General features: G+C 66.2%; 52 protein-coding genes and 1 pseudogene (2 of these 53 only partly in view). 31 read left to right on the top strand and 22 right to left on the bottom strand.

The window, feature by feature from the left end; all coding sequences use genetic code 11:
• From addB to ACT2BZ_RS07290, 4 genes are all read left to right on the top strand, one after another.
• Nucleotides 1-1,636, top strand: partial view of a double-strand break repair protein AddB gene (gene addB, locus ACT2BZ_RS07275; protein ID WP_457940187.1) — the 3' portion only. Its footprint begins 1,484 nt before the window's first position; only the last 1,636 of its 3,120 coding nucleotides appear in the window; the start codon falls outside the window, past its left edge; its stop codon occupies nt 1,634-1,636.
• The gene (addA, locus tag ACT2BZ_RS07280) at nt 1,633-5,151 is read left to right on the top strand and encodes a double-strand break repair helicase AddA (RefSeq protein ID WP_457940188.1); all 3,519 of its coding nucleotides are present in this window, start codon (nt 1,633-1,635) and stop codon (nt 5,149-5,151) included. Before addB ends, addA begins: the two co-directional genes overlap by 4 nt.
• A 71-nt stretch (nt 5,152-5,222) precedes the next feature.
• Nucleotides 5,223-5,546 (top strand): thioredoxin, encoded by a 324-nt coding sequence (gene trxA, locus ACT2BZ_RS07285; RefSeq protein ID WP_457940190.1) that lies wholly within the window; start codon nt 5,223-5,225, stop codon nt 5,544-5,546.
• Between the two features lie 141 nt (nt 5,547-5,687).
• Nucleotides 5,688-5,969 carry a cupin domain-containing protein gene (locus ACT2BZ_RS07290; RefSeq protein ID WP_457940191.1) on the top strand — a complete coding sequence of 94 codons (282 nt, stop codon included), beginning with the start codon at nt 5,688-5,690 and terminating at the stop codon, nt 5,967-5,969.
• A 6-nt stretch (nt 5,970-5,975) separates the two neighbouring features.
• Here ACT2BZ_RS07290 and ACT2BZ_RS07295 read toward each other — a convergent pair whose 3' ends face one another.
• The 5 genes from ACT2BZ_RS07295 to ACT2BZ_RS07315 all read right to left on the bottom strand — a co-directional run bounded on the left by ACT2BZ_RS07295 (nt 5,976) and on the right by ACT2BZ_RS07315 (nt 11,148).
• Entirely contained in the window at nt 5,976-7,307 is a 1,332-nt protein-coding gene (locus tag ACT2BZ_RS07295; RefSeq protein WP_457940193.1) for a bifunctional folylpolyglutamate synthase/dihydrofolate synthase, read from the bottom strand.
• Nucleotides 7,308-7,368: 61 nt separating this feature from the next.
• Nucleotides 7,369-8,292, bottom strand: a complete 924-nt coding sequence (gene accD / locus ACT2BZ_RS07300; RefSeq protein ID WP_457940194.1) for an acetyl-CoA carboxylase, carboxyltransferase subunit beta — start codon at nt 8,290-8,292, stop codon at nt 7,369-7,371.
• A 36-nt stretch (nt 8,293-8,328) separates the two neighbouring features.
• The gene (gene trpA, locus ACT2BZ_RS07305) at nt 8,329-9,168 is read right to left on the bottom strand and encodes a tryptophan synthase subunit alpha (protein ID WP_457940196.1); all 840 of its coding nucleotides are present in this window, start codon (nt 9,166-9,168) and stop codon (nt 8,329-8,331) included.
• 1 nt (nt 9,169) lies between these two features.
• Complete coding sequence (gene trpB, locus ACT2BZ_RS07310) at nt 9,170-10,390, bottom strand: tryptophan synthase subunit beta (RefSeq protein WP_457940198.1); 1,221 nt, start codon at nt 10,388-10,390, stop codon at nt 9,170-9,172.
• A 104-nt stretch (nt 10,391-10,494) separates the two neighbouring features.
• The gene (locus ACT2BZ_RS07315; protein ID WP_457940199.1) at nt 10,495-11,148 is read right to left on the bottom strand and encodes a phosphoribosylanthranilate isomerase; all 654 of its coding nucleotides are present in this window, start codon (nt 11,146-11,148) and stop codon (nt 10,495-10,497) included.
• A gap of 105 nt (nt 11,149-11,253) precedes the next feature.
• Here ACT2BZ_RS07315 and ACT2BZ_RS07320 point away from each other — a divergent pair, with 105 nt between their 5' ends.
• Entirely contained in the window at nt 11,254-11,637 is a 384-nt protein-coding gene (locus ACT2BZ_RS07320; RefSeq protein ID WP_457940200.1) for a rhodanese-like domain-containing protein, read from the top strand.
• Between the two features lie 6 nt (nt 11,638-11,643).
• Here ACT2BZ_RS07320 and ACT2BZ_RS07325 read toward each other — a convergent pair whose 3' ends face one another.
• The 4 genes from ACT2BZ_RS07325 to ACT2BZ_RS07340 form a co-directional block, all read right to left on the bottom strand.
• The gene (locus ACT2BZ_RS07325; RefSeq protein ID WP_457940201.1) at nt 11,644-12,402 is read right to left on the bottom strand and encodes a M48 family metallopeptidase; all 759 of its coding nucleotides are present in this window, start codon (nt 12,400-12,402) and stop codon (nt 11,644-11,646) included.
• A gap of 117 nt (nt 12,403-12,519) precedes the next feature.
• Nucleotides 12,520-12,975 carry a DUF2852 domain-containing protein gene (locus ACT2BZ_RS07330; RefSeq protein WP_457940202.1) on the bottom strand — a complete coding sequence of 152 codons (456 nt, stop codon included), beginning with the start codon at nt 12,973-12,975 and terminating at the stop codon, nt 12,520-12,522.
• Between the two features lie 116 nt (nt 12,976-13,091).
• Entirely contained in the window at nt 13,092-14,234 is a 1,143-nt protein-coding gene (locus ACT2BZ_RS07335) for a benzoate/H(+) symporter BenE family transporter (RefSeq protein WP_457940203.1), read from the bottom strand.
• Between the two features lie 2 nt (nt 14,235-14,236).
• Nucleotides 14,237-15,004, bottom strand: coding sequence for an alpha/beta hydrolase (locus tag ACT2BZ_RS07340; protein WP_457940204.1), 768 nt, complete (start codon nt 15,002-15,004; stop codon nt 14,237-14,239).
• A gap of 208 nt (nt 15,005-15,212) precedes the next feature.
• Here ACT2BZ_RS07340 and infC point away from each other — a divergent pair, with 208 nt between their 5' ends.
• From infC to pheT, 6 genes are all read left to right on the top strand, one after another.
• The gene (infC, locus tag ACT2BZ_RS07345; protein ID WP_457941245.1) at nt 15,213-15,749 is read left to right on the top strand and encodes a translation initiation factor IF-3; all 537 of its coding nucleotides are present in this window, start codon (nt 15,213-15,215) and stop codon (nt 15,747-15,749) included.
• Nucleotides 15,750-15,986: 237 nt separating this feature from the next.
• A complete protein-coding gene (rpmI, locus tag ACT2BZ_RS07350; RefSeq protein ID WP_457940205.1) occupies nt 15,987-16,190 on the top strand; it encodes a 50S ribosomal protein L35 in 204 nt (67 codons plus the stop codon).
• A 34-nt stretch (nt 16,191-16,224) separates the two neighbouring features.
• Nucleotides 16,225-16,626: a 50S ribosomal protein L20 gene (gene rplT, locus ACT2BZ_RS07355; RefSeq protein ID WP_457940206.1), complete on the top strand. Its 402-nt coding sequence runs from the start codon at nt 16,225-16,227 to the stop codon at nt 16,624-16,626.
• Nucleotides 16,627-16,727: 101 nt separating this feature from the next.
• Nucleotides 16,728-17,813 (top strand): phenylalanine--tRNA ligase subunit alpha, encoded by a 1,086-nt coding sequence (pheS, locus tag ACT2BZ_RS07360; protein ID WP_457940207.1) that lies wholly within the window; start codon nt 16,728-16,730, stop codon nt 17,811-17,813.
• The gene (locus tag ACT2BZ_RS07365) at nt 17,810-18,247 is read left to right on the top strand and encodes a GFA family protein (protein ID WP_457940208.1); all 438 of its coding nucleotides are present in this window, start codon (nt 17,810-17,812) and stop codon (nt 18,245-18,247) included. The genes pheS and ACT2BZ_RS07365 overlap by 4 nt, the downstream gene beginning before the upstream one ends.
• Complete coding sequence (gene pheT / locus ACT2BZ_RS07370; protein ID WP_457940209.1) at nt 18,244-20,661, top strand: phenylalanine--tRNA ligase subunit beta; 2,418 nt, start codon at nt 18,244-18,246, stop codon at nt 20,659-20,661. Before ACT2BZ_RS07365 ends, pheT begins: the two co-directional genes overlap by 4 nt.
• A gap of 18 nt (nt 20,662-20,679) precedes the next feature.
• Here pheT and ACT2BZ_RS07375 read toward each other — a convergent pair whose 3' ends face one another.
• A complete protein-coding gene (locus tag ACT2BZ_RS07375; RefSeq protein WP_457940210.1) occupies nt 20,680-21,675 on the bottom strand; it encodes an aldo/keto reductase in 996 nt (331 codons plus the stop codon).
• A gap of 134 nt (nt 21,676-21,809) precedes the next feature.
• Here ACT2BZ_RS07375 and ACT2BZ_RS07380 point away from each other — a divergent pair, with 134 nt between their 5' ends.
• From ACT2BZ_RS07380 to ACT2BZ_RS07390, 3 genes are all read left to right on the top strand, one after another.
• Nucleotides 21,810-22,796 carry a Gfo/Idh/MocA family protein gene (locus tag ACT2BZ_RS07380; protein ID WP_457940211.1) on the top strand — a complete coding sequence of 329 codons (987 nt, stop codon included), beginning with the start codon at nt 21,810-21,812 and terminating at the stop codon, nt 22,794-22,796.
• A gap of 178 nt (nt 22,797-22,974) precedes the next feature.
• A complete protein-coding gene (locus tag ACT2BZ_RS07385; RefSeq protein ID WP_457940212.1) occupies nt 22,975-23,466 on the top strand; it encodes a MarR family winged helix-turn-helix transcriptional regulator in 492 nt (163 codons plus the stop codon).
• The gene (locus ACT2BZ_RS07390; RefSeq protein WP_457940213.1) at nt 23,463-24,146 is read left to right on the top strand and encodes a GNAT family N-acetyltransferase; all 684 of its coding nucleotides are present in this window, start codon (nt 23,463-23,465) and stop codon (nt 24,144-24,146) included. Before ACT2BZ_RS07385 ends, ACT2BZ_RS07390 begins: the two co-directional genes overlap by 4 nt.
• Nucleotides 24,147-24,171: 25 nt before the next feature.
• Here ACT2BZ_RS07390 and ACT2BZ_RS07395 read toward each other — a convergent pair whose 3' ends face one another.
• From ACT2BZ_RS07395 to ACT2BZ_RS07405, 3 genes are all read right to left on the bottom strand, one after another.
• On the bottom strand, nt 24,172-24,540 hold the full coding sequence (locus tag ACT2BZ_RS07395) for a response regulator (protein WP_457940214.1): 369 nt from the start codon (nt 24,538-24,540) through the stop codon (nt 24,172-24,174).
• The gene (locus ACT2BZ_RS07400; protein ID WP_457940215.1) at nt 24,537-26,816 is read right to left on the bottom strand and encodes a PAS domain S-box protein; all 2,280 of its coding nucleotides are present in this window, start codon (nt 26,814-26,816) and stop codon (nt 24,537-24,539) included. The genes ACT2BZ_RS07395 and ACT2BZ_RS07400 overlap by 4 nt, the downstream gene beginning before the upstream one ends.
• A gap of 149 nt (nt 26,817-26,965) precedes the next feature.
• The gene (locus ACT2BZ_RS07405) at nt 26,966-28,096 is read right to left on the bottom strand and encodes a zinc metalloprotease HtpX (RefSeq protein ID WP_457940216.1); all 1,131 of its coding nucleotides are present in this window, start codon (nt 28,094-28,096) and stop codon (nt 26,966-26,968) included.
• Nucleotides 28,097-28,233: 137 nt separating this feature from the next.
• Here ACT2BZ_RS07405 and ACT2BZ_RS07410 point away from each other — a divergent pair, with 137 nt between their 5' ends.
• From ACT2BZ_RS07410 to ACT2BZ_RS07450, 9 genes are all read left to right on the top strand, one after another.
• A complete protein-coding gene (locus ACT2BZ_RS07410; protein WP_457940217.1) occupies nt 28,234-28,545 on the top strand; it encodes a hypothetical protein in 312 nt (103 codons plus the stop codon).
• A gap of 235 nt (nt 28,546-28,780) precedes the next feature.
• Complete coding sequence (gene dnaK / locus ACT2BZ_RS07415) at nt 28,781-30,694, top strand: molecular chaperone DnaK (protein WP_457940218.1); 1,914 nt, start codon at nt 28,781-28,783, stop codon at nt 30,692-30,694.
• 261 nt (nt 30,695-30,955) lie between these two features.
• The gene (dnaJ, locus tag ACT2BZ_RS07420; protein ID WP_457940219.1) at nt 30,956-32,089 is read left to right on the top strand and encodes a molecular chaperone DnaJ; all 1,134 of its coding nucleotides are present in this window, start codon (nt 30,956-30,958) and stop codon (nt 32,087-32,089) included.
• An 88-nt stretch (nt 32,090-32,177) separates the two neighbouring features.
• A complete protein-coding gene (gene pmtA, locus ACT2BZ_RS07425) occupies nt 32,178-32,786 on the top strand; it encodes a phospholipid N-methyltransferase PmtA (protein ID WP_457940220.1) in 609 nt (202 codons plus the stop codon).
• Between the two features lie 65 nt (nt 32,787-32,851).
• On the top strand, nt 32,852-33,448 hold the full coding sequence (locus ACT2BZ_RS07430) for an NADPH-dependent FMN reductase (protein WP_457941246.1): 597 nt from the start codon (nt 32,852-32,854) through the stop codon (nt 33,446-33,448).
• A gap of 11 nt (nt 33,449-33,459) precedes the next feature.
• The gene (pyrF, locus tag ACT2BZ_RS07435) at nt 33,460-34,143 is read left to right on the top strand and encodes an orotidine-5'-phosphate decarboxylase (protein WP_457940221.1); all 684 of its coding nucleotides are present in this window, start codon (nt 33,460-33,462) and stop codon (nt 34,141-34,143) included.
• Nucleotides 34,144-34,164: 21 nt separating this feature from the next.
• The gene (locus ACT2BZ_RS07440) at nt 34,165-34,458 is read left to right on the top strand and encodes a DUF1330 domain-containing protein (RefSeq protein ID WP_457940222.1); all 294 of its coding nucleotides are present in this window, start codon (nt 34,165-34,167) and stop codon (nt 34,456-34,458) included.
• 138 nt (nt 34,459-34,596) lie between these two features.
• Nucleotides 34,597-35,874 carry a polyhydroxyalkanoate depolymerase gene (locus tag ACT2BZ_RS07445; RefSeq protein ID WP_457940223.1) on the top strand — a complete coding sequence of 426 codons (1,278 nt, stop codon included), beginning with the start codon at nt 34,597-34,599 and terminating at the stop codon, nt 35,872-35,874.
• A gap of 162 nt (nt 35,875-36,036) precedes the next feature.
• The gene (locus ACT2BZ_RS07450) at nt 36,037-36,663 is read left to right on the top strand and encodes a transglutaminase-like cysteine peptidase (RefSeq protein WP_457940225.1); all 627 of its coding nucleotides are present in this window, start codon (nt 36,037-36,039) and stop codon (nt 36,661-36,663) included.
• A 244-nt stretch (nt 36,664-36,907) separates the two neighbouring features.
• On the opposite strand, the pseudogene ACT2BZ_RS07455 reads toward ACT2BZ_RS07450, so the two are convergent.
• The 4 genes and pseudogenes from ACT2BZ_RS07455 to ACT2BZ_RS07470 form a co-directional block, all read right to left on the bottom strand.
• Nucleotides 36,908-38,442: pseudogene (locus ACT2BZ_RS07455) on the bottom strand (YifB family Mg chelatase-like AAA ATPase).
• A 152-nt stretch (nt 38,443-38,594) separates the two neighbouring features.
• On the bottom strand, nt 38,595-39,536 hold the full coding sequence (gshB, locus tag ACT2BZ_RS07460) for a glutathione synthase (protein ID WP_457940226.1): 942 nt from the start codon (nt 39,534-39,536) through the stop codon (nt 38,595-38,597).
• Nucleotides 39,537-39,621: 85 nt separating this feature from the next.
• Nucleotides 39,622-39,996 (bottom strand): GtrA family protein, encoded by a 375-nt coding sequence (locus ACT2BZ_RS07465; protein WP_457940227.1) that lies wholly within the window; start codon nt 39,994-39,996, stop codon nt 39,622-39,624.
• On the bottom strand, nt 39,993-40,994 hold the full coding sequence (locus tag ACT2BZ_RS07470; protein WP_457940228.1) for a glycosyltransferase: 1,002 nt from the start codon (nt 40,992-40,994) through the stop codon (nt 39,993-39,995). Before ACT2BZ_RS07470 ends, ACT2BZ_RS07465 begins: the two co-directional genes overlap by 4 nt.
• Before the next feature lie 116 nt (nt 40,995-41,110).
• Here ACT2BZ_RS07470 and ACT2BZ_RS07475 point away from each other — a divergent pair, with 116 nt between their 5' ends.
• Complete coding sequence (locus ACT2BZ_RS07475) at nt 41,111-42,928, top strand: GtrA family protein (protein ID WP_457940229.1); 1,818 nt, start codon at nt 41,111-41,113, stop codon at nt 42,926-42,928.
• Between the two features lie 149 nt (nt 42,929-43,077).
• On the top strand, nt 43,078-44,505 hold the full coding sequence (locus ACT2BZ_RS07480) for a putative bifunctional diguanylate cyclase/phosphodiesterase (protein ID WP_457940230.1): 1,428 nt from the start codon (nt 43,078-43,080) through the stop codon (nt 44,503-44,505).
• Here the strand turns inward: ACT2BZ_RS07480 and ACT2BZ_RS07485 are convergent.
• A complete protein-coding gene (locus tag ACT2BZ_RS07485; RefSeq protein WP_457940231.1) occupies nt 44,427-45,074 on the bottom strand; it encodes a TetR/AcrR family transcriptional regulator in 648 nt (215 codons plus the stop codon). The two genes, ACT2BZ_RS07480 and ACT2BZ_RS07485, sit on opposite strands and share 79 nt — an antisense overlap.
• Before the next feature lie 238 nt (nt 45,075-45,312).
• Here ACT2BZ_RS07485 and ACT2BZ_RS07490 point away from each other — a divergent pair, with 238 nt between their 5' ends.
• Nucleotides 45,313-46,269, top strand: coding sequence for a homocysteine S-methyltransferase family protein (locus tag ACT2BZ_RS07490; RefSeq protein WP_457940232.1), 957 nt, complete (start codon nt 45,313-45,315; stop codon nt 46,267-46,269).
• Between the two features lie 57 nt (nt 46,270-46,326).
• Entirely contained in the window at nt 46,327-46,530 is a 204-nt protein-coding gene (locus ACT2BZ_RS07495) for a hypothetical protein (RefSeq protein ID WP_457940233.1), read from the top strand.
• A gap of 21 nt (nt 46,531-46,551) precedes the next feature.
• Here ACT2BZ_RS07495 and ACT2BZ_RS07500 read toward each other — a convergent pair whose 3' ends face one another.
• From ACT2BZ_RS07500 to ACT2BZ_RS07515, 4 genes are all read right to left on the bottom strand, one after another.
• Nucleotides 46,552-47,553, bottom strand: a complete 1,002-nt coding sequence (locus tag ACT2BZ_RS07500) for a cytochrome d ubiquinol oxidase subunit II (protein ID WP_457940234.1) — start codon at nt 47,551-47,553, stop codon at nt 46,552-46,554.
• Between the two features lie 4 nt (nt 47,554-47,557).
• Entirely contained in the window at nt 47,558-48,925 is a 1,368-nt protein-coding gene (locus tag ACT2BZ_RS07505) for a cytochrome ubiquinol oxidase subunit I (protein ID WP_457940235.1), read from the bottom strand.
• Between the two features lie 108 nt (nt 48,926-49,033).
• Nucleotides 49,034-49,255, bottom strand: coding sequence for a hypothetical protein (locus tag ACT2BZ_RS07510; RefSeq protein ID WP_457940236.1), 222 nt, complete (start codon nt 49,253-49,255; stop codon nt 49,034-49,036).
• Between the two features lie 105 nt (nt 49,256-49,360).
• On the bottom strand, nt 49,361-51,352 hold the full coding sequence (locus ACT2BZ_RS07515; RefSeq protein WP_457940237.1) for a PhoX family protein: 1,992 nt from the start codon (nt 51,350-51,352) through the stop codon (nt 49,361-49,363).
• Nucleotides 51,353-51,499: 147 nt separating this feature from the next.
• On the opposite strand from ACT2BZ_RS07515, the gene ACT2BZ_RS07520 reads away from it, so the two are divergent.
• The 4 genes from ACT2BZ_RS07520 to ACT2BZ_RS07535 all read left to right on the top strand — a co-directional run.
• Complete coding sequence (locus ACT2BZ_RS07520) at nt 51,500-52,204, top strand: phosphatase PAP2 family protein (RefSeq protein ID WP_457940238.1); 705 nt, start codon at nt 51,500-51,502, stop codon at nt 52,202-52,204.
• A 64-nt stretch (nt 52,205-52,268) separates the two neighbouring features.
• Nucleotides 52,269-52,535, top strand: a complete 267-nt coding sequence (locus ACT2BZ_RS07525; RefSeq protein WP_457940240.1) for a helix-turn-helix domain-containing protein — start codon at nt 52,269-52,271, stop codon at nt 52,533-52,535.
• A 74-nt stretch (nt 52,536-52,609) separates the two neighbouring features.
• Nucleotides 52,610-54,352 carry a SulP family inorganic anion transporter gene (locus ACT2BZ_RS07530; protein WP_457940241.1) on the top strand — a complete coding sequence of 581 codons (1,743 nt, stop codon included), beginning with the start codon at nt 52,610-52,612 and terminating at the stop codon, nt 54,350-54,352.
• Between the two features lie 49 nt (nt 54,353-54,401).
• Nucleotides 54,402-55,191, top strand: partial view of a DUF6625 family protein gene (locus ACT2BZ_RS07535; protein ID WP_457940242.1) — the 5' portion only. It continues 77 nt past the right edge of the window; 790 of the gene's 867 nt are visible here — the first part of the coding sequence; the start codon lies at nt 54,402-54,404; its stop codon lies beyond the right edge, outside the window.

The raw sequence follows: 55,191 nt of genomic DNA on the forward strand, positions 1-55,191 counted from the left end.
CGACGGGCGCCCGCCCTTCTGGCTGCCCCGCATCACCGAGGCGCGCATCGCCTCGGCGCGGGACGTCCTTGCCAGGCTGGTAGCGACCGTGGAGCCGCTGACTGCCTGCCGCGGTCAGGCATCGCTCGACCTGGTTGCCATGGTGCGCCTCACCGTCCAGGCGCTCGAGGCGCTGGCACGCGGCGAGGATGGCGGGCTTTTCGACCTCTACGCCGACGATGCCGGCGACAAGCTGGCCGAGTTCCTGCGCAGCCTCGTCGCTTCCACCGCGCCCTTCGCCCTCGAGCCCGACGAATGGCCGGCTATCCTCGCCGCCCTGATCGGCCCGGAAGCCGTCAAGCCGGCGCCCGGTGCCGAGCGCCGCATCGCCATCTGGGGCGCGCTCGAGGCGCGCCTGCAGAGCGTCGACACGCTGGTCATTGGCGGCCTCAACGAGGGCAGCTGGCCGCGCCGCGCCGAGGCCGACCGCTTCATGTCGCGCAGCATGAAATCGGGCCTGTCGCTGGAGCCGCCGGAGCGCCGCATCGGCCAGGCCGCGCATGACTTGGTGATGGCGATGGGCACGCCCGACGTGATCCTGACCCGCTCGGCGCGCGCCGGCGAGGCGCCGGCCGTCGCCTCGCGCTGGCTGCAGCGACTGCTGACCTTCGCCGGCAAGGACGCCACCGAAGCCATGCGCGCGCGGGGCGGCAAGTATCTCGCCTGGGGCCGCACGCTCGACGAAGCGCCCGATGTCGGCTTCGCAAAGCGCCCCAACCCGAAGCCGCCGGTCGGCAAGCGGCCGACGCATTTTTCGGTCACCCAGATCGAGACGCTGCGCCGCGACCCCTACGCCATCTATGCCCGCCTGGTGCTGAGGTTGTCGGCGCTCGACCCTCTGCTGCGCGACCCCGGCGCGGCCGAGCGCGGCACGCTGTTCCACGAGATCCTGAACCGCTTTTCAGCGAGCGGCGTGGATCCGCGGGATGCGACGGCTCTCGATGTTTTGCTGGCTAAGGGACGCGAATGCTTCGACGAAATCGCGTTGCCCGAGGATGTCGAGGCGGTCTGGTGGCCACGCTTCCACCGGCTCGCCGATGCCATCATCGCCTGGGAGAGGGAGCGCGCCGACGGCGTGCTCCGCCGCGCGCCCGAGGCACGCGCCGGCAAGCTTGTCGTCGGCGCATCCGGCGTCACCCTGTCCGGCTATGCCGACCGCATCGACCTCAGGCCCTCCGGCCTCGCCGATATTCTCGACTACAAGACCGGCTCCTCGCCCTCCAAGGGACAGGCGCATACGCTGCTGGCGCCCCAGCTGGCGCTCGAAGGCGCGCTGCTGAGGCGCGGCGCCTTCGAAGACATCGGCAGCCTGGAGCCGGCCGACCTGCTCTATGTCAGGCTGAAGCCCGACGGCGAAGTGGATCCCGAGTCGATCCTGAAGCACGGCAAGAACCTGCGCAGCGCGCAGGAGCTGTCCGAGGACGCCTGGGAGCGGCTGGAAAAGCTGCTGCTGCACTACCAGAACCCCGAGGCCGGCTATCTATCGCGGGCCCTGCCGTTCCGCGCCGGCGAGGTCGATGGCGAATACGATCATCTGGCGCGTGTGCTCGAATGGTCGGCCGGCGGCGATGGCGACGCGGAGGGCGGCGACGAATGAGCGGCCCGAGGCGCCAGGTGCCAGGCGAGACGGCGCGGCTGCAGGCGAGTGCCGCCGACCCGACGAACTCGGTCTGGGTGTCGGCCAATGCCGGCGCCGGCAAGACGCATGTGCTGGCGCAGCGCGTCATCCGGCTGCTGCTGTCGGGCACCGACCCGTCGCGCATTCTCTGCCTCACCTATACGCGCGCCGCCGCTGCCAACATGTCGAACCGCGTCTTCTCGAGTCTGTCCGAATGGACCATGCTCGACGACGCCAAGCTGGCCGAGAAGATCCTGGAGCTCGAGGGCATTGCACCCGATGCGGCGAGGCTGCGCACCGCGCGCCGGCTCTTCGCCGAGGCCCTGGAGACGCCGGGCGGGCTGAAGATCCAGACCATCCACGCCTTCTGCGAGGCGGTGCTGCACCAGTTCCCGCTCGAGGCCAACATCGCCGCGCAGTTCGAGATGCTCGACCAGCGCATGGAGCAGATGCTGTTCTCCATGGCGCGGCGCGAGATGCTGACGGGCGCCGTCGCCGGCAATGCCGGTCTGGCCGAGGCCTTCGCGACGGTGCTGGAACGCGGCGGCGAGTTCGGGCTCGACCTGCTGCTGCAGGAAATCGTGCGGCGAAGGGACGGCCTGCGCGCCTTCATCGACGAGGGCCTGTCGGGCGACACCGGTCCGCAGTCGCCGCTCTTCGACGAGTTCGGTTTTCGGCCCGGCGAGACGGCCGGGCAGATCGCCGGCGCCGTCTGGCCCTTGCCCGGCTTCGCGCCGTCGGAATTCGAGCGCTTTGTCGCCGAGGCGGAAGCCCGCGATGCGCGCAGCGTTCTCAACAACATCCTGCCGCACGCCACACTCGGCTTTGCCGAGCCGGATCCGGAACGGCGTTTGAAGCACTTCGCCAAGGGGTTCCTGAAGGCTGACGGCGACCCCTACGACCCCACCAAGGCGTTCAAGAAGGCGCTGCTTGCCGCCATGCCGGACCTGCCGGAGCGCTACGCCGCAGCTGCCGCCGCGATCATCGAGGCGATGGACAGGCTGACGCTCTTCCGCATGCTGGAGGGCACGCGCGCCGCGCTCGTCGTCGCCGACTGGATGATCGGCCGCTACGAGCAGCTGAAGTCGGCGCGCGGCCTGCTCGATTTCAACGACCTGATCACCCGCACCGTCCGGCTGCTCGCCCGCCAGGACGCCGGCGCCTGGGTACAGTACAAGCTCGACCAGGGCATCGACCACATCCTGCTCGACGAGGCACAGGATACCAGCCCCGATCAGTGGGAAGTCGTGCGGCGCCTCGCCGGAGAATTCTTTGCCGGCGAAGGAGCGCGCGACGACGTGCTGCGCACTGTCTTTGCCGTCGGCGACGAGAAGCAGTCGATCTACTCCTTCCAGGGCGCCTCGCCGGAATCCTTTGCCGAGACGGGCATCGAATTCCAGCGCCGCATCCGCGACGTCGAGGCAGGCTTCGAACGCGTGCGGCTGACGCTTTCCTTCCGCTCGACCAGCGACGTGCTCGACGCCGTCGACCGGGTCTTCGCCAGCGAGGAGGCGAGGCGCGGCATCTCGCACGACCCGGATCCCGTCAAGCACGGCGCCATCCGCGACCAGGAGCCCGGCTATGTCGAGCTGTGGCCCTCGCTCGGAGCCGAAGCCGTGCCGGAGGAGGACGACTGGACGCAGTCGGTCGATCACGCGCGCGCGCCCGCGGTGCGTGTCGCCGAAACCGTCGCGCTGACCATCAAGCACTGGCTCGATTCAGGCGACATCATCGAGGGCAAGGGCCGCAGGCTGCGTCCCGGCGATGTCATGGTGCTGGTGCGCAAGCGCGACAGCTTCGTCCACGCGCTGGCCAAGAGCCTGAAGGACAAGCACGTGCCGGTCGCCGGCGCCGACCGGCTGAGCCTGCCCGGCCACATCGCGGTCAAGGACCTCGCCGCGCTCGGCCGCTTCCTGATCCAGCCGGAGGACGACCTGTCGCTCGCCGCGGTGCTGCGCAGCCCGATCTTCGGCGTCAGCGAGGAGACGTTGTTCGATCTCGCGGCCGACCGCCCGAGGAGCCAGTCGCTCGATGCTGCGCTGCGCGAGCGTGCGGCTGCGGACCCGGGCCTGCAGGACATTGCCACGCAGATCGAGGCATGGGCCGGCGAGGCCGCCTTCAAGCCGGTCTTCGAGTTCTATTCCGGCGCGCTCGGCCGCGACGGCGTGCGGCGCAAGATGATTGCGAGGCTCGGCCTCGAGGCCGGCGACATTCTGGACGAATTCCAGAGCTTCTGCCTCGCCGAGGAGCGCACCGGCCTGCCCGGGATCGAGGCCTTCCTCGTCACGCTCGAAAGCGCCGGTCCGGAGATCAAGCGAGAGATGGACCAGGGCCGCGACGAGGTGCGCATCATGACCGTCCATGCCGCCAAGGGCCTTGAGGCGCCGGTGGTGTTCCTGGTCGATGGCGGCGCGGCGCCCTTCAGCGATTCGCACCTGCCGCGGATGATGCCTTTCGAGACGAAGCATCTCGGCTGGCAGGGCACCGGCTATCTCTGGCGCTCGGGCACCGACGTCGCGAACGGCTTCTCGCGCGAGGCGGCCGGCCGCGCCAGAGAGCGCGCCGACGACGAATACCGCCGCCTGCTCTATGTCGGCATGACGCGCGCCGAGGACCGCCTAGTCGTCTGCGGCTACCACGGCAAGCGCGCGCAGAACCCGGCCACCTGGCACCAGATCGTTTCCCGCGCCCTGCTCGGCGCGCCCGAGACCGTGGAACTTGCGCAACCGGTGACCGGCGAAGCCGTTCACCGGTTCCGCACCACGCAGGCACCGGCCGTCGTCCCCGACGAGCGTCAGGCGTCGGCGCCCGCCGCCTCTTTCCCGCCGCTGCCGGCTTTCGGCCCTCTGCCGCCCGACGACGACCTGCCGCGCCCGCTGTCCCCTTCCGGCGCCTCGATCCTGATCGAGGATGCCCGCGAGCCCGTCGTCTCGGACCGCTCGCCGGTGCTCGACGGCGACGACGAGCCGGGCTTCGCCATCCAGCGCGGCCTGGTCATGCACAAGCTGCTGCAGATGCTGCCAGGGCTGGCGCCGGAAAAGCGCGCCGGCGCAGCCGAGCGCTATCTGGAACGCGCGGCCGGCGACTGGCCGCCGGCGGAGCGCGCCGAGGCGCTCGGCGCCGTCGCGAAAATCCTCGAGCATGCCGGGTTCGGGCCGATCTTCGCACCGGGTTCGCGCGCCGAGGTGGCGGTCATGGGCGAACTGACGGTCAGGGGCAGGAAGCGCCAGGTCAGCGGCAAGATCGACCGCCTTGCGGTGACGGATAGCGAGGTGCTGATCGTCGACTACAAGACCAACCGGCCGGCACCCGCTTCGCTCGACGCAGTACCGCTTTCCTATGTCGTGCAGCTTGCGCTCTACCGCGCCCTGCTGCAGCCGCTCTATCCCGGCAGGCAGGTGTCGGCGGCACTCCTCTTCACCGAAGCGCCGCGCCTGCTGGCGGTGCCCGCCGCCGCGATGGATGCCGCGCTTGCCCGACTCACGCAGGCGTGAAACAAAGGCGCTTGAACGCAGCCCCGCACACCCCACATATCAGCCAACTGAATTTCTGAAAGGTGCACTCAATGGCAACCGTCAAGGTGGACAACAACAACTTCCAGGCCGACGTACTCGACGCCGAAGGGCCCGTGGTCGTGGATTTCTGGGCCGAGTGGTGCGGTCCCTGCAAGATGATTGGACCCTCGCTCGAGGAGATCGCGACCGAGATGGCCGGTAAGGTGAAGATCACCAAGCTCAACATCGACGAGAATCCCGAGCTTGCGGCCAAGTTCGGCGTGCGCTCGATTCCGACGCTGATGATCTTCAAGGACGGCGAAGTGGCCGACATCAAGGTTGGCGCGCTGCCCAAGACGGCGCTGTCGCACTGGATCGGCGGCAACGTCGCCTGATCCAAGTCACCACTTTTGAAGCTTCTGAAAGCCCGGCCCCCGTGCCGGGCTTTTTGCTGGCAGGCAGCATCCGGCCGGGCTGGCTCTCGCCATGCGTGCCGATCTCGGCCTTGATGTCCGGGACCAAACCGGGAGCCCGCCATGACAGGATCAGCCAAACCCACCGTCTTCATCGACAATGAGCGCGTCATTGTCACCGAATATCGCTTCCAGCCCGGCGACAACACCGGCTGGCACCGCCACGGCCACGACTATGTCGTCGTGCCGATGATGGACGGCAAGGTGAAGCTGGTCACCGGCGAGGGTGAGAGCTTCGCCGAGATGAAGAAGGGCCAGCCCTATTTTCGCAAGGAAGGCGTCGAGCACGATGTGATCAGCGCCAACGAAGGCGAGTTCGCTTTCGTCGAGATCGAGCTGAAGTAGCCTCGGCTATTCCGGCGGCGTGCCGTTTTCGGCGAGCACGGCGCCGGCGAGATAGAGCGAGCCGCCGATCAGGATGCGCGGCGGCGGTTCGTCGACCTCCCACGTGTCGCGCAGCAGCATCAGCGCATTGGCAACCGAATCGACCGGCTCGGCCGACAGGCCGGCCTCTATGGCGCGGATGGCGAGTTCCGCGTTGGGCACGCCGGCGTCGCTGCCGCTCACCGGAACGGCATAGACATGGCGCGCCATGCCGACAAAGGCGTGGAAATAGCCGGTCTGGTCCTTGGTGTTGATCATGCCGCAGATCAGGAACAGCGGACGCGGGTCCTTCTCCTCCTGCTCGACCAGCGCTTCCGCGACCACCAGCCCGGCGCCGGGATTGTGCCCGCCGTCGAGCCAGATCTCGGCGCCGACCGGTCCCTTTTCCGTCAGCAGGCCCTGCGGCAGGCGCTGCATGCGCCCGGGCCAGTAGACTTTCGTCATGGCGCGCTCGGCGTCGGCCTGGCTGATCGGGAACCCCGCCGCCTTGACCGCCGAGATCGCCGCCGCGGCGTTGGAATATTGGTGCCGGCCCGGCAGGCGGGGCGACGGCAGGTCCATCAGGCCGTCCTGGTCCTGGTAGACCATGCGGCCGTTCTCCTCATAGGCGAGGAAATCCTGGCCATAGACGGTGAGGTCGCAACCCAGCCGGTCGGCCGCCTCGATGATGACGTCCTGCGCCGTCTCGCTTTCCTGTGCGCCGATGACCACCGGGCAGCCCGGCTTGATGATGCCGGCCTTTTCAGAGGCGATGAGTTCGACGCGGTCGCCGAGATAGGCCTCGTGGTCGAGCGACACCGGCATGATCAGCGTCGAAGCCGGGTTGGGGATCACGTTGGTGGCGTCGAAACGCCCACCCAGTCCCACTTCCATGATGACGACGTCGGCCGGATGCTCCGAGAACAGCAGGAAGGCCACCGCCGTCAGGATCTCGAAGACGGTGATCTGCTGTCCCTCATTTGCGTCGGCGACGCGCGCGATGGTGCGCGCCAGCAGCGCGTCGTCGACGAAGCGGCCGCCGCCCGGCGCTCCCATGCGGTAGCGCTCGTGCCAGTTGACGAGATGCGGCGAGGTATGGACGTGGACGCTGTAGCCGGCGGCCTCCAGCAGCGCGCGCGCAAAGGCGGCGGCCGAGCCCTTTCCGTTGGTACCGGCGATGTGGATCACCGGCGGCAGCTTCAGGTGCGGATTGCCGAGCTTCTCGAGCAGGCGCGAGATTCGGCCGAGCGAAAGGTCGTAGCCTTTCGGGTGCAGCGCCATCAGGCGCTCGATTTCGAGGTCGGCAAGAAGCGTCGTCATGAAGGAATCCTATGCGCAGCCGGGCCGGCGCACAATCGCGAAGGCGGCGTGACGTGTCGCGTCAGGCCTGCGGGCTGGCCTGCTGATCGACGACGGCCGGTGGCAGGATTTCGGGTTCGGCGGCAGCCTGCGGCGCCGGCGCCTTCATCAGGATCTTCAGCAGCCGGGCGATTGTTGCCTTCAACTCGAGGCGAGAAACGACCATGTCGACCATGCCGTGTTCCATCAGGTACTCGGCCCTCTGGAATCCTTCCGGCAGCTTCTCGCGGATCGTCTGCTCGATGACGCGCGGCCCGGCGAAGCCGATCAGCGCGCCGGGTTCGGCGATGTGCACGTCGCCGAGCATGGCGTAGGAGGCGGTGACGCCGCCGGTCGTCGGATTGGTCAGCACGACGATGTAGGGCAGGCCGGCCTCCTTCAGCCGGTCGACCGCCACCGTGGTGCGCGGCAGCTGCATCAGCGACAGGATGCCCTCCTGCATGCGGGCGCCCCCCGAGGCCGCAAACAGGATCATCGGCCGCTTGCTGGCGACCGCCGTCTCGAACGCCTTGATGATGGCGTCGCCGGCGGCCATGCCGAGCGAGCCGCCCATGAAGGCGAAATCCTGCACGGTGGCGACCACGGGCAGGCCCTCGATGGTACCGAGGCCGGAGAGGATCGCGTCCTCCATGCCGGTCTTGGTCCTGGCGTCCTTCAGCCGGTCGAGATAGCGCTTCTCGTCGCGGAATTTCAGCGGATCGACGAAGACCTTCGGGTTCTCCAGCGCCTCGTATTTGCCGTCGTCGAAGAAGTACTTCAGCCGCTCCCTGGCCGAGATCTTCATGTGGTGGCCAGACGACGGGATGACGTACTGGTTGCTCTCCAGATCCTTGTGGAACACCATCTCGCCGCTCTCGGGATCCTTGATCCAGAGGTTCTCGGGTATGTCGCGGCGGCCGAGCATCGAGTTGATCTTCGGGCGGACGAAATTTGTGATCCAGTTCATGGCAGAAAATCCCGGTTCGGGAAGAGGATGAAGAAACTATTCGGCAGGAGCAAGGCGCGCCGAACGTACGCCCTGGGCGAGCCCGCTCACCAGGGTCGCCACCGCTTCCGCCGGGTCGGCGGTCATGCCGCCCTTCGGGTCGAGCACGTTGGCAACGGCGTTGACGATCGCCGTGCCGACCACGACGCCGTCGGCCGAAGCGCCGATGGCGCGCGCCTGCTCGGCAGTCTTGACGCCGAAGCCGACGCAGACCGGCAGGTCGGTATGGCCCTTGATGCGCCGCACGGCCGCGCCGACCTTGTCGGTGTCGGCGAGCGCCGAACCGGTAATGCCGGTCATCGAGACGTAGTAGACGAAGCCCGACGTGTTCTGCAGCACCTTCGGCAGGCGCTGGTCGTCGGTGGTCGGCGTCGCCAGCCGGATGAAGTTGATGCCGGCCTTCAGCGCCGGGATGCAGAGCTCCTCGTCCATCTCGGGCGGCAGGTCGACGACGATCAGCCCGTCGATGCCGGACGCGATGGCATCAGTGAGGAAGCGGTCGACGCCATAGACGTAGATCGGGTTGTAGTAGCCCATCAGGACGATCGGCGTCTCGTTGTCTTCCTTGCGGAAGTCGGCAGCCATCTTCAGCGTCTTGACCAGCGTCTGCCCCGCCTTCAACGCGCGCAGGCCGGCGGCCTGGATTGCCGGGCCGTCGGCCATCGGGTCGGAGAACGGCATGCCGAGCTCGATGATGTCGCTGCCGGCTTTCGGCAGCGCCTTCATGATCTTCAGCGAGGTGTCGTAGTCCGGGTCGCCGCCCATGAAATAGGTGACCAGCGCCGGCCGGCCTTCGGATTTCAGTTTCGCCATGCGGCTGTCGATGCGGGTGGTCATTCTAGAGCTCCATCCCGAGAATCTTGCCGACGGTGAAGATGTCCTTGTCGCCGCGGCCGCAGAGGTTCATGACGATGATCTGGTCCTTGCCCATCTTGGGCGCGCGCTTGATGACCTCGGCCAGCGCATGGGCGGGTTCCAGCGCCGGGATGATGCCCTCGAGGCGGGTCAGCAGCTGGAAGGCTTCAAGCGCCTCCGTATCCATGATCGGCACATATTCGATGCGGCCGGATTCCTTCAGCCATGAATGCTCCGGTCCGATGCCCGGATAGTCGAGACCGGCCGATATCGAATGGCCTTCCATGATCTGGCCGTCGCCGTTCTGCAGCAAATAGGTGCGGTTGCCGTGCAGCACGCCGGGCGAGCCGGCGGTCAGCGAGGCGCAATGCTCTTCGCCCTGGAGTCCCTTGCCGCCGGCTTCGACGCCGACAATCTTGACCGAGCGGTCGTCGAGGAAGGGGTGGAACAGGCCGATGGCGTTGGAGCCGCCGCCCACGGCTGCGACCAGCAGGTCGGGCAGGCGGCCCTCGGCCTCCTGCATCTGTTCCTTTGCTTCGCGGCCAATGACCGACTGCAGGTCGCGCACGATCTCCGGATAGGGGTGCGGGCCGGCGGCCGTCCCGATCATGTAATAGGTGTCGTCGACATTGGTCACCCAGTCGCGCAGCGCCTCGTTCATGGCGTCCTTAAGCGTGCCATGGCCGGAGGTCACGGGAATGACCTCTGCGCCGAGCAGCTTCATGCGGAACACGTTGGGCGCCTGGCGCTCGACGTCGGTGGCGCCCATGTAGACGACGCAAGGCAGGCCGAAACGCGCTGCAACGGTGGCCGAGGCGACGCCGTGCTGGCCGGCCCCGGTTTCCGCGATGATGCGGGTCTTGCCCATGCGCTTGGCGAGCAGGATCTGGCCGAGGCAATTGTTGATCTTGTGCGAGCCGGTGTGGTTCAGCTCGTCGCGCTTGAAGTAGATCTTCGCGCCGCCGAGGTGCTCGGTCAGCCGCTCGGCGAAATAGAGCGGGCTCGGCCGGCCGGTATAGTGCTTGTTGAGGTGCTCGACCTCGGCCTTGAAAGCCGGATCCGACTTGGCGAAGGTCCAGTGCTTCTCCAGGTCGAGGATCAGCGGCATCAGCGTTTCGGCGACGAAGCGGCCGCCAAAAATGCCGAACATGCCCTGTTCGTCGGGACCCGTGCGGAAGGAATTTGGTTCGGCCGGCTTGTTCATCGAGAATCCTGAGCGAACTGAAAGGGGTTGCTTGCGCTGGCCTTGCGGCCCTGCCGAGGCTTAATCCCATCCGGGACAAAAAGTAAACCGTGCGACAGGCTGCCTCAGGCCGCGTTTCCGGCACTTGCGGCGCGCACCGCGCGGAAAAACGCCTCGATCAGCGCGGGGTCCTTGATGCCGGGCGCCGTCTCGACTCCCGACGAGATGTCGAGGCCCGGCGGGTCGGCGCGCCGGATCGCCTCGCCGGCATTGCCGGCATTGAGGCCGCCCGACAGCAGGTAGTCGCCGCCATAGCCGTCGAGCAGGGTCCAGTCGAAGGTAACCCCGTTGCCGCCCGGAAGCTCGGCCCCCTTGGGTGGCTTGGCATCGAACAGGAAGCGGTCCGCGATGCCGACATAGGCTTCGGTTGCCCGAAGATCGGCGGCGTTGCTGATCGAGAACGCCTTGATGACCGGCAGGCCGTAACGCGCCTTGACCTCGGCGACGCGCGCCGGACTTTCGTGGCCGTGCAGCTGCAGCATGTCGGGCGCCATCGCCGCCACGATCCGGTCGAGCAACGCGTCGTCGGCATCGACGGTCACGGCGACGGCCAGCGCCTTGCCGCGCACCGCCTGCCGCAGCCGGCCTGCTTCTTCCGGCTCGATGTTGCGCGGGCTCTTCGGGAAGAAGATGAAGCCGACATGGCTGGCGCCGCCGGCCAGTGCCGCCGCCAGCGCTTCTTCGGTCTTCAGGCCGCAAATCTTGATGTCCATCGGCATGGCGCGGCAATTGCCACGAAACGGCTGCCGAGTCGAGAAAAACAGCCCCTTGCCGAGTGCCTTGCGAAGAGTATCTTCCCGTCAAATCAATGCTGGAGGAAACCCATGCCGACCAACGTCAAGGAAATGATGGCCGCTGCGAACGCCGCCGTGCCGAAGGTCACGCCTGCCGAGGCCAAACGCATGATCGCCGAACAGAACGCGCTCGTCGTCGATGTCCGCGACGGGCTGGAGGTTCAGGCGAGCGGCAAGGTCAAGGGTGCTCTCCACGTGTCGCGCGGCATGCTGGAGTTCAAGGCCGACGCTGACACGCCCTATCACGACAAGGCCTTCTCCAAGGACCGGCCGATCATTCTCTACTGCGCTTCCGGAGGCCGATCGGCGCTGAGCGGCAAGGTACTGAAGGACATGGGCTACGAGAATGTGCACAATCTCGGCGCCTTCAAGGACTGGGCGGAAGCCGGCGGCGAGGTCGAGAAGGCGGGCTAAGATCGCCTACTCGAACTGGATCGCCTGCAGCGCGCCGCCATTGCGCTTCAGCCAGTCCTTGCAGCGCTTGGTGTCGGGGCAGAGTTCCTCGCACAGCCGCCAGAACTTCGGGCCGTGGTTCATCTCCTTGAGATGCGCCACCTCGTGCGCGACGAGGTAGTTTATCACCGGCGCCGGCGCCATCATGATGCGCCAGGAGAAGGAAAGTGTCCCGTCCGAGGTGCATGAGCCCCAGCGGCTCGACGTGTCGCGGAATTTTATGGCCTTGGCCTTGCGGCCCACAGCCTGCGTGTGTTTGGCCACCGCCATGTCGATGTCGCGCTTGGCCTCGCGCTTCAGGAAATCGGCGAGGCGGCGCGGCAGGTGCCGCCGCTCGCCATGCACGATCAGCGCAGGCTGGCCACCTTCATGACCCACCGTAACGGTGCCGCGCCGGCCCGGCTCGTGCACGATGAGGTGCGGCACGCCGCGCAGCGGGATCTTGATGCCCGGCCTCACCTGAGGCCGTTCGGGTACCTTGGCCAGCCTTTGCTCCAGCCAGCCCTGCTGGCGGTGCAGGAAGCGGTCGACCTCGCCGCGCGGCAGGCCGGGCGGCACGGTGATGCGCAGGCCCTTGCCGCCGGTGTCGATCCTGAGCGTCAGGCGTCGCGCGCGGTCGTTCTCGACGATCCTCAGCGGAAAGGCACGGCCCGCCACGACATGCTCGCGCTCCTGCACGGCGGCAGAAGACGGCGAATTCAGGCGCTGGAGAAATCCGAAGGGCATTTTGGGGAAGATACGTGATTCGCTGGTTGCAGGGATGGGGGAAGTCGCGGTCCGGACGCAAAAGCGGCGCCGCCCTTTCGGGCGACGCCGTTTTTTGTCGGCCGAGGCTGCCGGGTCTCAGGCGTCGTCGAGAAGTCCCGACTCGCCGTCGCGCTTTGCCGGCGCGGTCGACTTGTTGCGGTTGGCCATGAAGCGGTCGAACTCTTCCTGGTCCTTGGCGCGGCGCAGTTCGCGGGCATAGTCGTCGAACTCCGTCAGCATGTCGTCGAGGCGCTTGCGCTCCTCGGCCAGGCGCTCGAGTTCCTTCTCGCGCCAGTCGTCGAAGGCGACGTTGCCGGTGCGGGCGGAACCGCCATGGCCCCAGCGGGCCGCCTTGTCGGAGGTGCGGCGGCAACCGGCGAAGATGCCGTCGGTTGCGCGGTTCACGTCGCGCTTGAAGCCGTCAAGCCGGTCGCCCCAGATGATGTAGGCAAGCATGGCGAGGCCAAGCGGCCAGAACACCATGAAGCCGATCACCATCAACGCGATGGTTGCCGGCGTCCAGGCCGGGCGGATCAGTGCAGTCGTGTTCATGTCTCTCCCGTTCCTTTGTTGGAGGCAGCCAAATTCGACTGCTGGATTCGAAATGGGATGCAAAAAACGGCGATTCAAGTGAGTCAGGGCCGAAACCGGACAATTCATTGAAAAGATTAACGTTTTTTGGCGATTTCCAGACCGAGTACCGTCAGGCCGGCGACCAGACCCCAGAAGGCAGAGCCGATTCCGAACAGTGTCAGCCCCGACGCCGTGACGGCAAAGGCGGTGGTCGCGGCCATCCGCTCCGCCTCCTCCTTGAGCGCGATGGCGAGCGCATTGGCGAGCGGTGCCATCAGCGCCAGGCCGGCCACCAGCACGATCAGGCTCTGCGGCAGGACGGCGAAGATCGCCACCAGCGAGGCGCCGAAGATCGCGAAGACGAGATAGGCGAGGGCGTAGAACGGCCCGGTCTTCCAGCGCTCCGCCGGATCGGGATCGACGTCCGGCCCGGTGCAGATCGCCGCCGAGATCGCAGCCAGGTTGGTGGTCAGCGCGCCGAACGGCGCCGAGACAAGCGAGAACAGCCCGGTCACCGAGATCAGCGGGCCGGGTTCCGGGTGATAGCCGGCGGCGCGCAGCACGGCGAGGCCGGACAGGTTCTGCGAGGCCATGGTGACGAGGTAGAGGGGCAGGGCGAGACCGACCGCCGCCGACAGCGAGAAGTCGGGGGCGATCAGCGTCAGGGTGGACAGTTCCGGCGTCGGCAGCCCGCCGACGCGCCCGGTGAGGAAGGCCGCGAGCCCGCCGCCCACCAGCACCGCCAGCACCGACAGCGCAGGGTTGAACAAGCGGATGACGAAGAAGGCGGCGATCAGCGGCAGGATCAGCCACGGGTCGGCGGGGATGGTCTTCACCGCGCCGGTGGCGAAGGTGACGACGATGCCGCCCAGCATGCCGGAAGCCACCGAGGCCGGGATCTTCGCGATCAGCCGGGTCAGCGGGCCGAACAGGCCGGTCGCGATCAGCATCAGCGCGGTCAGGATGAAGGCGCCGACGGCATCGGCCATGGTAAAGCCGCTGCTTGCCGCGACCAGCGCGGCGCCCGGCGTCGACCAGGCGGTGATCACCGGCATTTTCGTGCGCCAGGACAGCCACAGGCTTTCGGCCGCCATGGCCAGGCAGATTGCCGTCACCCAGCTTGCCGTCTCGAGCCGCGTTGCGCCGACCGCGTCGGCCGCCGCGATGATCAGCGCCAGTGTGCCGCCAAAGCCGACGATGGCCGCCACGAAGGCGGAGACCGGGATCGACAGGCGCATCGTCAGGCGGCCTGACCGATCACGGCTTCGACCGCCCGCACCATCAGGTCGAGGTCCTGCGGCCGCGACAGACGGTGGTCGCCGTCCGGCACCAGCGAAAGCGTCACGTCGTCGGCCGGCAGCAGGCTGACCAGCTTCAAGGCGTGTTCATGCGGCACGTCGGGGTCGGCCATTCCCTGGATGACGTGCACCGGGCAATGGGTGTCGATCGGCCCGGTCATGACGCGGTTCTGCCGCCCGTCCTCGATCAGCGCGCGCGTATAGACATTGGGTTCGGGCGCGTATTCGGACGGCTCCTCGAAATAGCCCTGCCGTTCCAGGTCGCGCCGGTGTCCCTCGCTGAGCGACGGCTCGATCAGCTCGGCGGTGAAGTCGGGCGCCGGCGCCAGCAGCACCATGCCGGCGAGGCGCTCGTCTTCGCCAGCCCGGCGCAGTTCCTGCGCCATGCGCAGCGCGATCCAGGCACCCATCGAGGAGCCGACCAGGATCTGCGGCCCCTGGGTGAAGGCCCGAAGCACGGCGAGGCTCTCGGCCAGCCATGTCGAGATCGTGCCGTCGCGGAATTCGCCGCCGGATTCGCCGTGGCCGGAATAGTCGTGGCGCAGGAAGGCGCGGCCATTCGCCGACGCCCATTCCGAGAGCGTTTCGGCCTTCGTGCCCAGCATGTCCGAGCGGTAGCCGCCGAGCCAGACGACGCCCGGTTCGCTGCCCGTCACCCGCCTGACCGCGATGGCGTTTCCGCCGACGTCGAGAAATTCAGCTTTGCTCATGTCCTGTCCCATCCTGCGGCAAGGCTTTTGCCACATCGTCAATTGCCCGGAAAGGTCCGCGAGCACCCGGCTGGCCCGGAACTGGCTCTGCGCCTGTCGATTCAGGTGATTTATTCTCCAGCCTGTGCTATTGACTTGGCCCGCCTCGCCACGACATAGGCGCAGGCTTAAAAATCCCGAACGTAAACGGCATGAGGAGACGACGACCATTCGCAGACCATTCAAGGCAACCGCACCCGTCAAGGGCGGACCGCGCGCAAACACCGACATTCGTGTTCCCCGGGTTCAGCTCATTGGCGTCGATGGCGAAAACCGCGGCGAAGTAAGCATCAATGATGCACTGTTGCTCGCCGAAGAGGCCGGACTGGACCTCGTTGAGATTTCCCCGAACGCAAATCCGCCCGTCGCCAAGATCCTCGATCTGGGTAAGCTGAAATATGCCAACCAGAAGAAGGCAGCCGAGGCGCGCCGGCACCAGAAGGTCATCGAGATCAAAGAGATCAAGATGCGCCCCAACATCGACATTCACGACTACGAGACCAAGATGAAGGCGGTCCGCCGCTTCTTCGAGGAAGGCGACAAGGTCAAACTGACGCTTCGCTTCCGCGGTCGCGAGATGGCGCATATGGAACTCGGCATGCAGCTCCTTAACAAGGTGCGCGAAGAGACCGCGACCATCGCCAAGGTCGAGGCCGAGCCGAAGCTCGAAGGCCGCCAGATGATGATGGTGCTCGCGCCGCGCTGAGCGCCGGCGCCGAGCCGCCTCGCGCCCCATCGAATCCCGGCCCCGGGGTGTTGCGCTTTAGGCGCCGCATCGCTATAAGCCGCCTCCAGAACCGTCCGGCAGGGCATGCCGTGGCGGTTCTTCATGCTTTCCAGGCTTTGGTCGGCCCGGAAACACCATCAGGGACGCGACGTGCCGAGGGCACGACGGTGATCCCGCAAGAAAAGAGGCGCCTTAAGCCTCCAAGGAGTAAGCAAAATGCCCAAGATGAAGACCAAGTCTGCCGCCAAGAAGCGGTTCAAGATCACTGCGACCGGCAAGGTCCTGTCGGCTGCCGCCGGCAAGCGCCACGGCATGATCAAGCGTTCCAACAAGTTCATTCGCGATGCTCGCGGCACCATGGTTCTCGCCGAACCCGATGCCAAGAAGATCATCAAGAATTTTCTGCCGAACGGTCTCTGAGACCCGGCCCGGAACGAATTAAGGAGATCATGACATGGCACGCGTAAAGAGAGGCGTCACTTCCCACGCCAAGCACAAGAAGGTCCTGAAAGCCGCCAAGGGTTTCTACGGCCGTCGCAAGAACACCATCCGTATCGCCAAGCAGGCGGTCGAGAAGTCGCTGCAGTACGCCTACCGCGACCGCAAGAATCGCAAGCGCAACTTCCGCGCCCTGTGGGTGCAGCGCATCAATGCCGCCGTCCGCGAGCACGGCCTGACCTATGGCCGTTTCATCGACGGTCTCAACAAGGCCGGCATCGAGATCGACCGCAAGGTTCTGTCCGACATGGCGATCCACGAGCCGCAGGCATTTGCCGCGCTTGTCGCCAAGGCCAAGACCGGGCTGGAGTATCTCAAGGACACGACGCCGAACGCTTTTGAAAGCGCTGTAGCCTAACCAGCGCCTTCCCAAGCACGACGAGTTCTGATTTGGGAAACCCGCGCTGGCACGGCTGGCGCGGGTTTTTCTTTGCCGCAAACTGCTGATTGGTCATGACGATGAGTGACATGGAAACCCTTGAATCCAATCTGATGGACGAGATCGCCGCGGCGTCGGACGAGCCGGCGATCGAGAGCGTCCGCATCGCTGCCCTCGGCAAGAAGGGCTCGGTCTCCGAGCTCCTGAAGACGCTGGGCTCGATGTCGCCGGAGGACCGCCAGGTCAAGGGCCCGGCGATCAACGGCCTTAAGAACCGCATCGCCGACGCGCTTGCTGCCCGCAAGGCAGAGCTGAAGGACGCCGCGACGACCGCCCGTCTTGCCGCCGAAAAGCTCGACGTCACGCTGCCGGTGCGCCAGTCGCCGGCCGAGCGCGGCCGCATCCACCCGATCAGCCAGGTCATCGACGAGATCGCCGCGATCTTCGGCGACATGGGCTTCTCCATCGCCGAGGGCCCGGACGTCGAGACCGACCACTACAACTTCACGGCGCTGAACTTCCCCGAGGGACATCCGGCGCGCGAGATGCACGACACCTTCTTCTTCCCGCCGGGCGAGGACGGCACGCGCAAGCTCCTGCGCACGCACACCTCGCCGGTGCAGATACGCACCATGGAGACGCAGCAGCCGCCGATCCGCATCGTCATCCCGGGCAAGACCTACCGTCAGGATTCCGACGCCACCCACTCGCCGATGTTCCACCAGGTCGAGGGCCTGGTCATCGACAGAAGCGCCAATGTCGCCAACATGCGCTGGGTGCTGGAAGAATTCTGCAAGGCCTTCTTCGAGGTCCCGCAGCTCAACATGCGTTTCCGCCCGAGCTTCTTCCCCTTCACCGAGCCGAGCCTCGAGGTCGACATCCAGTGCGACCGCTCGCGGCCGGGCGAAGTGCGCTTCGGCGAGGGCAGCGACTGGATGGAAATTCTCGGCTGCGGCATGGTGCACCCGAACGTGCTGCGCTTCGCCGGCCTCGATCCGGACGAGTACCAGGGCTTTGCCTGGGGCATGGGCATCGACCGCATCGCCATGCTGAAATACGGCATGCCCGACCTGCGCGCCTTCTTCGACGCCGACGTGCGCTGGCTCAGCCACTACGGGTTCAGGCCGCTGGACATGCCGACGCTGTTCGGGGGCCTTAGCCAGTGACTGCCCTGCACGCCGGCGGCTGCCGCTGCGGCGCGGTCCGGTTCGAGGCTGCGGCCGAGCCGGTGCATGTCAGCTATTGCCATTGCGCCGACTGCCGCCACGCCAGCGGCGCGCCTGTCTCGGCCTTCGTCGGCTTTCCTGCCGATGCCGTGTTGTTCGGCGGCGAGGCACCGCGGACCTACATCAACGGGCCGGTGACGCGCAGCTTCTGCGCCAGCTGCGGTTCGCCGATCGCCTATGCCGACAGCCGTATCGGCGAGACGATCTACTTCATGCTCGGCGCCATGGACGCGCCGCAGGACTACCGGCCGACGCTGCATGCCTATGTGCGCGAGCAACTGCCCTTCCTGCACATGCCCGACGGCTTGCCGCGCCATGTGAAATCGAGCGTCACCAGAGACGAAGACCCGACAGCTGACGGAACGCCATCATGAAATTCACCCTCTCCTGGCTCAAGGATCATCTCGACACCGACGCCTCGCTCGACGAGATCGTCGAGCGCCTCACCTCGATCGGTCTCGAGGTGGAATCGGTCGACGACAAGGCAGGCCTGAAGCCCTTCGTCATCGCCAAAGTGCTGACCGCCGCACAGCATCCCGACGCCGACCGCCTGCGCGTGCTGACCGTCGATACCGGCGGTGGCCGCCGGCCGGTACAGGTCGTCTGCGGCGCGCCCAATGCGCGCGCCGGCCTGATCGGCGCCTTCGCAGCACCCGGCGCCTATGTGCCCGGCATCGACGTGACGCTGACGGTCGGCAAGATCCGCGGCGTCGAGAGCCACGGGATGATGTGCTCGGAGCGCGAGCTCGAACTGTCCGACGAGCATGACGGCATCATCGACCTGCCTGAGGATGCGCCGGTCGGCACCAGCTTCGCCGCCTATGCCAAGATCGACGACCCGGTCATCGACATCAACCTGACGCCGAACCGCCCCGACGCCACCGGCGTGCACGGCATCGCGCGCGATCTCGCAGCCTCCGGCATGGGCACGCTGAAGACGCCGGCCATCGAGCCCGTCGCCGGCAAGGGCGCGACACCGGTCAAGGTCCGGCTCGATTTCGGCGCCACCGACCCGCTCTGCCACGGCTTTGCGCTGCGCCTGGTCAAGGAAGTCAAGAACGCGGCCTCGCCGAAATGGCTGCAGCAGCGCCTCATCGCCATCGGCCTGCGCCCCATCAACGCGCTGGTCGACATCACCAACTACGTCACCTTCGACCGCGGCCGCCCGCTGCACGTGTTCGACGCCGCCAAGGTGAAGGGCGATCTCGTCGTGCGCAGGGCGCGCGACGGCGAGAAGATCCTGGCGCTCGATGGCCGCGAATATGCGCTGACATCGGAAATGTGCGTCATCGCCGACGACAACGGCCTCGAATCCATCGCCGGCGTGATGGGCGGCGAGCACTCCGGCTGCGACGAATCGACCACCGACGTGCTGATCGAGTCGGCGCTGTGGGAGCCGCTCAACATCGCCCGCACCGGCCGCACGCTCGGCATAATCACCGACGCGCGCTACCGTTTCGAGCGCGGCGTCGATCCGGAATTCATGGTGCCGGGCCTCGAACTCGCGACGCAGATGGTACTCGATTTCTGCGGCGGTGAGCCGGCCGCAACCGACGTCGTCGGCTATGCCGCCCACGCGCCGAAGACGGTCTCCTTCCCGGTTTCGGAAGTGAAGCGCCTGACCGGCCTCGACGTGCCGAAGGCCGAAAGCCTCGACATCCTGACCCGGCTCGGCTTCGGCCCGCAGGGTTCGGGCGACGTGGTCGATGTCACCGTGCCGTCCTGGCGCCCCGACGTGGACGGCAAGGCCGACCTCGTCGAGGAGGTGATGCGCATCCACGGCGTCGACAAGATCGCCCCGGCGCCGCTCACCAGCCACGACGCCGTCAACGGAAAAATCCTGACCACGCTGCAGATCCGCACCCGCGCGGCCAAGCGGGCGCTCGCCGTGCGCGGCATGATGGAGGCCGTCACCTGGTCGTTCATCCCGGCCGCCCACGCCGAGCTTTTCGGCGGCGGCAAGCCGGAACTCCGTCTCGACAACCCGATCGCCGCCGAAATGTCCGACATGCGGCCGTCGCTGCTGCCGGGCCTCGTCGCGGCCGCGCAGCGTAATGCCGACAAGGGCATCGGCGATGTCGCGCTGTTCGAGGTGTCCGGCACCTATGAGGGCGACAAGCCGGAACAGCAGCGCCGCGTCGCCTCAGGCGTCCGTCGCGGTACGGCGGGGCTCGAAGGCTCGGGCCGCCATTGGGCCGGCAATGCCAGGAATGTCGGCGTCTTCGACGCCAAGGCCGACGCCTTCGCCGCGCTCGAGGCCTGCGGCGCCCCGGTCGCCAATCTGCAGGTCGAGGCGAGCGGCCCGTCCTGGTATCACCCCGGCCGCTGCGGCACGATCAAGCTCGGGCCGAAGGTCGTGCTCGGCCATTTCGGCGAGTTTCACCCGAAGGCGCTCGAAGTGCTCGACGCGTCCGGCCCGCTCTGCGGCTTCGAGGTTTTCATCGACGCGGTGCCGGAGCCCAAGGCCAAGGCGACGCGCACCAAGCCGAGGCTCGACCTGTCGGCCTTCCAGATGGTGCGCCGCGACTTCGCCTTCGTCGTCGACAAGGAGGTCGAGGCCGGCAGCCTGAGCAAGGCAGCTCTTGCCGCCGACCGCAAGCTGATCGCGGGCGTCAACGTCTTCGACGTCTTCGAGGGTGCGTCGATCGGCGAGGGCAAGAAGTCGATCGCCATCGAGGTGTCGATCCAGCCGATGGAAAAGACGCTGACCGACGAAGACTTCGAAGCGCTCGCCGGCAAGATCGTCGACAACGTCAAGAAGCAAACGGGCGGCGTGCTCCGGGGCTGATCGCCGGTCGGCGGTCGCCTAGCGGTTGGTCTGCGCCATTGCGGCGTCGCCGTAGCGCTGCCCGACAATCTGGTCGGGCGTCACCAGCGCGCCGATCTCGGCGACTTCCGCCGGACTAAGCGCAATGCTTGCCGCCGCGACGTTCGATTCCAGATTGGCGATCTTGCGCGAGCCGGGGATCGGAACGATGAAGTCGCCCTGGTGCAGCACCCAGGCAAGCGCCAGATTGGCCGCGCTCACCCCTTTCGCCGCCGCAAGCTGCTTCAGCTTCTCCACTGCCGCGAGGTTCTTGTCGATATTCTCCTGCTCGAAGCGCGGCAGGCCGCGCCGAAAATCCTTCTCGCCGAGCTGGTCGGCCGAGGTGATGGCGCCGGCCAGGAAGCCGCGCCCGAGCGGGCTGAACGGCACGAAGCCGATGCCGAGCTCGCGGCAGGTGTCGAGTACGCCGTTCTCCGGATCGCGAGTCCACAGCGAGTACTCGCTCTGCACGGCGGCGATCGGATGCACCGCATGTGCCCGGCGGATGGTGGCCACGCCGGCCTCGGAGAGGCCGAGATTGCGCACCTTGCCCTCCGCCACCAGCTCGGCCATCGCGCCGACCGTCTCCTCGATCGGCACGTCCGGATCGACGCGGTGCTGGTAGTAGAGGTCAATCGTCTCGATGCCCATGCGCCGCAGCGAGGCTTCCGCCACGGCGCGCACATGCCTGGGCTGGCTGTTCAGCCCCTGCACCTGCTTCGGCCCGTCCGGCGTCTCCTCGATCCGGAAGCCGAATTTCGTCGCGATCTTCACCTTGCCGCGAAAAGGCGCCAGCCCCTTGCCGACCAGCACCTCGTTGGCGAAGGGCCCGTAGACCTCTGCCGTGTCGAACAGCGTCACGCCGAGTTCGACGGCGCGGTGCAGCGTGCGGATGGCGTCGCCTTCTTCCTGGCCGCCATAGCCGTGGCTCATGCCCATGCAGCCGAGGCCGACGGGAGACACGCTGAGGTCCGTGCCGAGGTTGCGGTTCTTCATGGCTGGTCTCCTTCGCCTGCAATCTAGGGCGCAATTCGCGCCCTGCACAGTGGCCGGCGAACTTGGCACCGGAGGGATTTTAGGGCAAAGCTGCGCGCCTGCACGAAACAGTTTGCATGAAAAGGGAGAAGACCATGTTCCGTTGGGGCGTTCTGTCGACGGCCAAGATCGGCCGCGAGCATCTGCTGCCGGCCATCGCCGATGCCGATAATGGCGTGCTGACGGCGGTCGCCAGCCGCGACCAGTCGAGGGCGAGGGCGCTCGCAGACCGGTTCGGCGCCCAGCATGCCTTCGGCTCCTATGAGGAACTGCTGGCTTCAGACACGGTCGACGGCGTCTACATTCCGCTGCCCACCTCGCAGCATGTCGAATGGGCGGCCAAGGCCGCCGAGGCCGGCAAGCATGTGCTGGTCGAAAAGCCGCTGGCGCTCGACGCCAAGGACATCCTGCCGCTTATCGAGTTGCGCGACCGCAAGAAGGTGTTGATCTGCGAGGCCTTCATGGTGGTCTACCACCCGCAGTGGATCAAGGTGCGCGAGCTGATCGCGTCAGGCGCCATCGGCACGCTGAAGCACGTGCAGGGCGCCTTCACCTACCACAATGTCGATCCCGCCAACATGCGCAACGTGCTGGAGCTCGGCGGTGGCGCGCTGCCCGACATCGGCGTCTACCCGACGGTCTCGACCCGCTTTGCCACCGGCAAGGAACCGGTCCGCATCCAGGCGACCGTCGAGCGCGACCCCAAGTTCAAGACCGATACCTATTCGTCGATCCGCGCCGATTTCGGCAGCTTCGAACTGTCCTTCTACCTGTCGACCCAGATGGCCGCGCGCCAGATGATGGTGTTCCACGGCGACAAGGGTTTCATCGAGGTCTTTTCGCCCTTCAATGCCGGCCTTTACGACCACCACCGCGTCGAGTTGCACAACCAGGGCCACACCGAGGCGACCGTTTTCCGCTTTCCGGGAACCCAGCAGTACCGTCTCGAGGTCGAGGCCTTCGCCCGCGCCGCCCAGGGCGGCAAGGACGCCGTCTTCACGCTGGAGGACTCGGTGAAGAATCAGAAGGTCATCGACGCGATCTTCCGCGCCGGCGAAGGCGAGGGCTGGGAGAGGGTCTGACCTCCAGCCAGACAGTCCGTCCTCTCGGACCGACAGACTCCTGAAAGACTGATCATTCCGATCCCGCCGGGCCACACGCCTGGCGGGCAACGCGGCATTCGCCCCTGTTTCATCGGTCGCTGGACAGAGTGCATGCGATGTTATATAACCGTGCATATAAAACCTTGAGGTCTTTGACATGGTCGAGGATGTCGTCAGGTCGCTGGGGCATCTCTGCCTCGGCACCCGGATGAAGCGCATCGGCGAGCGACTGCAGGCCGAGACCCAGCGCATCATGGATACACTCGATGTGCCGGTTCAGGCCGGCCAGTACCCACTGCTCGGCGCGGTCGACCGGCTCGGGCCCCTCACCGTCGGCGAGCTTGCCGAGGCAATTGGGGTCACACAGCCGGGCGCGACACGAGCGGCGGGACAGCTCGTAAAGGCTGGCTTGCTCGACATGCGGTCGGGTCGCGACGACCAGCGCGTGCGGATACTGTCCCTGACGGCAAGCGGTCAAAAGCTGGTAGATGATGCAAAGCGCGATGTCTGGCCGCATATCGAGGCAGCCGTCGCAGACCTCTGCGGGGAGTTGTCAGGCCCGCTGCTCGATCAGCTCGCGGGCCTTGAAGACAGTCTGGCAGAAACGCCGCTGGTCGCGCGCTCAGGCGCGAAGGCGAGGCGGCCATGAGCCATGTCCTCGACCGGCCGATCTGGAACGCCCTGAACAGCCGGCACGCCGCGCTGTCGGAAGGCAACAGCCTGGCACGGCGCTACGCGCCCTCCATCCATCCCTTTGCCAGCCCACGCGATGCAAGTGCCGAAAGCTTCTCCGCGCTGGCCGCGATTGTCAGGCCCGGCGAAACCATACTCAATCTGCAGCGGGACGAGATGCCCCTGCCCCCCGGCTTCGCTTTGGTCGACGAGGCCGCCGGCGTGCAGATGGTGGCCGATCAAGCATTGGAAGAGGTCCACGACGACCGCATCGAACGGCTGGGTGAGGCTGACGCGGTGGAGATGCTGGATCTTGCGACGCTGACAAGGCCCGGCCCCTTCACCCTGCGCGCACAGGCGCTCGGCGACTTCTGGGGTGTCAGGGAAAATGGCCGGCTGATCGCCATGGCAGGCGAGCGGCTGAAGCAGGAGGGGTGGGCCGAAGTCAGCGGCGTCTGCACCCATCCTGACGCCCGCGGCCGCGGCCTGGGCAAATTGCTGACGCTGTTCGTCGCGGGAAAGATCGAGGCCAGGGGCGAAAAGCCCTTCCTCCACACCTACGCGGGCAACGCGACCGCGATCGCCCTTTACGAGAGGATCGGCTTCCGCCTGCGCAGCAAGATGCACGTGATGATGCTGAAGCGCAGCGAGGACTGAGGTTCGGCTGAGGCTGCGCCTGGGCCTATCCCAGCATGTCGTTGATGGTCGCCGTCAGCCGTTCGGGCACGTAGGGTTTCGGCATGAACACGCCGCCATCGGGCAACGCCTCGGGGCCCGGATTGCGCTTGCCGGAGGTGACGATTATCTTGACCGGAGGCCAGCGGTCGCGCACCGCCGCCGACAGTCTCAGCCCGTCCATGGAGCCCGGCATGTCGATATCGGTGAACATGATGTCGATGCGCTTGCGCGTCTCCAGCTGTTGGATCGCCTCGTCGGCATTGCTCGCCTCGTAGACGGTGAAGCCGGCGTCCCGCAGCTCGTCCGCGATGGTGAAGAGCAGCAGGGCCTCGTCCTCTACGACCAGGACGTGTGGGTGGGGTCGCTCGGTCACGCGTGCTGCCTTCGGCTTTCTGCACCGCCCGGGAGCGCCGTCTCGGGACATGGGGCGGTCAACACGCATTCAACGCCGTCAGGATGATATTCGATCCGCACCGATCCGTTGAAATCGGCGCCGAACACACGCTCGATCAGGAAACTGCCGAAGCCGCGCCGGCTCGGCGGCGAAACCGCCGGCCCGTTCCTTTCCAGCCAGCGCCAGGTTATCGGCGCCGTCGCGTCGTCGCGGTCTATGATCCATTCGATCGTCACGCCGCCCTCGGGGACCGACAGCGCCCCGTATTTCAGCGCGTTGGTGCCCAGTTCGTTGACGGCGAGCGCCAGCGACAGTGCCATCTTCGGGTTGATCGGCAGCGCCGGTCCGGAAATCGAGATCTGCTCGGTCGGGAAGGGCGAGATCGAGTTCTCGATCACCTCCTCGATCGAGGCCCGGGTCCAGCGCGTGCTGTTCAGGATGTCGTGAGCATTGGCCAGTGCCCGCAGCCGCTCGTTGAAGGTGGCGCGTGCCGTGTCGATATCGGTGTTGCGCAGAGTCTGCGAGGCGATCGCCGAGACCATCGCCAGGATGTTCTTGATGCGGTGCTCCAGTTCGTGCGTCAGCATCTTCTGGCGCGCCTGGGCTTCCTTGCGTTCGGTAATGTCCTGCATCACGCCGAACATCTTGATCGGCTTGCCGGTCTCGTCATGCACGAAGTCGATGTTGCGCGACAGCCAGCGGATCTCGCCCGTGTCGGGCCGCCGGACCCGGTACTCTACATTGGGGACTGCCGTCCCCTTGAGTCGCGTCTCGGGTGTCGAGCGGACGTCCTTGTCTTCCGGCAGGACGATGTTCTCCAGCACGCTGATATGCACGCTCTCCCGCGGCGAGAGACCCCACAGGTCCCAGAAGCCCTCCGAACCGATCACCGTCCCGGTGGCGATGTCGAGTTCGAGCGCCGCGATGCCGGCGGCATTCTGCGACAGCTGCAGGCGGCGCTCGCTTTCGCGCAGCGCCTGCACGGCCTGCTTCTGGTCGTCGATGTCAGTGTTGGTGCCGATCCATTTCGTGACCTTGCCGTCGGCGTCGAGGATCGGCACGGCGCGCGCCAGGTGCCAGCGATAGCTGCCGTCTGCACGCTTGAGCCGGAACTCGGTCTCGTAGGGTATGCCCGACGACAGGGCGGCGACCCAGTTCTCCGCCGCGCCGTTCAGGTCGTCCGGATGCACCATGGCGGCCCAGTTGTCGCCATCGAGCGTGCCGGGCTCGACGCCGGAATAGTCGTAGACGCGCGGATTGAACCAGTCGAGCTTGCCGTCCGGCCGCGAGGTCCAGACATGGTTCGGCATTGCTTCGGCAAAGCTGCGGAACTGCGCCTCGCTCTGCCTCAGCGCTTCCTCCGCAAGCAGCCGGTCGGTGACGTCCGTGCCCTGCACGAAGATGCCGGTCACCTGGCCGTCGGGATCGCGGACGGGCTGGTAGATCAGATCGACGAAGCGCTCCTGGATCGGCGCGCCCGGTTCCAGCTGGAGCGAGGCCTTCAGTGCCGTCCCGACAAAGGGCTCACCGGTCGAATAGACCCTGTCGAGCAGTTCGAAGAAACCCTGGCCCTCTATCTCGGGCAATGCCTGACGCACGGGCTGACCCAGAACATCTCGATGGCCGATCAGCTGGCGGTAAGCGGCATTCGTCAGCTCGAAGACGTGGGTTGGTCCCGTCAGCACGGCCATGAATCCGGGCGCCTGCTCGAACATCTGGCGCTGGCGATCGCGTTCGCCCGACTGCCAGTTCTCGGCCTGCACCTTGGCCGTGGTCTCGATGACGATGGCCAGCACGCCGGCCGGCTCGCCATCATCATTGGGCACCGGCGAGTAATCCAGGTCGAACCACGCCTTCTCCGGCTTGCCGGTGCGGTGCAGCGTCAGCTCCTGGTCGCGATAGGCCAGCGTGCCGCCCGCCAGCACGACCTCCAGCACATGGGCGTTGAAGTCGGCGACCTCGGACCAACCTTCCAGCACCTTCGAGCCCAGCAGCGCTGGATGGCGTCCCCCGGCGATCACCGAGTAGCCGTCATTGTAGAGCATCACCCCGTCCGGGCCCCACAGCAAGCATGCCGGCACCCGCGTGCGCAGCATGATTGACAAGGCAGTCTTGAGGCTCGGCGGCCAGCCATCGACAGGGCCTAGTTGCGTCGAACCCCAGTCGAACGTGCCGATAAGCCTGCCGGTCTCGCCGCCCCCGTTCAGGAATGCATGAGCTGGGTTTGCTGTATCAAAGGAACCGTCGGCGGGCATTTGGTCTCGTCGCGTCCCAAGTCAGGCCCCGACTGCCACAGGGCGGTCGCAGGCGGATTGAAGGTTGGGTTCTCTCGCATTCTCGCGCGCGGAATCCAAGTCATTTTGCGCAGTTGAGCGGCATCCCGCTGCCCGCAGTGGCCGGCGCGCTACCACCAGACGCCGCCACGCAAAACGCGTAGCCGCGGCCCGTCGCGCGGCGGGTTGAGGGGTGCCTGACATGCCGGCAGCGCATCGTCGATGACCTCCTCGCCCTCGGGCGACAGGTCGTGCGCAGCCATCAGTGCGGCGATATGCGGCGAGCCGGGCCAGTTGCTCTCGCCCCGCGACAGGTTTTCGCCGGGCGCCAGCCGGATTTTCGGCACCAGCGACGGGCGCGGCCTTGCCGTTCCCATGCCCGGCTTCGGGCCGCCTGCGCCGGTCATCTCGTTCTTCAGCGACTGCAGACGCGCGACGCGTTCGTCGGTCAGCGGATGGGAGCGCAGGATCGACGGGTCGGGAATCCGGCCGCCGGGCAGGATCACTCCTTCCCACAGCCGGCCCTGCGCCTTTTCCAGCTTCTGCAGCGCTGAAGCCAGCCCGTCCGGGTCGCCGGTCAGCCGCGCCGCTTCGAGATCGGCGTCGAATTCGCGCGTCCGAGACAGCGCCATCTGCAACAGCCCGCCAACGGTCGGCGCGGCGAGCAGCACGATCACGGCCGCCCAGGGAATCTGCGCCGGATAACCGCCCGCAAAGCCGAGCAGGTTGAGGATCAGGGAAAACAGTCCGACCGTCGACATAAAGGAGGTGAAGCGTGACACCATGTCGGCAAAGGCCATGACGCGCACGTCCTCATGCAGCACGTGGCTGATCTCGTGCGCAAGGACGCCGGCCAGTTCGCGTGCAGACAGTTTCGTCGCCAGCGCATCGGTGATGGCGATGGCGGCATCGCCGCGCCGTCCGACGGCGAAGGCGTTCATCATCTTGGATGGCACGACGAAAAGCTTCGGCGCCACCGGCAGCCCGGCGCGGCGGGCGATCTCTTCGACGATGCGCACGCCGGTCGGGAATTCCGCAAGCTCGACCGGTCGCGCCTTGTACATGGCCAGCACCATGCGCGGGCTCGCCCGCTGTGCCAGCCAGAGCGACAGCGTGCCGAATACCGCCGCATAGACGACACCGGTCGCGCCGCCGAAGGCCCAGGCCGTCGTGCACAGCAGGATCAGGCTCCCGGCGGCAAGCAGCCAGGTATGCAGGGTGTTGCGCGCACGGTTGCGGCTGAAATTGTCGGAAAGGCTCATCCCCTCAATATGGGGCCTGCCCGGCAGTTTGGCCATCGCGGCGGTGGGCGCGGCGAGAAAATGTGCCCGCCGTTGAACCTTTTGCGGTGTACCGGCGACCTACCGGGGGTCAGCAACATCGAAAAGGAGTAACGACGATGAAGACCTCGCTCATCCTCATGGCATCCCTCGCAATGGGCATGCTGTCCTCACAGGCTGGTGCTGCAGGCCCCTCGCCCACCTCCCTGGAAGCCAGCGGCGCGCCCTATCAGGTCGCATTGGTCTGGCGCTGCGGCAGGAACAACCCGGCAATGTGGGGCACGTTCGGCAATGGCTGCCTGAAACAGAAGCGCGCCTACAAGAAGAATGGCGGCAACAGCTCGTCGGCCGGCCACAAGCCCGGCCTTGCCGTCAAGCAGCCGGCGCCGCCGCCTCCGCCGCCGCCGAGCAAGCTGAAGCTCAAGAACTGACGGTCCCGCTTTCCCGCAAAGGGGCCCGCTGGTGAATGCCGGCGGGCTCTTTTCGTCGTGCACCGCAGTTTTTGCCGCAGCGCTTGCGCCTGCAAAGACCTCTTCTTATATACCCCGCAAGGCCGGACGGGTCGCCCACCACACGTGGCGTCGGTGCGGCAGTTGATCGAGGAAAAGGGGCTGTCGTGGAACGCCGTTACGGGTCCTGGCAGTCTGCTAAGCGGAGAGTAGCAAAATGGCAAAAGTAATCGGCATTGACCTTGGTACCACCAATTCCTGCATCGCCATCATGGATGGCAAGGAGCCCAAGGTTATCGAGAATGCGGAAGGTGCGCGTACGACGCCCTCCATCGTCGCTTTCACCGAAGGTGACGAGCGCCTCGTTGGCCAGCCGGCCAAGCGCCAGGCGGTAACCAATCCAGAAAACACGATTTTCGCGGTCAAGCGCCTTATCGGCCGCCGTTACGACGATCCGGTGACGGAGAAGGACAAGAAGCTTGTCCCCTACAAGATCGTCAAGGGCGACAATGGCGACGCCTGGGTCGAAGCGACCGGCAAGAAGCAGTCGCCCTCGCAGATCTCGGCCATGATCCTGCAGAAGATGAAGGAAACGGCGGAAGCCTATCTCGGCGAGAAGGTCGAGAAGGCCGTCATCACCGTTCCCGCATACTTCAACGACGCCCAGCGCCAGGCCACCAAGGACGCCGGCAAGATCGCCGGCCTCGAGGTTCTGCGCATCATCAACGAGCCGACCGCGGCAGCGCTTGCCTACGGCCTCGACAAGAAGGATGGCAAGACCATCGCCGTCTATGACCTTGGCGGCGGCACCTTCGACATTTCCGTGCTCGAGATCGGCGACGGCGTCTTCGAGGTCAAGTCGACCAACGGCGACACCTTCCTCGGCGGCGAGGACTTCGACATGCGCCTGGTCGAGTACCTGGCGGCCGAGTTCAAGAAGGAACAGGGCATCGACCTGAAGAGCGACAAGCTCGCCCTGCAGCGGCTGAAGGAAGCCGCCGAGAAGGCCAAGATCGAGCTGTCGGCTTCGTCGCAGACCGAGATCAACCTGCCCTTCATCACCGCCGACCAGACCGGTCCGAAGCATCTGACCATGAAGCTGACGCGCGCCAAGTTCGAGCAGCTCGTCGACGACCTGGTGCAGCGCACCATCGACCCCTGCAAGGCAGCCCTCAAGGATGCCGGTCTCAAGGCCGGAGAGATCGATGAGGTTGTCCTCGTCGGCGGCATGACGCGCATGCCCAAGATCCAGGAGATCGTGAAGCAGTTCTTCGGCAAGGAGCCGCACAAGGGCGTCAACCCGGACGAGGTCGTCGCACTCGGCGCCGCCATCCAGGCCGGCGTTCTGCAGGGTGACGTCAAGGACGTGCTGCTGCTCGACGTGACGCCGCTGTCGCTCGGCATCGAGACGCTGGGCGGTGTGTTCACGCGCCTCATCGAGCGCAACACCACGATCCCGACCAAGAAGAGCCAGGTCTTCTCGACCGCCGAGGATTCGCAGTCGGCCGTGACGATCCGCGTCTTCCAAGGCGAGCGTGAAATGGCCGCCGACAACAAGGCGCTCGGCCAGTTCGACCTGGTCGGGATCCCGCCCGCACCGCGCGGCGTGCCGCAGATCGAGGTCACCTTCGACATCGACGCCAACGGCATCGTCAACGTCTCGGCCAAGGACAAGGGCACCGGCAAGGAGCACCAGATCCGCATCCAAGCATCTGGTGGTCTTTCGGACGCCGACATCGAGAAGATGGTCAAGGACGCCGAGGCCAACGCCGAGAACGACAAGAAGCGCCGCGCGCTTGTCGAGGCGCGCAACCAGGCCGAGGGTCTGGTGCACTCCTCGGAGAAGTCGCTCAAGGATTATGGCGAGAAGGTCTCCGAAGAGGATCGCACCGCCATCTCCGAGGCCATCGCGGCCCTGAAGACTGCGACCGAGGGCGACGATGTCGAGGCGATCAACGCCGCGACCTCGACGCTGGCCGAAGTCTCCATGAAGCTCGGACAGGCCATGTACGAAGAGTCGCAGAAGGAGGCCGCTGAAAGTGACGCGGCTGCCGATGCGGCCAAGGACAGCGACGTGGTCGACGCCGACTTCGAGGAGATCAACGACGAGGACGACAAGAAGTCGGCCTGATCGTTCTCCAGCTCACAGACAGTGCAAAGCCCGGCCTCGCGGCCGGGCTTTTCTATTGGGTGACAACTGGCGGCTGGCGGGACAAGCATTGCTGCCGACCCGACCGAACTGCAACAAGCGGCCAAAAATACCGAAAATTCGTGCCTATCAGGCGCCTCGCCTATGGCATCCGGCGCCGAGGTTCACTAAATCCGGTCCCAACGACCGGAAAATGTCGGGTTCAACCGACACCGGCGACGGGTTTTCGAACTGCGGGACAACATGAAGGCTGATTTCTACGAAACGCTCGGTGTCCAGAAGGGCGCGGACGACAAGGAGCTCAAGGCAGCTTTCCGCAAGCTGGCGATGCAGTGTCATCCGGATCGCCACCCCGACGACCACACGGCCGAGCAGCGCTTCAAGGCCATCAACGAAGCCTACGACACGCTCAAGGACCCTCAGAAGCGGGCGGCCTATGACCGCTTCGGCCACGCCGCCTTCGAGAATGGCGGCATGGGCGGCGGCGCCCAGGGCTTCGGCGCCGGCGGTTTCGCCGACATTTTCGAGGACATCTTCGGCGACATGATGGGCGGCGGCCGGCAACGGCGTTCGTCCGGCGGTCGCGAGCGCGGCGCCGATCTGCGCTACAACATGGAAATCTCGCTTGAGGAGGCCTTTAACGGCAAGACGGCGCAGATCCGCGTGCCGGCATCGATTGCCTGCACGGATTGTTCCGGTTCCGGCGCCAAGCCGGGCACCCAACCCGTCACCTGCACCATGTGCGGCGGCCACGGCAAGGTGCGCGCCAGCCAGGGCTTCTTCTCCATCGAGCGCACTTGCCCGACCTGCCACGGTCGCGGCCAGACGATCCAGGATCCCTGCCCCAAATGCTCCGGCCAGGGCCGCATCGTCGAGGAGCGTTCGCTCTCGGTCAACATCCCCTCGGGCATAGAGGACGGCACCCGCATCCGCCTGTCCAACGAAGGCGAGGCTGGCCTGCGCGGCGGTCCTCCCGGCGACCTCTACATCTTCCTGTCGGTCAAGCCGCACGAGTTCTTCCAGCGCGACGGCGCCGACCTCTACTGCAAGGTGCCGATCTCGATGGTCACCGCGGCCCTGGGCGGCGCCTTCGAGGTCGCGACGCTCGATGGCACGCAGACCCGCGTCAAGGTTCCCGAGGGCACCCAGAACGGCCGCCAGTTCCGGCTGAAGGGCAAGGGCATGCCTATCCTGCGCCAGGCCAATGTCGGCGATCTCTATATCCAGACCGAAGTCGAGACGCCGCAGAACCTCAACAAGCGGCAGCGTGAGCTGCTCGAGGAGTTCGAGAAGCTCTCCTCGAAGGACAATTCGCCACAATCGAGTGGTTTCTTTTCGCGCATGAAGGACTTTTTCGAGACCTTCTCCGAGCGCTGACAGGTTCCTGCTGGTCCAAGGCCAGCTTTCGCATGCATCTGGCCACGCAGGCGAAGACTACCCGTCTCAAGGCTGCACAGGAGTGCCGATGTCGCGCGCAACCGAATTCCGCAGGGCTTTTGCCAAGAAATTCGACGACGAGTTGCGCTTCTTCCGCGGCTGGATCGACAAGCCCAAGGCGGTCGGCGCGATCATGCCGACAAGCTCCGTCACCGCGCGCCGCATGGCCTCGGTCATCGACCTCTCCTCCGGCCTGCCGGTGCTTGAGGTGGGCCCCGGCACCGGTGTCATTACGCGCGCCATCCTGAAACGCGGCGTCAAGCCCGAAAATCTCTGCGCGGTGGAGTATTCGCCGCAGTTCGTACGCCATCTCAGGCGGCACTATCCGGGCGTCGACGTCATCGAGGGCGACGCCTTCGATCTCGACAGGTCGCTGGGCGACCGGAATGGCCAGACATTTGATTGCGTCATCTCAGGCGTGCCGCTCCTCAACTTTCCCGTGGCGCGCCGCATCGCCTATCTCGACAGCCTGCTCGGCCGCATTCCGCATGGCCGTCCGGTCATCCAGCTGACCTATGGCCCCAGATCGCCGATACCGCCCGGGCTCGGCGACTACACGGTCGAGCATTTCGACTTCATCATCCGCAACATCCCGCCCACCCGGCTTTGGATCTATCGGCGCGCCGTCCGCAACTGACCGCGGCTGGCGTGTTGATTCTGCCGGCACTTCGCCTATAGCTTCGCGCGGACAAAGGAGTGCCGGTGCAGGTCATCCCGAAAATTCTCGTCTTTGCCGGATCGCTGCGTAGCGGCGCCTTCAGCATCAGCACCGCCGATGCGGCCATGAAGGAATTGGCGCTTCAGAACGCCGAGGTCACGCGCATCTCGCTCGCCGACTATCCGCTGCCGCTGATGGACCAGGACCTGGAAAAGGAAAAGGGCGTGCCTGAGAATGCCGTCCTTCTCGCACGCCAGATTTCCGAGCATGATGGCATGCTGATCGCCAGCCCCGAATACAACGCCTCCATCCCGCCGCTGCTGAAGAACACGATCGATTGGGTCAGCCGCGTGCGCCGCGATGGCTCGCGCGCGCTGAAGCCCTTCGAGGGCAAGGTCGCTGCTCTCTGTTCCTCATCCAACGGCAATTTCGCCGGCATGCGCGGCCTCTACCATCTGCGTGCGGTGCTGATGGCCTGCCAGGTCGAGGTCGTCACGCCACAATGTTCTGTCGCCCGCGCCGCCGAGGCATTTGACGAGGACGGCCAGTTCCGCGACGAGCGGCTGCGCGGCCAGATGGAAACGGTCTGCCGGACGCTGATCGAGAGGTCCAGGATGCTGTCGACGCGGCTGATGCCATGACGGAGGATGCAATGCGAGACCGCCTGATCGTTGCGCTCGACGTGCCGACGCTCGCCGATGCCGAGAAGGTCGTCGGCGATGTTGGCGACGCCGTCTCCTTCTACAAGATCGGCTACCAGCTGGTCTTTGCCGGCGGGCTCGGCTTCGCCCGCGAGCTTGCCGCCGAAGGCAAGAAGGTCTTTCTCGACATGAAGCTGCTCGACATCGACAACACGGTCGCCAAGGGCGTCGAGAACATCGCCCGCATGGGCATGTCGATGCTGACGCTGCACGCCTATCCGAAGGCGATGCGTGCCGCCGTTTCTGCGGCCGAGGGTTCGGGCCTTTGCCTGCTCGGGGTCACCGTGCTGACTTCGATGGACGAGCATGACCTGGTTGAGGCGGGCTACGAATACGATCCGCACACGCTGGTGCTGCGTCGTGCCGAGCAGGCGCTGGCCGCCGGCATGGGCGGCATCGTCTGTTCCGCGGACGAGGCGGCGGCGGTGCGAAAGGTCGTCGGCCCGGACCTTGCGGTCGTCACTCCGGGCATCCGCCCGGCCGGCTCCGCTCACGGCGACCAGAAGCGCGTGGTGACGCCGGCCGACGGCATCCGCAGCGGCGCCAGCCATCTTGTGGTCGGTCGCCCCGTCGTGGCGGCACCCGACCCGCGCGCCGCGGCACTGTCGATCATCGAGGAAATGAAGCGGGCCTGACCCGAACAGGAGGACATGAGGATGGCAAAGGGATATTGGGTGGCACACGTCGATGTGCACGACCCCGAAGGCTACAAGGGCTATGTCGAGGCGGCGCGCGCGCCGTTTCAGAAATACGGCGCGCGGTTTCTCGCTCGCGGCGGCTCCTTCGAGGGGCTCGAGGGCAAGGCGCGCGCCCGCAATGTCATCATCGAGTTTCCCTCCCTGCAGGCAGCCCATGACTGCTACCACTCGCCCGAATACCAGGCCGCGGCGGCGATCCGGCACAAGTTTGCCGACGCCGAGATGGTGCTCGTAGAGGGTCCCGAGGAATAGCGCGCGCCTCGCGGCTTTCGCACCTGCACGCCGGCGTTGCGGGGAATCTATTGCAACGCAGCAAAATTGCCCTAACTTGCTCGGGTGACTACAGGAGCGAGGTATTCGCCGGATCGGCGGATCGCAGCGGGGTTTGATGTGTTCTACCAGCTTTACGAACTGAACCACGCGGCCGTTCAGCCTCTGCGGGCCTTTGCGGACGCAACGCGGCTGCTCTACTCCAACCCGCTCAACCCCTTGTCCCACACGCCGTTCGGCCGCTCCATAGCGGCCACCGCCGAGCTTTTCGAGCGCACGACACGGCGCTATGGCAAGCCGAGCTTCGACCTCGACAAGACCGTCGTTGACTGGAAGACCGTGCCGGTGAGCGAAAGAACCGTCTGGTCGCGGCCATTCTGCGACCTGATTCGATTCGAGCGCGGCGTGCCGTCCGGGCGCAAGGCGGACCCCAAGCTGCTCATAGTCGCGCCGATGTCGGGTCATTACCCGACGCTGCTGCGCGGTACGGTCGAGGCCATGCTGCCGCATGCCGACGTCTACATCACCGACTGGGCCGACGCCCGTAATGTGCCGCTCAGCGAAGGCCGCTTCGACCTCGACGACTACATCGACTACATCGTCGACATGCTGCACGAACTGGGGCCGGACACCCATGTCATGGCCGTCTGCCAGCCCTCGGTGCCCGTACTGGCCGCCGTTTCGCTGATGGAAGCGCAGGGCGACCGCTTTGCGCCGGCCACCATGACGCTGATGGGCGGTCCGATCGACACGCGCCGCAACCCGACGGCGGTCAACCTGCTCGCCGAGGAAAAGGGCATCGACTGGTTCCGCGAGAACGTCATCATGCAGGTGCCGTGGCCGGAGCCGGGCTTCCTGCGCGAGGTCTATCCGGGCTTCCTGCAGCTCTCCGGCTTCATGAGCATGAATCTCGACCGCCACATCACCGCGCACAAGGACTTCTTCATGCACCTTGTGAAGGACGACGGAGACGGCGCCGAGAAACACCGCACCTTCTACGACGAATATCTTGCGGTGATGGACCTGACCGCCGAATTCTACCTGCAGACCGTCGACACCGTCTTCGTGCGCCACGCGCTGCCCAAGGGCGAGATGACGCATCGCGGCGTGCCCGTCGATCCGAAGGCTGTCCATAGCGTCGCGCTGCTTACCATCGAGGGTGAGAACGACGACATTTCCGGGCTCGGCCAGACCGAGGCCGCCCACGACCTCTGCGTGAACATTCCGGCCGAGAAGCGTGCCCACTACATGCAGCCGGCCGTCGGCCACTATGGCGTCTTCAACGGCTCGCGCTTCCGCGCCGAGATCGTGCCGCGAATCGTCGACTTCATGGCAAGCCACGCCAGCCGCTCCGCGCCTGCCGCAAAACCCCGCCTGGTGCGTGCCGCCAAGGGCTGAACCCCGCGGACTGCCGCTTTCAGCCACCCGACCTGTTGCATATTCGCCGCGGTCGCCGCGGAGGCGGTAACCATCCCGGCAATCGTGCCCCTACGTTAATTGACTTGACCCGCCCATCGCCCTTAACGTTTCATTAAGAAACAAGGGGCGGGGCCGGAGTTGATGAATTCATCACGGCAGACGGGTTTCGCGCGCAAATGCGCGATGGCATTTCTGGGCATAGCTGCGGCTGGTTTGCTGTCGCAGGCGCAGGCTTACGCCGCGCAGCCCATGGTCACGGGCTCCCTGACCTCCCAGCCGATCGGCCACTACGAGTTCTGCAAGGCCAACCCCGCCGAGTGCATGATCCGGACCCGCAACAGCCGCCCCGAGCGCATGAACGGCGCGCTGTGGCGTCGCATCGTTTCGGTCAATGTCGCGGTCAACGCCGCGGTCCGGCCGATGAACGACTTTGACATCTACGGCAAGGACGAGGTCTGGGCCTATCCGCATGGCGCCGGTGATTGCGAGGACTATGTGCTCGAAAAGCGCCGCCGGCTGATGCAAAAGGGCATGTCGCCCGCCAACCTGCTGATCACCGTCGTGCGCAAGCCCGATGGCGAAGGCCATGCGGTGCTCACCGTGCGCACCAGCAAGGGCGACTTCATCCTCGACAACCTGACCGATTCGGTGCGCCAGTGGGACGAGACCGGCTACCGCTTCCTGAAGCGTCAGGCGTCCGACCATACCGGCCACTGGGTCACCATCCGCGAGGGCCAGGCGCCGCTCGTCGGTTCGGTCCAGCAGTAACGAATCGGCCTGGGTGGCAGCCGCCCTCCATCTCCGGACGATTTCCGACCGCCGCGATTATTGACGACTGCTGGCCGCACATTGTCGCGGGCTCCCTGCCAATCCTGGTCTGCCGCGCTCCTTTCGGGCCAGCGCTTCTTGCCGAGCGCTCGGCCCAACCGCAGGCTCCCGAGTCGGCTGCGTTCATCCTCGCACCCGACGCCCTCGTTCCCTGCCTCAACGGTCTTGAATGCCGCCCCGCCGCTCAGGCGGCCTCGGCCCTGCGCTCCGCGCTCATCCGGTAGCTGATCGCCTCGGCGAGGTGAATGCGTCCGACCGTGTCGGCCTGGTCGAGATCGGCCAGCGTGCGCGCCACGCGCAGGACCCTGTGATAGGCGCGTGCCGAGAAACCCAGCTTCTCGCTGGCGTCGCGCAGCAGCGCCAGTCCGGCGGCGTCCGGCGCCGCGATCGTCTCGAGCAGCGACGTCGCGCAATGTGCATTGGTCGTGATTGACTCGACGCCAAGCCCTTCGAGACGCGCCTGCTGGATCCGCCGCGCCGCCAACACCCTTGCCGCCACCGCCGCGCTCTCGCTTCCGCGCGTCCCGGCCGGATCAGGTCGCCGGCCGAGACTGCCGGCACCTCGATGCGCAGGTCGATACGGTCGAGCAGCGGCCCGGAAATCCGCGCCTGGTAGTCGGCCTGGCAGCGCGGCCCCCGCGCGCAGCGGTAGCCCGGTTCGCCGGCCATGCCGCAGCGGCACGGGTTCATCGCCGCTACCAGCTGGATGCGCGCCGGGTAGGTGACGCGGTGGTTGGCGCGGGCGATCATGCACTCGCCGGTCTCGAGCGGCTGGCGCAGCGCGTCGAGCGTCTGCGGCGAGAATTCCGGCAGCTCGTCGAGAAACAGCACGCCATTGTGCGCCAGCGACACTTCGCCTGGCCTGACCCGCAGGCCACCGCCGACCATGGCGGCCATAGAAGCCGAGTGGTGCGGCGCGCGGAACGGCCGCCGGTCCGACAGCCGCCCGTCGGCGAGTTCCCCGGCAATCGACGCGACCATCGACACTTCGAGCAGCTCGCGTGGCGCCAGCGGCGGCAGGACCGATGGCAACCGCTGCGCCAGCATCGACTTGCCCGAACCAGGAGGCCCGACCATCAGCAGGTTGTGCCCGCCGGCCGCCGCCACTTCCAGCGCCCGCCGGGCGCTCTCCTGGCCCTTGATGTCGGCGAGGTCGGGCAGGTTTCGCGCCGGCGCCTGCACGCTGGGCTCCGGTCGCGCCAGCACCTGCGTACCGCGAAAATGGTTGGCGATGGCAATCAGGCTGCGCGGCGCGAGAATGTCGATCTCGGCGCCGGCCCAGGCCGCCTCCGGGCCGCAGTCGGCCGGGCAGATCAGCCCGCGCCCCTCGGCATTGGCGCCGATCGCCGCCGGCAGCGCGCCGGCCACCGCGGCGATGGTGCCGTCGAGCGACAATTCGCCGAGCACCACGTAGGAGGCCAGCGCGTCGCCCGGAATGGCGCCGAGCGATGCCATCAGCCCGAGCGCGATCGGCAGGTCGTAGTGGCTGCCCTCCTTGGGCAGGTCGGCGGGCGCCAGGTTGATGGTCACCTTCCTGGCCGGCATCGACAGGCCCGACGCATGCAGCGCCGCCTGCACCCTCTCGCGGCTTTCGGCCACCGCCTTGTCGGGCAGGCCGACGATCTGCATGCCCACCTTGCCAGGCGCCACCATCACCTGCACGTCGACCGGCACGGCCTCGATGCCCTGGAATGCCACCGTGCGCACGCGCGAAACCATGCCGCCCTCCGTCAGGCCGCGCCGCGGCCGAGCGAGATCCCCTAAGCAGAATGGAGGTCAGCAAAGCATAGATTTTTCAGTCACGCAAGAACAATACCGGAACAGACGGAATGGGGAGCATTTCGACTATGGCCGGCAAGCAGTCGGCCTGCTCAGGCCTTGCGCGCCTCCACTGCGTCCCAGAAAAGGGCCGCAATGTCGGCGCCGCCGAAGCGCTTTACTTCACGCACCCCGGTCGGCGACGTCACGTTGATCTCGGTCATCAGGTCGCCGATCACGTCGATGCCAACGAGGATGAAGCCGCGCTCGCGCAGCGAAGGCCCGATGCGCGCGCAGATCTCGCGCTCGCGCTCGGTCAGGTCGGTCTTCTCGGCGCGTCCGCCGACATGCATGTTGGAGCGCGAATCGTGCTCGGCCGGTACCCGGTTGATCGCGCCGACCGGCTCGCCCTCGATCAGGATGATGCGCTTGTCGCCCTTGCGCACGTCCTTCAGGTAGCGCTGCACGATGTAGGGCTCGCGGAACATCTGGCCGAACATCTCGAGCAGCGAGGCGAGATTGCGGTCATCGTCCTTGAGGTGGAAGATGCCGGCGCCGCCATTGCCGTAGAGCGGCTTGATGATGATGTCGCCGTGCGCCCTGCGAAAGGCCGCCACCTCGGCTGCATCGCGGGTGATCAGCGTCTCCGGCATCAGGTCGGGAAACTCGGTGACGAAGATCTTTTCCGGGCTGTTGCGCACCCAGGCCGGGTCGTTGACCACCAGCGTCTTCGGGTGGATGCGCTCCAGCATGTGGGTTGTGGTAATGTAGTTCATGTCGAAGGGCGGGTCCTGGCGCAGCAGGATCACGTCCATCTCCGACAGGTCGGTGCGCACCGCCTCGCCGAGCGAGTAGTGGCGGTCCTTCTCGTCACGCACGGTCATCGCCTCGATGCGTGCGAAAACCTTGCCGCCGAGCATCGAGAGCCGGTCGGGCGTGTAGTGGAAAAGCCCGTGGCCGCGGCGCTGGGCCTCGAGCGACAGCGCGAAGCTCGTATCGCCGGCAATCGACACGGTCGAGACATGGTCCATCTGGACGGCGACATTCAGCGGCATTTCTGGTCCCTCTCCGGAGCGGTACGGCGCGACCTGCGATATAGGGGTTGCAGCGGGCTCTGCCAATCCGCGCGGCGCGCAAATGCTAGCGGTCGAAGACCAGCCGCGAATAGCCGAGGTAGGAGAGCGCCATTGCCGCCAGCGAGGCAAGCGCCAGCGCGACCAGTACCGGAATGCCTGGAATAGCGAGCAGCAGCCCGCAATAGACGAGGTAGTTGACGATGGATGTCGTGACGCCGACGCTGCCGTAGCGCGCGCCTTCCAGCACCATGCCGCGGGCGGACGGGCCGAAGGTTACCGTGCGATTGCACAGCCATGTCACGCAGAGCGCGGAGCCGACCGAAGCGAGCCGCGCCAGGAAGGGGCCAAGCGGCGTTGCCGCCAGCAGCAGCGCCAGCATCGTCGCGTCGGCAATGAAGCCGATGCCGCCGACCACGGCAAAGCGCAGCACGCGGCTCATGCCGCGCGCGTGGCCGTTCCGCGCTTGGCCGGCGCCTGTCCGATGGCGCGCGGCGCGCGGCCGGTCTGGCGGGCAGGCAGGCTGAGATAGAAGCTCCGCTTCTGTTCGGCCCGTCCGCGCGACACGGAATCGAGGATCAGGCCCGTCATCACCATCAGCGCCGAAAACATCAGCAGCCCGAGCGACAGCACCCATGTCGGCATGCGCGGCACCAGCCCGGTAGCGGCGTACTCGATCAGGATAGGCGTCATCAGCACAAGGCTGGCCGTGGCAAACAGCGCCGCGATCACGCCGAAGAAGCCGACGGGGCGGGTCTCCTTGGCAAGCATCGCGAACATCCAAAGGATCTTGGCACCGTCGCGATAGGTAGACAGTTTCGACGCCGACCCCTCCGGCCGCCTGCCGTAGTCGAGGCCGATCTCGCTGACCGGCAGCTTCAGTTGCGAGGCATGAACCGACATTTCAGTCTCGATCTCGAAGCCGCCCGAGACTGCCGGAAAACTCTTCACGAAGCGCCGCGTGAAGGCGCGGTAGCCGGAGAAGATGTCGGTGAAGTCGCGCCCGAAGAGCCGCTTGTAGAGGCCGTTGAAGATGCGGTTGCCGAAGGCGTGGCCGGCACGGCCGGCGTCGTCGGTGACGCCGCGCCGCGTACCGACGGCCATGTCGGCCCGGCCGGTCAGCAGCGTGTTGATCAGCAGCGGCGCGTCTTCGGGCGCATAGGTGCCGTCGCCGTCCGCCATCAGGTAGATGTCGGCCTCGATGTCGGCGAACATGCGCCGGACCACGTTGCCCTTGCCCTGGCGTGCCTCGGGCACCACGATCGCGCCGCAGGCGCGCGCCTTGAGAGCCGTCAGGTCGCTCGAATTATTGTCGTAGACGTAGATGGTCGCCGAGGGCAGGGCGGCGCGGAACCGTGTCACCACGTCGCCGATCGTGTGCTCCTCGTTGTAGCAGGGGATGAGGACCGCGATGTCCAGGTCGGCGTTCATGTCGGGCATCGAAAACTCCGCTATCGCGCGCTGCACGGAATCCGTGGCGCGGCGCTTTACTATTTATTGAAGCCGTTAAGGCTAGGTTTAGGCGCCTGATCTTCCGAGCAACCGAGTGGCATCCCATGACACTGGCCATAGAGCGACCGGGCGAACGGTCACCCGGGTGGCGCCATGCCGCCATGGCCTTGGGCGCTTCGCTCCTGCTTGTCCTGCTTGCCGCATCCAAGGGGTTTCCGACCCTTTTCGACAGCGGCGCGGACAATGACAGCCTGCTCAGGCTTGTCGAGGTGCGCGATCTCATTGCCGGACAGGGCTGGTTCGACCTGCAGCAATATCGCATGGGCCTCGAGGGCGGCTTTACGATGCACTGGTCGCGCCTCGTCGATGCGCCGATCGCCGTTATCGTGCTCGCGGCCTCCGCCGTCACTGGCTCCATCACCAGCGGCGAGTCTGTCGCCATGGTGCTGTGGCCCCTGCTGCTCTACGCCGCCGCGCTCTGGCTGCTGCTTGCCATCGCCTGGCGCCTCGGCGGCGACGAAGCGACCTTCCCGACGCTGCTGATCGGTACCGTGACGCTGCATTTCACCGGCATCTTCGTGCCCGGCACGCTCGACCATCACAATATCCAGCTCGTTCTGATGCTGGCGACGCTCCTTTTTCTGCTTGATGCAGCGCAGGCTGCGCGCGCGGCGTGGTGGGCCGGCGTTTCGGCCGTCCTGATGCTGGCGGTTGGCATGGAGACGGCCCCTTTCGTCGCCGCCGCCGGCCTTTTCGTCGCCGGCTGGCTGTTGTTCGACGGCGAGAAGGCCGCCGGCCCGTCTTTCGGTTTCGGTCTGGCCTTCGCCGCCACCTCGGCCCTGGTGTTGGGCGTAACCGTTCCGCCCTCCGCCTGGGGCGTGGTTGCCTGCGACGCCTATTCCCTGCCGCAATCATCGCTTGGCATTGTTGCCGGCCTCGGCCTTGCGGCGATTGCCGCGATTCCGGTATTGCGGCGCAGCTTCGCCGCGCGTGCAGCGGCAATCGTCGTGCTCGGCGCCGTAGCTGCTTCCGTTGCCGTGCTCTCATTTCCGCAGTGCCTAGCAGACCCCTATGCCGGCCTCGACCCGATCCTGAAGGACTACTGGCTGGACTCGGTAGCCGAGGCGCAGCCGCTGTGGCGCGTCATCACCCTCGACACGGAAAGTGCCGCTGCGCATTACATGACGCCGCTGATCGGCCTCGCCGTCATGGCGCTCGCCATGCTGAGGCGGGGCCTGCGGCGCGGCGAACTGCTCGTCGCCCTGTTCCTGCTTGTCGCCTTTGCGGTCAGCGCGTGGCAGTTGCGCGGCTCGCGCTTCTCGGTCCCGCTGGCCGTCATACCGCTCGCCATCTGGGTCGCTGGCTGGCGCCGGCGCGCTGCGTCGCAGCCGGGAACCGCCGCCTCGCTGCGGCTCGTCGGGGCCTGGCTGGTATCGCTCAACCTGACCTGGATCATGCTCGGAGTTGCCGGCATGTGGGCCCTGTCTCCGGCCGAAGCCGACGCGTCCGGCGCAGGCGCAGCAGCCGCCCTGTCGAAATGCCAGAAGAGCGATGACTACGCTGAACTGGCCGGGATGCCGCCACAACCCATCCTGGTGATCTCCAATCTCGGCGCACCCATGTTGCGCCATACCCCGCACCGCGTCCTTGCCGGCCCCTACCACCGCAATGTCGACGGCAATCTCGCCGCGCTTCGCGCCTTTGTCGGGCCGGTCGATGCGGCGGAGGACATCGCGCGGAGCAATGGCATCACCCTCGTTGCGCTCTGCCGCGGCAATGGCGAGACGAGGGCGCTCGCCGGCCGCGCACCGGACGGGCTGCTCGCTGCGCTTGTCGCCGGCAAGGCTCCCGGTTGGCTTGAAGCTGTGCCCGAAAGCCTCGGCCGTCCGATCGAACTCTACCGTATCCGCAATGCACCCTGACCCGCGTGGCGGCACCTGTATTCGCCAAGCTTACCCTGGGTGATTGCTGGACGAACGGTTCTTTTCGCCTTTGCGGGCGCACCGATACCTTTCCTAAACGCTTTGCTGCGAAGTTTCGGGCATAAGTACAGACAATAAACCGGGAAGCGATGCAGCGGCTTTTTGCCCAAGGTCAGTCCAGCAGGGATAACAGTGAACTCGCGTTCACCGATCCCCTGACGGGGCTTGGAAATCATCGGCGTTTTTCCGACAAGGTCGAGCGCCTGATCAGCGAGCGCGCCGAGGATCCGGCGCCTTTCGCTGTCGGCATCATCGACCTCGACGGGTTCAAGCCGATCAACGACCTTTTCGGCCACAAGGCCGGCGACGAGATTCTCGTCCAGGTAGCGATGCGCCTGCGCGCCGCCATGGACGGACATTCCACCGTCACCCGCATCGGCGCCGACGAATTCGCCTTCCTCTTCCCGATGGTGTTCAGCGAAGAGGCCGCCGCCGAAAAGGCGCGCATGCTGATCGAGATTCTATCCGCCCCCTATGACGTCGGCGCCCGCTCGGCGCGCCTGTCGGCCTCTGTCGGCTGCTCGCTTTTCCATTCCGGCGACGAGACCACCGAGGTGCTGATCCACAAGGCCGAAACGGCGCTCTACAGGGCCAAGCGGTCGGGTCGCGGCGCCGTGGTCATCTTCACGCAGGAGATGGAAGAGGCTGCCAAGCGCGTTACCCGCATCGAGCAGGCTCTAAGGCGTGCTGTCTCGGCCGGCGATGTCGAGCCGCATTTCCAGCCCATCATCGACCTCAGGACGCGCCGCACGATCGGGTTCGAGACGCTCGCGCGCTGGACCGACCCGGATCTCGGCCCTGTCCCGCCGACCACCTTCATTCCGATCGCCGAGGAGCGCGGTATCATCGGCCCGCTGTCGCAGCTTGTGCTGCGCAAGGCGACGGAGGCAGCCTGCCACTGGCCGCAGGACCTGTTCATCGCCTTCAACCTCTCGCCCTCCCAGCTGGTCGACCAGAACACCGGCCTGCAGATCCTCTCGATCCTCGGTCGCGTCGGCTTCAACCCGCGCCGCCTCGAGGTCGAGATCACCGAGACCGGCCTGATGTCGGACCCGGTCTCCGCCGGCAAGGCCGTCGAGGACCTGCGCCGCAGCGGCATCCGCGTTTCTCTTGACGATTTTGGCACCGGCCAGTCATCGCTCGGCCGCCTGCGCGATTTCCATTTCGACAAGCTCAAGATCGACCGCAGCTTCATAGCCACCATGCTGGAGGACCGGCCCTCCGAACACATCATCCGCGCCATCCTGGCGATGTGCGAGGGCCTGGGCATGGATGTCGTCGCCGAGGGCGTCGAGCAGGAGGCGCAGGCCGACCGCCTGCTGCAGTTTGGTTGCCGCGGCGGGCAGGGCTTCCTGTTCGGCCGCCCCGTCGACGCCGACACGACGCTCGCCAATCTGCGCGGCGTGCAGCGCATGGCGGCGCGCCGAGAAGGCCGAGCCTATTCGGCTGCCAGCAGCATCGGCCGTGCACGCGCCGGACCCCGTCCGGTAAACACCATTCTGACGATGTTGCGGTAGCTCATCACCTGTCGCTCCAGGTGGCTGACGTCGCCCATCACCTTGGACAGCGTGATGCCGCCCTCGATCATGCAGACCAGGGACTCGGCGAGGTCGTCGAGTTCGGCGTCCGGCACCGGATAGGTCTCGGCGATCTCCGCCAGGTAGCCGCGGAACCGCGCCATCCAGTCGACCGTGAAGGTCCGCGTCCGCTCCACCACCTTCCGGTCGAACAACCGCTCCTGGTAGCACACGGAGGCGACGATGCAGCCGGGGTGCTTGCTCTTCACCTCTGCCAGGGTTTCGGCCAGCAGCTTGAGCCCGATCAGGAACCCCTGGAGCGGATCGTCGGAAAGCTCGCGCCCGCGCGCAAAAATGTCATCGCAAAGCTGATTGTTGGTTTCGATGAAGCGGTCCACCATCTGCAGGGCAAGTTCGTTCTTGTCCTTGAAATGGTAGAAGAAGCCGCTCTTGGTAATGCCGGCCTCGGCGATGATCTCGTCGATCGAGGTTGCAGCGAAGCCCTTGTCCAGGACCGCCGCCTCGGCGATGTCCAGAATTCGCTCGCGGGTTTCGGCGCCTTTTTTCATCTCTAGCCTCCGGTTCACCATACCGCCGGTACGGTTTTCAGTTGCCCGGGCCTGCCGCATCGATCGGTCGAAACGCCTCAGGATCGGGCAAGTCCTTGCTATGCATGTGCTTTGTTTCGGCAACGTGTCGCCGGACCCTAGGATTTCTATTACGGGACTCCTTGGTCCCCTAGATTCCAGGTGTCGTCATCGGCCGCCGAGCCGTGCGGCGATCGAAACCGAAATATAGGAGGCCCATATGGCCAAGTATCGCGACAACCTCCCGCAGGCCAATGGCGGAACGTTCCTCAGCGACGGCGGAATGGAAACGACGCTGATCTTTCACGACGGCGTCGACCTGCCGCATTTCGCTTCGTTTGTTCTTCTCGAGACAGCGGATGGCCGGCGGCGACTGAAGGCCTATTTCGAGAAGTATCTGCGCATGGCTCGCGAACGGCGTGTCGGTTTCGTGCTCGACAGCGCGACATGGCGCGCCAACCCGGACTGGGGCTCGAAGCTGGGCTATGACGCGGCCGGCCTCGAGGCGATCAACCGGGCCTCGATCGAGATGCTGGAGGAACTGCGCGCCGAATGGGAGGCGCCGGGCACGCCTTGTGTCATCAGCGGCGTCATCGGGCCGCGTGGCGACGGCTACAAGGCCGGCAAGATGAATGCCGCCGAGGCCGAGGCCTATCACGCGCCTCAGATTGCGGCCTTCGCGGCGACGAATGCCGACCTGGTGAGCGGATACACCTTGACCAACATCGACGAGGCGATCGGCATTGCCCGCGCCGCCAGGGCTCACTCGATGCCCTGCATGATCTCCTTCACCGTCGAGACCGACGGCAGGCTGGTTACCGGCAGGACATTGCGCGATGCCATCGAGACGGTCGACCGCGAAACCGACGGCTATCCGGCCTACTTCATGGTCAATTGCGCGCATCCGACACATTTCATGCCGGCGCTCGAAACCGGCCAGCGCTGGATGAACCGGGTCCGCGGCGTCAAGGCCAACGCTTCGTCGAAGAGCCACCAGGAGCTCGACGAGTCCGAGACGCTCGATGCCGGCGATCCGGCCGATCTCGGGCGCCGCTACCAGGCGCTGCGGCGGCAGTTCCCGACGATGCGCATTCTCGGCGGCTGCTGCGGCACCGACCACACCCATATCGGCGCGATCTGCGAGGCCTGCCTGCCGCCGCGCGCGATAGTTGCCTGACGGCAGGCGCTGGAATGGCTGGCGGGACGCCTCGCCAGCCGCTTCTGGAGCATAGAGATGAGCATGTTTGACCTGAACGATGGCATTGGCGGCGCGCTGTTCGGCAGCGTCGCCTCGTTGCGCCGCAACGTGGCGCTGAGACGCCGCGTGGCGCGGGACTGGGCGTCCCTGGAGCGCCTCGATGATCGCGTGCTGAGCGATCTCGGCCTGTGGCGTGAACGCAATGGCAGCCAGTGCCGCCGCTGCGAGATACGCTTCTAGGCGGCTTCGCGCGGCCTGCGCCTAGTCGTAGCGCAGGTCGCCCGCCTTGCCGCCGAAAACGCGGTAGGCATAGAAGGAGTAGCCGATGATCACCGGCAGGACGACGGCGGTTCCGGCGAAGATGATGCCGAGGCTTTCTGTCGCCGAGGCTGCCTCCCAGATGGTCAGCTGGTCTGGCACGACGAAGGGATAGAACGAGTAGGCGAGACCGAAGAAGCCGAGCGTGAAGATCGCCGCCAGGCACAGGAACGGCACCAGCGCGTGGCGGTCCCCCGGCTTGGGCAGGTGAAAGGTCTCGCGCCAGAGATAGACGAACAGCACGCCCGAAAGCAGCGGCAGCGGCGACAGGTACAGAAGGTCGGGCCAGACGAACCAGCGCTCGAAGATGCGCGGCGAGGCGAAGGGCGTGGCAAGCGACACGGCCGCCATGCCGAGCACGGTAAACAGCAGCAGGCGCTGCAGCCACTTCACCGCCTTCTTCTGCAATTCGCCTTCCGCCTTGTAGATCAGCCAGGCCGCGCCCATCGCGGCATAGGCGGCGGAGAGGCAGACCGCGACCAGCGCGCCGAAGGCAAAGGCAGCGAGCCCCGTCTGCAGCCCCAGCACGTAGATGCCGAGCATGTAACCCTCGGCCAGCGAGGCGATCAGCGATCCGACGAGGAAGGCGCGGTTCCAGCGCCGCTTGCGCCCGGCCGGCACCTTGGCCCGGAAATCGAAGGCAACGCCGCGCAGGATCAGCCCGAAGAGCAGGACGAAGGCCGGCAGGTAGAGCGCCGTCAGGATGACGCCGTGCGCCTCGGGGAAGGCCACCAGCAGCAGCCCGACCGCCAGCACCAGCCAGGTTTCGTTGGCGTCCCAGAAGGGCCCGATCGCCGCGATCATCGTGTCCTGGTCTTCCTCCTCCGCCACCGCGAAGAGAATGCCGATCCCGAGGTCGAAGCCGTCGAGCACCACATAGATCAGGATCGCCAGACCCATCAGCCCGGCAAAGGCGAGCGGCAGCAGGGTTGCCCAGTCGATCATGGCATCATTCTCCCGCGACCGGTTGCGTCAGCGGCCGGTCCAGAATGCCGGGCAGCGGCGAACTGTCACCCTCCTTCGCGGCCTTCAGCGACAGGTGCACCAGCACGCCGATATAGGCGGCAAGCAGCACCACGTAGAGGATGAGATATATGGCAAGCGTCAGCGCGACATGGCCGCCCGGAACCGGCCCGAGCGCGTCGGCCGTCTTCAGCACGCCGCTGACCAGCCAGGGCTGCCGGCCGATCTCGGTCGTGTACCAGCCGGCCAGGGTCGCCACCCAGCCCGACAGCGCCATCGGCACCATCAGCAACCCAAGCGGTCTGGGCAGGCTCCGGCGCCGCCACAGAAAGAACGCCGCCGCCCACGACACCGCAAGCATCAGCATGCCCGTGCCGACCATGATGCGGAAGCTCCAGAACAGCGGCAGCACCGGCGGATGGTTGCCGACATAATCGTTCAGGCCGGGCACCACGCCGTCGCTACTGTGCCGCAGGATCAGGCTGGCCCCGTTCGGGATCGTCACCTCGTAATGGTTGGTGCGCGCCTCCTCGTCGGGAATGGCAAACAGCACCAGCGGGACGTTGGCGCCGGTTTCCCAGTTGGCCTCCATCGCGGCGATCTTCTGCGGCTGGTGTTCAAGCGTGTTCAGCCCGTGCTGGTCTCCGGCGAGGATCTGCAAGGGGATCAGCACGGCCGCAGCCGTCACCGCCGCGCGCAACGCCTTCATCATCGATTCCGAGCGGTCGCCGCGCAGATAGCGCAAGGTCGACAGTCCCGCGATCAGGAACGAGACCGTCAGCCCCGAGGCGAGCAGCATGTGCACAAGGCGGTAGGGGAAGGAAGGGTTGAAGACGATCGCCCACCAGTCGGTCGCGTAGGCGACGCCGTCGCGCATCTCGAAGCCGGCCGGCGTCTGCATCCAGCTGTTGAGCGCCAGGATCCACACCGCCGAGAGGGTGGTGCCTGAGGCGACAAGGAACGTCGCCAGCGTATGCACCCGGTTCGACACGCGTCGGAATCCGAACAGCATGATGCCGAGGAAGGCGGCCTCGAGGAAGAAGGCAGTCAGGATCTCGTAGGCAAGCAGCGGCCCGGCGATGTTGCCGACCTTCTGCATGTAGCCCGGCCAGTTGGTGCCGAACTGGAAGCTCATCGTCACGCCCGACACCACGCCCATGGCGAAGGTCAGCGCGAACACCTTCACCCAGGTGAAATAGGCCCGCATCCAGGCCGTGTTGCCTGTCGCGCTGTAGCGCCACTTGAAGAACAGCAGCATCCATCCGAGCGCGATGGTGATGGTCGGGAACAGGATGTGGAACGAGATGTTGGCCGCAAACTGGATGCGCGACAGGATGAGGGGGTCCGTTTCCATGATGGCCCTTCGCGATTGCCTCACTGACTAGTTAGGGCGGCAGACGGGCGCGTCAAAGCGCCAAGATGCCGCGCTTTCGCGATCGCACGACGGCGCGCCGGGAAAGGCTCAGGCAGACTTTGCCGGCCGCTCGATGCAGGTCGCCTCGCGCAGCGACTGCTCATCTACCATGCCGGCGTTGTAAAGCGCCAGGATCGTCAATGCCGTGTCCCGTGCCCTGCTCGTTTCCGGCTCGATATGCCCGACCCGGCATGCCTCGTCAAAGACCCGCTTCAGCTTGGCGATCTCGGTCGGCTTCAGCACTCCGCGGTCATAGATCGAATTGGGCATGGTCACCTCAAAGCGGCAAACGGCCTTGCAGGCTATAGGTTGCATGCCCTTCAGGCGAATCCGGCCGCCAGATCCGGCGGCCGGTCTCTGTCTGCCTGTGGCGGTCTAGACGCCAATCTTGCCGCCGCCCTGTCGGGTGATCGCCAGCACAGACGGCCTTACCGGCATGTCGGGTTTGAAGTCGGGCCAGCGTGTCGACGGGTCCTCGTAGTAGGAGGCGCGGCCAAAACCGTCCCAGTCCTCGCCGCCGTCGCCGGGATGCTGAACGGCCACGAACGCCGTCTGGTCGTCCGGGGTGAACAGCGGGCCGCACAACTCCGCGCCGATCGGCACGCGGAAGAACAGTTTTGACGTCGCGCGCGCCGCTCCTTCCGTATCGACCGCCCACAGGCCGTCAGTCCGGCCGGTTGCCTTCGGCCCCTGTCCGTCGGTAGCCACCCACAGCCGGCCGGCTGAATCGACGGCGCAATTGTCGGGCATGCCGAACCAGCCATTCGCCGTGGTGGCCGTCGAGAACGAGGCGCCAACATCGGCGACGGACGGGTCGCCACATTTCAGCAGCACTTCCCATTTGCCGGTAGTGGCGGCGAAGTCGCCGCCCTCTTCGGTGATCTCGATAATGTGGCCGAAGGCATTCTTCTCGCGCGGGTTCGCGGCATCCACTTGGTCGGTCTTGCGCTTGGTGTTGTTGGTCAGCATCACATAGACCTTGCCGTTCGATGCGTTCGGCTGGATGTCCTCCGGCCGGTCCATCTTGGTGGCGCCGAGCAGGTCGGCGGCGCGGCGCGTCTCGATCAGCACGTCGGCCTGGCTGTCGAAGCCGTTCCTGGCGGTCAGCGGGCCCTCGCCGTGCACCAGCGGCATCCACTCGACGGAGCCGTCCTCGGAGAACTTCGCCGTGTAGAGCGTGCCCTCGTCGAGCAGGTCCATGTTGGCTGCCCGGTCGTCCGGGTTGAACGTGCCGGCCGTGACGAACTTGTAGACGTAGTCGAAGCGCTCATCGTCGCCGAGGTAAAACACCACGCGGCCGTCCGGCGCGACGATCGATTCCGCACCCTCGTGCTTGAAGCGGCCCATGGCGGTGCGCTTCTTCGGCGTCGAGTTCGGGTCGTTGACGTCGACCTCGACGATCCAACCGAAGCGGTTCGGCTCGTTCGGCTCCTTGCCGATGTCGAAACGCTCGTAGAACTTTGCCCACTCGTAGGAACCGTCCGGCACGCCCATGCGCTCGTAATTGGCCGCCTCGCTGTGACCAGCCGGAAGCTCGCCGGCGAAGTAGCCGTGAGTGTTTTCCTCGGCCATCACATAGGTGCCCCATGGCGTGACACCCCCGGCGCAATTATTGACCGTACCGAAGACCCTGGTGCCGCTCGGATCGGCATTGGTCTTGACCCGGTCGTGGCCGGCAACCGGCCCTGACAGCAGCATCTCGGTGTTCGACGTGATGCGGCGGTTGAGCTTGCCCTCCAGCACCGGCTGGAACTTGCCGTCGACCTTGCGGATTTCGACGATGGTGCCGCCATGCGCGGCCATCTCGATGTCGACCTGCTCCTTGCTGAGCGGGCCCTGCTCGACCTTGCCGTCGACGATCTTCACCAGCCCGGGGAACATCAGGTGCGGGTTGGTGTACTCGTGGTTGACCACGAGCAGGCCGTGGTCGGCCGAGCCGTCGATCGGAACGAAGCCGACATAGTCGTTGTTGTAGCCGAACTGCTTCGCCTGCGCTTCGGCCGTCTGGTTGGCAGCGTCGAATGCGGGCGCGTCGGCAAACAGCGGGTCGCCCCAGCGCAGCAGGACGTCGGCATCGTAGCCTGCTGCAACGTGGTGAGTATCGTCGACGCCGGCTTCCAGCTCGTCGAAGCTGAAGGCCGACGCAGCTTCCGCGCGCGCCTCGTCGGCGAGGATCAGCGCGATCGGGCTGACGGTCGCCGAGATCGCCGCGACCGCGAGCGAGCCCTTGAGCAGGCCGCGGCGCGAGAAGCGCGAGGAGATGATCTCGCCCATGGTCGGGTTTTCGCTCGCATTATGGCCGGGGCCATCATTCTCCTCGAGCTGGCTGGTGCGGAACGGCGAACTTGCCTGGGGATGATCGTTCATGGGACTACCTCTGGCTGGCGGTTGGCTTGAGATGGACAATTCGCCGTTCGCTACAAGTCGTCGATTACAGCACGATGACGGATCGGCGAATTGCGATCCAGCCGGCAGCTTTCACGCCGCGAGACATGTGACACGAAGGAGAGACGGATGGTGCGGCAATTGTGGAAGCGGGCGGAGTTCTCGGTGCTGCTTGCAGGCGCAATCGTGGCTTTCGGCCTGTGGAGCTTCCAGGAACTGGCCGAGGTTGCGCTCGATAGTACCGCGCATGATTTCGACACCGGCATCCTGCTTGCCCTGCGCGAGCCCGGCCGACCCGATGACCCGATCGGCCCGGCATGGCTCGAAGGCGCCGTGCGCGACATCACCAGTCTCGGCTCGATGGCCGTGCTGGTGCTCTTGACTGCCGGCGCTGCCATCTACCTGATGATGATCCGCAGGCGCTTCGAGGCGGCCCTTGTGCTGTTCACCGTAGGCGGCGGCCAGGTCCTGTCCAGCCTGCTCAAGCTCGGCATCGACCGGCCGCGCCCGGAACTCGTCTCCCACCTTGCCGATGTCCAGACGCTGTCCTTCCCGAGCGGCCACGCCCTGCTCTCGGCGGTGGTCTATCTGACGCTCGGCTCGCTGCTTGCGGGCCATGCCGCCAGCCGCGCGGTCAGGATATTCATTATCGGCGCCGCTGTTCTGGCCACCCTGATGGTCGGCGCGAGCCGCGCCTATCTCGGTGTCCACTGGCCATCAGACATCCTCGCGGGCTGGAGCATCGGCTTTGCCTGGGCGATGGCCTGCTGGCTGGCGGCGCGACTGCTCTTCCGGGGCCGAGACAAGGCCGATGTATCCCTTCCGAACCCTTAGACATTATGCTTGATACATCATCATGCATGTTCTAAACATGCACTTGCAGCGAGGAGAGTGAGCGTTGATCACTGCCCAGCAGATGCGCGCCGCGCGGGCTCTCGCCGGCATCGACCAGAAAGTGCTTGCCGAACGGGCGGGCGTATCGGTGCCGACGATCCAGCGCATGGAAGCCAGCGACGGCGTGGTCAGGGGCGTGGTCGACACGCTGGTCAAGGTGATCCGCGCGCTGGAGGAATCCGGCGTCGAGCTGATCGGCGAGAACCAGCCGAGCACGGCTGGCGGCAGGGGCGTACGCCTCAGGTCGCCGGGCGACGCTCCACCCGGCTGAAGCTGCACCAAGTCGCGACGCGACCGCCGACACATTCTGCCGACGATCACGCCGCCCAGGCACTGGAAGGCAGGATGAACGCAGCGGTCCACTCCACCCGGCACAACCCCGGCCTGACATACCGGCAGCTCTTCACGCCAAAGCTCGTCACCGTGCTGCGCGAGGGCTACGGTTCAGCCCAGCTGCGCGCCGACGTCGTCGCCGGCCTCACCGTGGCGATCGTCGCGCTGCCATTGTCCATGGCCATCGCCATCGCCTCCGGCGTCTCGCCCGATCGCGGCCTCTACACTGCCATTGTCGGCGGCTTCATCGTCTCGCTGCTCGGCGGCAGCCGCTTCCAGATTGGCGGCCCGGCCGGCGCCTTCATCGTGCTGGTCGCCTCCACCGTGGCGCGGCATGGCGTCGAGGGGCTGATCCTCGCCACCATGATGTCGGGCGTCTTCCTGGTCGCCGTCGGCTACCTGCGGCTCGGCACCTACATCAAGTTCATTCCCTACCCGGTCACCGTCGGCTTCACCGCCGGCATCGCCGTCATCATCTTCGCCAGCCAGATATCGGAACTCTTCGGCCTGTCACTGGCTGGCAAGGAACCCGGCGCGCTGATCGCCAAGCTGACCGCACTTGCCGCCGCGGCCGGCACGGTCAACGCCTCGGCCGTCGCCGTCGCCGCGCTCACCATCGCCACCATCGTCGGCCTCAAGCGCTGGCGTCCGTCATGGCCGGGCATGCTGGCGGCGGTCGCGCTGGCCTCGCTCGCCGCCGCCGCGCTCGGCCTGCCGGTCGAGACCATCGGCACGCGCTTCGGCGGCATCCCGCGCTCCTTCCCGCTGCCGTCGCTGCCCGCCTTCGACCTTTCTCTCATGCAGGCCATCCTGCCAGACGCCATCGCCTTCACGCTTCTCGGCGCCATTGAATCCCTTCTCTCGGCGGTCGTCGCCGACGGCATGACCGGGCGGCGGCACCGCTCCAACTGCGAGCTCGTGGCGCAGGGCTTTGCCAATATCGGCTCGTCCCTGTTCGGCGGCATTTGCGTCACCGGCACCATCGCCCGCACCGCCACCAATGTGCGGGCCGGCGCGCATGGCCCGGTCGCCGGCATGTTGCATTCGCTGTTCCTGCTTTTCTTCATCCTCGCCGCCGCGCCGCTCGCCAGCTACATCCCGCTCGCCGCCCTTGCCGGCGTGCTCGCCGTCGTCGCCTGGAACATGGTCGAGAAGACCGCCTTTGCCGCTCTCATCCGCTCCTCCTGGGGCGACGCGCTGGTGCTCCTGGTCACCTTCGCGCTGGTTGTCTTCCGCGACCTCACCGAGGGCATCGTCGTCGGCTTCGCGCTCGGCTCCGTGCTCTTCATCGACCGCATGTCGAAGGCCATCCATGTCGAGGCGCTGGAGGGCGTGGCCATCGCCGACGTCGCCGACACCGAGAACGGCGACCGCCCGCCCTATGACCCCGCTGCCTCTTCCGACCCCGACACCGTCGTCTACCGCATCAGCGGCGCCTTCTTCTTCGGCGCCGCCTCGGCTGTCGCCGCCGTTCTCGACCGCATCGCAGACCAGCGCCGCAACTTCGTGCTCGACTGCTCGGCCGTGCCCTTCCTCGATTCCACCGCCGCCAACGTCATCGAGGGCGCGGCCCGCAAGGCGCGCCGTGCCGGCGTGCGCTTCATCATCGCCGGTGCTGCGCCGCAGGTCCGCCGCATGCTCTTCCAGCACGGCGTCAGGCCACCGCTCGTCCGCTATAAGACGACGACCAGAAGCGCGCTGGAACAGCTCCGCAACGGCCGCCAGTCGGAGACGCCGGCCGCCGCAACTTGGTGATCCTGTTTCACGCGTGTTAGACGGAGCCCGACCGGCGTCGGAATACGTCATGAAACCACTCATTCTGATATCACCCTGGTTCGGGCCCTGGCCGGAGTGGATCAATTTCTTCATCGAATCCTGCAAATGGAATCCCGAGGTCGACTGGTTCATTCCCACGGATCAGCAGCCCCCGGAAAACACCGCGCCCAACGTCCGGTACGAACGCCTTTCCCTCGACGACTACAAGCGCGAGGCGGGGTCGGCGCTTGGCGTGAACAAGGCGAAGATGACGCCCTACAAGCTTTGCGATCTGAGGCCCTTTTTCGGCCTCGTCCATGAGGCCCATCTCGCCGGCTACAGGCATTTCGGCTACTGCGATATCGACGTCATCTTCGGCGATCTGCGCGCGGTCTACACGGACCGGCTGATGTCCTCCTATGACGCTATCTCCGCGCACCAGCGGTTTCTGTCGGGTCACCTCGCCGTGTTCCGCAACACCCGCCGCATGCGCCAGTTCGGCAAGTCGATCTCGCGCTGGCGGTCCCGGCTCGAGGCTCCCGATCACTTCGGGCTGGATGAGCGCGATTTCTCCAAGCGGGTGCGGCCGCGCCGCCGTCGCTGGATCAGGCGCCTCCTGGCTCCGACCTCGCTTTACGTCGAGCGCTTCAGCACGCCGGATGCCTTGATTCCGTGGCCTGATGGGAGCCCCGGCCCGACAAGCTGGACATGGGTTGGGGGCCGTCTCGGCAACGAGTTTGGCGGCGCGGACTCGCTGTACCTGCATTTCATGAACTGGCAATCGAACCGCTGGCGCAAGGCAGACGAGGGGCCGGCGCCCTGGACCCGGCTCGAGCGCA

This window comes from Mesorhizobium sp. 10J20-29 (assembly GCF_054130485.1).

What these genes read in the sequence shown, in the direction of transcription:
- addA (WP_457940188.1), top strand. Translation starts at nt 1,633, where the DNA reads ATGAGCGGCCCGAGGCGCCAGGTGCCAGGCGAGACGGCGCGGCTGCAG.
- trxA (WP_457940190.1), top strand. Translation starts at nt 5,223, where the DNA reads ATGGCAACCGTCAAGGTGGACAACAACAACTTCCAGGCCGACGTACTC.
- ACT2BZ_RS07290 (WP_457940191.1), top strand. Translation starts at nt 5,688, where the DNA reads ATGACAGGATCAGCCAAACCCACCGTCTTCATCGACAATGAGCGCGTC.
- ACT2BZ_RS07295 (WP_457940193.1), bottom strand. Translation starts at nt 7,307, where the DNA reads ATGACGACGCTTCTTGCCGACCTCGAAATCGAGCGCCTGATGGCGCTG.
- accD (WP_457940194.1), bottom strand. Translation starts at nt 8,292, where the DNA reads ATGAACTGGATCACAAATTTCGTCCGCCCGAAGATCAACTCGATGCTC.
- trpA (WP_457940196.1), bottom strand. Translation starts at nt 9,168, where the DNA reads ATGACCACCCGCATCGACAGCCGCATGGCGAAACTGAAATCCGAAGGC.
- trpB (WP_457940198.1), bottom strand. Translation starts at nt 10,390, where the DNA reads ATGAACAAGCCGGCCGAACCAAATTCCTTCCGCACGGGTCCCGACGAA.
- ACT2BZ_RS07315 (WP_457940199.1), bottom strand. Translation starts at nt 11,148, where the DNA reads ATGCCGATGGACATCAAGATTTGCGGCCTGAAGACCGAAGAAGCGCTG.
- ACT2BZ_RS07320 (WP_457940200.1), top strand. Translation starts at nt 11,254, where the DNA reads ATGCCGACCAACGTCAAGGAAATGATGGCCGCTGCGAACGCCGCCGTG.
- ACT2BZ_RS07325 (WP_457940201.1), bottom strand. Translation starts at nt 12,402, where the DNA reads ATGCCCTTCGGATTTCTCCAGCGCCTGAATTCGCCGTCTTCTGCCGCC.
- ACT2BZ_RS07330 (WP_457940202.1), bottom strand. Translation starts at nt 12,975, where the DNA reads ATGAACACGACTGCACTGATCCGCCCGGCCTGGACGCCGGCAACCATC.
- ACT2BZ_RS07335 (WP_457940203.1), bottom strand. Translation starts at nt 14,234, where the DNA reads ATGCGCCTGTCGATCCCGGTCTCCGCCTTCGTGGCGGCCATCGTCGGC.
- ACT2BZ_RS07340 (WP_457940204.1), bottom strand. Translation starts at nt 15,004, where the DNA reads ATGAGCAAAGCTGAATTTCTCGACGTCGGCGGAAACGCCATCGCGGTC.
- rpmI (WP_457940205.1), top strand. Translation starts at nt 15,987, where the DNA reads ATGCCCAAGATGAAGACCAAGTCTGCCGCCAAGAAGCGGTTCAAGATC.
- rplT (WP_457940206.1), top strand. Translation starts at nt 16,225, where the DNA reads ATGGCACGCGTAAAGAGAGGCGTCACTTCCCACGCCAAGCACAAGAAG.
- pheS (WP_457940207.1), top strand. Translation starts at nt 16,728, where the DNA reads ATGAGTGACATGGAAACCCTTGAATCCAATCTGATGGACGAGATCGCC.
- pheT (WP_457940209.1), top strand. Translation starts at nt 18,244, where the DNA reads ATGAAATTCACCCTCTCCTGGCTCAAGGATCATCTCGACACCGACGCC.
- ACT2BZ_RS07375 (WP_457940210.1), bottom strand. Translation starts at nt 21,675, where the DNA reads ATGAAGAACCGCAACCTCGGCACGGACCTCAGCGTGTCTCCCGTCGGC.
- ACT2BZ_RS07380 (WP_457940211.1), top strand. Translation starts at nt 21,810, where the DNA reads ATGTTCCGTTGGGGCGTTCTGTCGACGGCCAAGATCGGCCGCGAGCAT.
- ACT2BZ_RS07385 (WP_457940212.1), top strand. Translation starts at nt 22,975, where the DNA reads ATGGTCGAGGATGTCGTCAGGTCGCTGGGGCATCTCTGCCTCGGCACC.
- ACT2BZ_RS07390 (WP_457940213.1), top strand. Translation starts at nt 23,463, where the DNA reads ATGAGCCATGTCCTCGACCGGCCGATCTGGAACGCCCTGAACAGCCGG.
- ACT2BZ_RS07400 (WP_457940215.1), bottom strand. Translation starts at nt 26,816, where the DNA reads ATGCCCGCCGACGGTTCCTTTGATACAGCAAACCCAGCTCATGCATTC.
- ACT2BZ_RS07405 (WP_457940216.1), bottom strand. Translation starts at nt 28,096, where the DNA reads ATGAGCCTTTCCGACAATTTCAGCCGCAACCGTGCGCGCAACACCCTG.
- ACT2BZ_RS07410 (WP_457940217.1), top strand. Translation starts at nt 28,234, where the DNA reads ATGAAGACCTCGCTCATCCTCATGGCATCCCTCGCAATGGGCATGCTG.
- dnaK (WP_457940218.1), top strand. Translation starts at nt 28,781, where the DNA reads ATGGCAAAAGTAATCGGCATTGACCTTGGTACCACCAATTCCTGCATC.
- dnaJ (WP_457940219.1), top strand. Translation starts at nt 30,956, where the DNA reads ATGAAGGCTGATTTCTACGAAACGCTCGGTGTCCAGAAGGGCGCGGAC.
- pmtA (WP_457940220.1), top strand. Translation starts at nt 32,178, where the DNA reads ATGTCGCGCGCAACCGAATTCCGCAGGGCTTTTGCCAAGAAATTCGAC.
- pyrF (WP_457940221.1), top strand. Translation starts at nt 33,460, where the DNA reads ATGCGAGACCGCCTGATCGTTGCGCTCGACGTGCCGACGCTCGCCGAT.
- ACT2BZ_RS07440 (WP_457940222.1), top strand. Translation starts at nt 34,165, where the DNA reads ATGGCAAAGGGATATTGGGTGGCACACGTCGATGTGCACGACCCCGAA.
- ACT2BZ_RS07450 (WP_457940225.1), top strand. Translation starts at nt 36,037, where the DNA reads ATGAATTCATCACGGCAGACGGGTTTCGCGCGCAAATGCGCGATGGCA.
- gshB (WP_457940226.1), bottom strand. Translation starts at nt 39,536, where the DNA reads ATGCCGCTGAATGTCGCCGTCCAGATGGACCATGTCTCGACCGTGTCG.
- ACT2BZ_RS07465 (WP_457940227.1), bottom strand. Translation starts at nt 39,996, where the DNA reads ATGAGCCGCGTGCTGCGCTTTGCCGTGGTCGGCGGCATCGGCTTCATT.
- ACT2BZ_RS07470 (WP_457940228.1), bottom strand. Translation starts at nt 40,994, where the DNA reads ATGCCCGACATGAACGCCGACCTGGACATCGCGGTCCTCATCCCCTGC.
- ACT2BZ_RS07475 (WP_457940229.1), top strand. Translation starts at nt 41,111, where the DNA reads ATGACACTGGCCATAGAGCGACCGGGCGAACGGTCACCCGGGTGGCGC.
- ACT2BZ_RS07480 (WP_457940230.1), top strand. Translation starts at nt 43,078, where the DNA reads ATGCAGCGGCTTTTTGCCCAAGGTCAGTCCAGCAGGGATAACAGTGAA.
- ACT2BZ_RS07485 (WP_457940231.1), bottom strand. Translation starts at nt 45,074, where the DNA reads ATGAAAAAAGGCGCCGAAACCCGCGAGCGAATTCTGGACATCGCCGAG.
- ACT2BZ_RS07490 (WP_457940232.1), top strand. Translation starts at nt 45,313, where the DNA reads ATGGCCAAGTATCGCGACAACCTCCCGCAGGCCAATGGCGGAACGTTC.
- ACT2BZ_RS07495 (WP_457940233.1), top strand. Translation starts at nt 46,327, where the DNA reads ATGAGCATGTTTGACCTGAACGATGGCATTGGCGGCGCGCTGTTCGGC.
- ACT2BZ_RS07500 (WP_457940234.1), bottom strand. Translation starts at nt 47,553, where the DNA reads ATGATCGACTGGGCAACCCTGCTGCCGCTCGCCTTTGCCGGGCTGATG.
- ACT2BZ_RS07505 (WP_457940235.1), bottom strand. Translation starts at nt 48,925, where the DNA reads ATGGAAACGGACCCCCTCATCCTGTCGCGCATCCAGTTTGCGGCCAAC.
- ACT2BZ_RS07510 (WP_457940236.1), bottom strand. Translation starts at nt 49,255, where the DNA reads ATGCCCAATTCGATCTATGACCGCGGAGTGCTGAAGCCGACCGAGATC.
- ACT2BZ_RS07515 (WP_457940237.1), bottom strand. Translation starts at nt 51,352, where the DNA reads ATGAACGATCATCCCCAGGCAAGTTCGCCGTTCCGCACCAGCCAGCTC.
- ACT2BZ_RS07520 (WP_457940238.1), top strand. Translation starts at nt 51,500, where the DNA reads ATGGTGCGGCAATTGTGGAAGCGGGCGGAGTTCTCGGTGCTGCTTGCA.
- ACT2BZ_RS07530 (WP_457940241.1), top strand. Translation starts at nt 52,610, where the DNA reads ATGAACGCAGCGGTCCACTCCACCCGGCACAACCCCGGCCTGACATAC.